We start from the raw sequence: 57,671 nt of genomic DNA, 5'->3' as shown, positions 1-57,671 counted from the left end.
TATGTGCTTCCGTGCCGACTGTTCGACGAACATTCGACGTCAGCAGGAGGTGGGTTAGCGCTAACATTTAGCACGGGCGACGGGTTGACTTGCCTCGTGGAAGAGGTGGTAGGTCGGTTGTTCGGCTGCGGTGTGTACGCGGAGGCGCACACCCTCCAGGGCGGTGCGCCACGGGACGGCCGTGTGCTCGCCGAAAATGCCGTCCGTCGAGTCGAGCGCCGCGGCGCACCATCCACTACCGCAAAATTGCGCAACTCAATACGGAACCGGTTGTCGTTGACGGTCGTTGCCGCGAAAGAACATCATGAGTCTGCTCGTGGTGGTGCGTGCCGGGTGACTCGCGAATCGGCCGCGCGGCGGTTCGCGAGCGATGCCGACCTTCAAGCGGGACTGGAGATTCGGATGTCCGCAGTGCGCAACCTCGGTGTCGTGCTGGCAGCCGCGTCGATGCTGGCGGCCGGTGCGACCGCCGCGGTCGCCGCGCCACCGGATGTAACGCCGTGCCTCGGAACGGCGGCTTGCGCGTCCGGGCTCCTCCCCGACGGCACCCCGTACCAGTTCGTCAAGCCGGACCGGTGGAACGGCGTGGTGCTGATGGACATGGACTTCGCCGACGGCGGGCTCACCACGCCGCTGACCGGGAACCTCGTCCAGCGCGGCTTCGCCGTGGGCGGCACGACCAGGACCGTCACCGGGTGGCGCATCGCCCAGGCGATCGACAACCAGGCCGCCGCGCTCGGCCGGTTCGAGGCGGCGTTCGGGCCCGCGCGGTGGGCGGTCGCCGAAGGCCGCTCGATGGGCGGATTCGTGGCCGCGGGCGCCGCGCAGGTCCACCCCGACCTGTTCGACGCCGCCGTCCCGTTCTGCGGCGGGCTCGGTGGTTCGGTGGGGCAGTGGAACCAGAAGCTGGACACCGTGTTCGCGCTGAGGACGTTGCTGTTCGGCGACAGCGCTCTGCCCGTGACCGGGATTCCCGCCGACGTCGCCGGTGCGCGGCAGCAGTGGATCTCGGCCCTCGCCGGAGCACAGTCCACGGCGGAGGGGCGGGCGCGCATCGCGCTCGCGTCCGCGATCGGCCAACTCCCGGGCTGGGGGCTCGCGGCGGACGGCACCACGTCGCCGGTGCCGGCGTGGTGGGACGCGGCGGGTATCGAGAACGGCATGTACCAGGCGTTGGCCGGAGGTCCGCTGCCCTACATCGGGCAGGCGATGAGCAGCAGGCGTGCCATCGAGCAGATGTCCGGCGGGAACCCGTCTTGGAACACGGGGGTCGACTACGGCCGGCAACTCGCGTCGGCCGAACCCGGTCAGCAACTCGCCGTCGTGCGACTGTACGCCCAAGCCGGGTTGGACCTGCGCGCCGACCTCGGGCGGTTGGCCGCGGCTCCCCGCGTCGCCGCCGACCCTCCTGCCGTGTCGCAACTGTCCAGGGGAATCTTGTTCACGGGCGACGTGCGCGTGCCGGTCCTCACGGTCAGCGGGCTCGGCGACCAGATCTCCACCGTGGCACAGCAGCAGTCCTACGAGGCGCTGGCCCACCGCGAGGGCAACGGTCGGCTCGTGCGTCAGACGTACGTGCGGACAGCGGGGCACTGCACGTTCACCGTCGATGAGCAGGTCGCCGCGATCGACCGGATGTGGCAGCGGTTGCGGACGGGCGTCTGGCCCGACCTGTCGCCTCGCGCCATGAACGGGCTTGCGGGTGACGGCCGTTACGTCGCCTACGTCCCACCCGTGTTCAACCGACCGTTCGCGGGCTGACGAACACCTGGACGACATTCGGCATCGAGGGAACCGGCTCCCACGGCGCCGGCCCGCACCTCCGCCATGATCACCTCGAAGCCGTGCTCGTCACCGTCGACCCCGATCGCTCATGGACAGCAGGCGGATCCCGGATTGACCAGCTAAAGCCCTGGAAAGACGGCTGCCATGAACCACTGCACGACTACGAGCAGGCAAGCGGTGGCTGCCAGGACCAGAGGTAGGGCATTGCGTTGGCGGAGGAGGTGGGGGCGGCGGACGAGGACGGCTTCCGCGAACACGCCGAACGAGCCGAACAGCGCGGGCAGCAGCCACAGCGGCAGCAACCGGGTCAATTCCGTCTCGGAAAGCCTGTCGAACGCCACCACGTACACGTACAACGCCGTCACCGCGGCACCGGTCAGCGCACCCAGGTACCCGACGCGGACGAGGGCGGACGAGCGCAGGTCCGTGCTCATCGAGTCGGCCTGATGGGGGTGCGTGCGGGCCAGGTGCTGCTGGAGTCGTTGGTGGCGGAAGTGGTAGGCGGTACCGATCTGGCGGAACACGCCGCGGCGGTGCGCGTCCTCCAGGAAAGTCATGACGCGGGGAGTCAGGCGGACGGGCCACCGGAGCAGCAGGGCCAGTCGAGCGACGGTGAGCGCGCCCCACGCGGACAACAGCCACAACGTCACACCCAGTGCAGGGCCGACGAACACGCCCACCCACGGTGCGACCTGGAACCAGACCAGCACGCCGACGGACGCGGCGGCCGCCAGTGACACCAGCAACGTTCGGGTTCGGTCCGCTCGCAGCGTCGAACGCGGCGTGATGGCGCCGGCGATGTCGGCGGGCGCGGTGAGCAGCATCGCCAAGCACATCGGTACGACCGACACGAGCGCGATCGACGCCCCGACCTCAAGCCCTTCCGCGAACGCGGGAACGCCGCCGGACACCAGGGAGACGTACGAGTAGACCAAGCCGAAGCCGAATCCGGCGGCGAGGCTCCCCGCGACACCGATCGCCATCGACCGCACCATGCCCGACGACCAGTCGTCGGGCATGGTGCGCAGTCTGACGCGGGTGCGCGAAGGAGGGCTGGACTGGCGACCGGTGGCGATCAGGGCCAGTCCGACCGCGAGCCCGATGACCACGGTGTAGCGGCGCATGATCGGAAAGGGCACGAATACCTCGTTCACCAGGCCGATCAGCACGAACAGACCGGTTACGACGCTGAGGAACGCCACCCGGTGTGTGACCAGCGGTATGTGCCACCACAGCAGTTGCTGAGTACCGCGACGTTCGAGCAACCACGCGAGGGTGCGCAGGCTGCGCAACGCCCGCTCGTCGTCGCCGTACAGCGCGGGTACGTACCCGGCGAGCAGGTGTTCCTCGGCGTCGGCGCGGGTGGTGAACTCGCTCAGCCGGGCGGGATCTGTGGACGTGCGACTGTACGAGGCGCGGGCGAGTCCTGCCATCAACGGCGTGGACAGGGCTTCGGCCGCGGGGCCGGTGGTGGCGAAACCATCCCACTTCGCTCGGGACGGGGGAGGAGTCGCACCACGGAGGTAGGCCAGGACGTCGTCGATGCCCAGAGGCGCCAACTCGACGACCGTGGCGTCCGCGAGGGGCAGTACGTCGCCGGCGAGGAGGCGATGGTAGTCGTCGGTGCGGCAGGTGACGACGAGCGGTTCGCTCCGGAGCAGCCAGCGGTTGAGGGAGTCGAGGGCGACGGCGCGGGCGGGTTCGGCCATCTCGTCGAGGCCGTCGAACACCGGTAACAACATCTCGTGCCAGATCCAGTGCGAGGCGAGGGTGCCGTTGGCGTGGGTGGTGCCCAAGGCCGGGTACAACTCGATGAGCCGCCGTTCCATCCACGTCTGTGGCGTTTCGTCGATCGGGTTCCACGATGCGACGGGCAGGATCACGGGAACGCGGTCACCTCTGTCGCGTTCGCTGAGCAGTCCCAGTGCCAACTCGAGGGCCACCACGGTCTTGCCCGCCCCCGGTTCGCCGAGGATCACCAATCGGGAGCGGTCGAGCAGTCGGAACGCATCCGCGGCCGCGTCGACCCTTCCGCCGTGCCACCGCACGGGCAGCAGGTCGTTGACGTCGCGCACCCCGCGTTCCCGTCGGTATTCCGCGACGAGCGCGTCGGCGAACTCCTCCAGCGGCCGGCTCTCGCCCGGACGCTGAGCCACCCGCAACGCGACAACCGACACCACCAGCCCGGGGACACCGACAGCGAGGCTCAACACGAGCCCGCCCACGCTGGCCCAGTTGTCAGCCTCGGACAAGGACCGCCGGGCGAGGAACCACACGACGCCACCGATGACGGCCGCCAACGAGGCCACGCCGATCGGGATCCACAAACGATGCCTCCGCACCGCCACAGGATGCAGGAACCCTGCCGACCGCGACCGTCCTACCCCGCTGGAGTCGATGGGGGCCTTGCCCCAAGGCCTGTGGGTGCCAATAGTCGGTCTGCGCTTACGGAAAACGTCGTCCGTGCAGCTCAGAAGGCATGGGTCGGGCGTTGGTGATGGCCTGGTGGGGACGGTGGGTGTTGTAGAACTCCGACGAAGTGCAGCGACCGGGAGTCGGTGCAGCAGCCCACACAGTTCCGGAGTGGTCGAGGGCAACGTCAACCGCATCAAGGTGATCAAGAGGCAGATGTACGGCCGCGCCGGATTCGACCTGCACCGCAAGCGAATCCTCCTCGCTGCCTGACCACCCTGGCATCGGCATCGATCTCGACGAGGGCCATCTTGTCGATCGAGACGCGATTCCCGATGATGGCAGCATGGGTGTCTACGTGGAGCTCGTGCGGTCTACAGGGGTGGTGACAGGTGTGCCGGATCCGGCTGGAGGCCGCTTTGACGCCGCGGGCGACTTTGATCGAATCTTGCCCACCGGCGACGAACGGTTCACCATTCTGGGCCGCATCGACCCATATCGCGACACGCTTCTGCGATCTGAAGACATGAACAACCTCATCGACGAGGTGGACAAGCTGATCGAGGTATCGCGCAACGGCCCTGAACGCAGGGGATTGCTGAGGCTGCGCACGCTTGCGGCAGAGTGTCGGGATACTCCCGGAAGCCGGCTTCGGTTCGCCGGCGACTGACAGGCTCCCGCGCGGCAACATCAGGCCAGGTCGATCACGAAAAGTGGGCCAGAACCAGAACCCCTCGACTGGACCCTGAGTGACGGCCTGAGGTGGACCCGCTCGAGCGTCTTTCAGGCTGGTGGTTGTTGGTCGAGGAGGCCGGCGGGGTCGGTGCTGTAGGCGACCATCCAGCTGGGGTCGATGCGATACCAGATGTTCTCGTCCCAGAACGGGTCGTCGCCGTCGCCGTCGTAGTGGTTGACGAGGTAGTCGCGGATTGCCGGCCACGTCGGGTCGCTGCTCGTCTCCTCGGGGTTGAGCGGAACGGCGTGTCCGTGCGTGAAGATGCCGAGCTGCTCGCCGCGCATGAAGGTCGCGCTGATGCCGGGCCGCGCCGCGAGATGACGGGCTTTGGCGGCCTGACGGTGGGTGCCGAAGATCCAACGGCCGTGCAGGAAGTGTCCGTCGGCGCCGCTGATGCGTGGCTCACCGCGCCGGGTGACCGTGGCGATGGCCAGGGTGCACATGCCTTGGCAGAGTCGGACGACCTGCTCGGCGTCCAAGGTGCTCTCACCTGGCCGGATGATCGACTTGAGATGGCTGCTGGAGCCGGCCAAAGACGCGTCGAGCAGGACTTGGAGGCTGTGGAGCTCGTCGGGAGTCTCGAACATTCGGCCAGTCAATCAGCTCCCACCGACTGTGACCCGGAACCCTTGCTGGGCGGCGGCGGTGCCCAGGCTGATGAGCGGGCGCGACTTGCCGGTCCCGGAGTCGCCGATCAGGCAGAGCGGCTCACCCGCGGTGATCCAGGCGCCGGTGGCGAGGGTGTTGATCGTGGCCGGGTTGATGTTCGGATTCGCGCCGAAGTCGAAGTCCTCGAGCCACTTCTCGCGTGGGAACCCGGCGGCCTCGACCCGGCGGGCGGAGCGGCGACGGTCGCGGTCGTCGCAGAACAGCCGCCGGATCCGCAGCCGAATCACGACCCGCCGGCCGGCCACCGCCGCGTCGACGACGCGGCGTTCGTAGCGGGCATGCACCCGTACCGAAGGGCCGCCACGCCCGGGGCACGCGGCCTCGGACGCCCGTGAGCGCGCCTCGATCCGCACTGCGGGGCCGATCTGTTCGATCCAGTCGATCACGAAATGTGGGCCGGAACTAATCGCAGAGCTCCAGGTAGGGCAGGCCGGGGGCGTAGCCCGCCCATTCGTCCGGGGTCAGTGTGCGACCCACCGCATGGCACAGGGTCCGTTGCACGTCGGCCGCGTAGCCGATGTCCCACAGCCGCACGGCGCTGTCCTCGCCCCCGCTGGCGAGGGTGCGGCCATCGGGGCTGAAGACGACGGAGCGGACGGCCTGCTGGTGACGCAGGTGAGGGCCGCTGACCTGCTTGCGGGTGGCTACGTCCCACAGCCGCACCGACCCGTCGCCGCTGCCGGTGGCGAGCAGGGTGCCGTCCGGGCTGAACGCGGCGGAGTAGACGGGTCCGGTGTGGCCGACGAACGGTTCGCCCGAGCGGTCGCGGGTGGCGGTGTCCCACAGGTGGATGGCGCCGTCGTCGCCGGCCGTGACGAGGTTCCGCCCGTCGCGGCTGAACGCGACGGCGCCGACGGGACCGGTGTGACCTCCCAGGACGGCGACCCGCTGGTTGGTGGCGAGGTCCCACAGGGCTGTGGTGCCGTCGCGGCGACCAGCGGCGACCGTGGTGCCGTCGGGACTCACCACGATCGTGAAGGCACTGGTGCCGGTGTCGAGGACCGCGGTCTCCCGACGGGTGGCGGTGTCCCACACCCGGACCGCCGAGTTTGCCTGACCGAGGTCGTCGGTGGTGCCGACGAGCCGCGTTCCGTCGGGGGTGAACGCCAGGGATCGGAACACCTCGGCGTCGGTGATCGGGTCGCCGACCTGGGTGTGTTGTTCGACATCCCACAGCGCCAGCCGGCCGTCCTGGTCGCCCAGGTGAAGACCGGCGGCTGCGATGGTGCGGCCATCGGGTGCGAACGCCACGGACAGGATCGGGGTGGTGTCGGGGGGTGTCAGGGTCGCCCGGGGTGTCCGCTCGGCCACGTCCCACATCACCAGCGTAGGGCCGAACGGGCCGGCGATCAGCGGCTCACTGCCGATCGCTGCGAGATGCTGGCCCAGCAGCCCGCCCGCCATCTTGACGGTCCTGTCGCCGATGCCGCACACACCCCAGCCGTCGTGACCGCACAGGATCCCGCCACCCTGGTGCCCCGTGCCGCCACCGTTGTCGCCTCCTCCGGCGAGCACGGTGCCGTCGGGGCTGAACGCGAGAGAATGGACGGTGCCGGCGAAGCCGGTCAGTGGGTTGCCGTCCTGCTGGTGGCTGGTGGTGTCCCAGAACCGGATGGTGCCGTCGTGCGCGGCGCTCGCCAGCGTTCGTCCGTCCGGCGCGAAAGCCACCGCGCTGATTGGCCGGGTGTGACCGGCCAGCGGTTCGCCGATCTGTTGCTGCCGGGCCGTGTTCCACAGCCGGATCGTGCCGTCGTAGCTGCCGGTGGCCAGCGTGCGACCTTCGGCACCGAACGCCAACGAGGGCCGCAGTCCGACCCGCTCGGCCCGCGTGTAGCCGGTGAGCCGGGTACCGCGCGGTTGGCGCGTGACGACGTCCCAGAGCATGGTGGTGCCCTCGATGCCCGCAGTGGCGACGGTCCGGCCGCTTTCGGTGAAAGCCACGGTGGGACCGACTGCCGCCGCTCGGTCGACGGGGTGCCCGGTGAGGGAGTCGCCGATCTGTCGGCGAGCGGCAACGTCCCAGAAGCGGACGGTGCCGTCGGTACTCGCGGTGACGAGCAGCGCGCCGTCCGGGCTGAACGCCATCCCAGGGGTACCCCCGCTGTGGCCTGTGAGCGGGGCACCGACACGGGTGCGGGTGGCAACGTCCCACAACTCCACCGCGCCGGACGCCGTTGCGATGGCCAGCATCCGGCCGTCGGGGCTGAACGCCGGCGGGAGCCGATACGCCGGGCTGTCGGACGAGCCGGTGCGACCAAGTCGACCGATCGACTGCCGGGTGTCGACGTCCCACAAGCGGACAGCCCCGGATTGTTCGGCAGCGGCAACGGTGCGGCCATCCGGCGTGAAGGCAGGAGGTCCCAGGGGTTCGTCCGAAGGAAGCGGGTCTCCGATGGCGCGGTGGGTGGCGGTATCCCAAAGCCTGAGTCGGCCGAGTTCGTCGGTGGAGGCCAGCAGCGAGCCGTCGGGTCGGTAAGCGAGGGAGTTGACGGTCAAGCTGCCGGTGTTGATGGTGCCGTTTCCAGGGAGAGCCGCAGTGACGAGCATGGCGGCGCGCGCCTCCGGCGTGTCGTAGACGGCACCGGCCGCGAGGCTGAGCAGGCGAGCAAGCTCGGGGTCGCTGTCGCCCACGATCTCGGCACGGGCCGCGAGTTCCCGGGACAGAGCCTGGTCGCGCTGACCGATGGCCTGGCCCTGGAGCCGCAGCGCGACCCCACCCAGGATCAGGGCGACGACGAGCAGCAACGCCAGCGTGCCCACTCCGATGCGGCGCAGGGTGGTGGCCACCCGGTGCTGATGGACGTCCTCGCTGTCCAGTTCGTCGCGGTCGCGGCCGTGCACGGGGGCGGCGAGGGTGGCCAGTTCGGTGCGGAACCTGCTGTGCCGAACCGACAGCTGCTCCTGCTCGCGAGCCCAGGTCAGGTCGATCCACAGGGGTTCGGCGTGGAACCAACCGCGCAGGCGCGGCGGTAGCGCGTCGGTCCGCTCCCAGTCGAAGTCCCCGGCGGTCCGGTCCCATGCGATGGTGCCGCCGACGTGCACGATCAGGAACGTCTCGCGTTCCCGGTGCCGCACCCAGTACTCGACCTCCTTGTCGACCCACGGCGACGCGGCAGCTTCTGGTGAGGCCATCAGAACGAAGAACCTCGATCGGCGCAGGGCGGTGGTGATGGTGCCCCACAGGTCAGGGTTGGCGGCGAGGTTGGTCCGGTCGCGGAACACCCGCAATGCCCGCAACTGGTACCACTTGCGGGTGAGTCGGTGCAGTCCACGCTGCACGGCCGGTGCCAGACGCGTGTCGGCGGCATGGCTGTATGACAAGAACGCGTCGTAGTCGCTGTCGTCGGCGTCGCCGGGGCTCCGGCCGCGACCGGCGGTTTCGGTCATGCGGCCCCCTTCCCCGGTGTCACACATTGTAGTGAAGTTTCGCACGCCGAGTAGTGGAAGCCGCGTCGTATCCGTGTGGTAGACCGTCGGGCGTCGCGTCGTTCGGTATGCCGGGTGTCGGCCACTAGGGGGAGGAGTGCTGTAGAAGAGGACGTCACTCGAGCAACTCATGGCGGTCGGTAGCTTGGCGAGGCAGTACCGGAACATCGCCCCGGTGTAGGGGCTTCGCGCGAGGCTTGGTCGGGTGAGCTTTGCTGCTCCGCAGGGATCAAGAACAGCGTTCTGCTCCCGTCCACGCCCACCGCCTCCCGGATGTCCAAGGTCACCAGCTGGTCCACCTTCCACACCGTCGCGGAGCGCTCCTCGTGCTGATCGAGGCGGTCGCTGCTGGTCGAGCGGTTGTCAGGAGTGGCGGGCGACGGCGTGGGTGATGGAGGTGACCAGTCGGGCGATGGTCGCGGCGGTCGACGGGTCGGCATCCGTTGTGCGCGCGTGTTGGTCGGTCACGGTGTGGGTGAGGTCGTGCCAGGTGGTCCAGGCGCACACGTCGGGGATGCGGCCGATCAGCTCGTCGAGTGGGCCGGGGTGGTGTGCGAGGGCGTGGACGGTGGGCAGGTGGTGTGCGATCGCGTCGTGTACGGGCATGCGGCCGTGGCCAGTGACGAGGACAGGTGGTGGGGTGCCGAGGATGAGCAGCAGCAGCGGTGTCCGGTCGCCGGCCTGTCGGGTGACGGCAAGGTATTCGCGGGCGAGCTGTTGTGGTTGGAAGGAGCTGCGTCCGATCTTCTTGGCCTCGACCAGGGCGTGGGCGGCGGGGGTGGTGATGACGGCGTCGGGTTGGACGATGAGCCGGTCGCCGCGGGAGCGCCCGTCGGGGTTGAGGACGACTTCGTCGGGCAGGAATACGATCTCGGCATCCTCGCTCTCCCGGGACAGGGCGTGGCGGGCGCGGTCGGCTCCGTGGGCGTTGTCCAGCACGGCGCCGAGGAAGGCGCGGCGGGGGAGGAAGTCCAGGGCGGTGAGGACCTCGGCGGTCAGGACGTTCTCGCGTCCGCGTCCGCCGTCGCGGTAGCCGCGCACGTTGGCGCCTTCCCAGGAGATTTCGTCGAGCAGGCGGCCCAGCACCGAGGTGTTGTCGTGGGCCTGCGGCTCCATCAGTCCTCCTGGGCGATGCGGGATCGTGGACACGCACTCGGGCGCTCTTGCATCGCGGTGTGCGCGAGTCGTTCCTTGCTGCGGGTGCAGCTCAGTCCGATACCAGCCGGTAGCGGCCGCGATCGACGCGTTCCAGGTCGTCGTAGGTGGTGGCGGCGTGGTCGGGGGCGTTGCGGCACAGGTGCGAGGTGACCATGGTGCGGATGGTGCTCTCGGGGTAGTCGGTGCCCCGGCGGGCCATCTCGGCAACGACTTCGGCCAGTGTGAAGGTCGACGCGCCGGATCGGGTCAACACGGCCTGGACCGCGTCGAGGATCTCCCTGCGCGCACCGTCCCGGACGGCGGGGGCACTCGGCAGTGTCGGTGGCGCGTCGGTGTCGGTGACCGTCCCAGCCGCTTGTCGTGCCGCCTCCACCGAAGGCAGCGATCGCTTCGCCTCGGGATCGCCTACGAGCAGGTCTGCGGTCTGCGCGGGGACGAGCGGGTCGACGTGGTAGATGGCCAGGCGCAGGGTGTCGTCGACGGGGATGACCGCGAGGCGGGTCGCCGTGACGTGGTGTCGGACCAGGTCGGGGCCGATGATTCCCAAGGCCGTGGCGGGCAGTCCGGCGACGGCGGCAGGGGTGAGTGCGACCGTGTCGGTGTCCAGGTCGACTCCGAAGCGCCGCGCGGCACCGGCCATGTACCTGCGCAGGCGGTCACCCTCGACGTAGACGAAGATCCGGTCGACCTCGCCGGGATAGGCGGCCAGCCGATAGAAGTCCTTGAGGACCTCACCCAAGGCCATCGTCCACGCCGCGTTCACCTCGTTCGGCTCCCGGGGGAACTTCAACTCGATCAACGCCACCGGCGATGGCCGCCCGACCACCAGATCGACCCGCGAACCCTTCAACGCCGGGTGCGGCGCCTCGACCCGCAACGTCGTCGCGTCCACACCGGCTGCTATCAGGGTTCGCGCGGCGGCGAACCGCACCACGTCCTCGGTGAGCAGCCCACCGAGCCCACGCTCCAGGTGTCCCCGTAGTTCGGCGGCCACCGACGCCCACACCGCGTCGGACCGCCACGAGCATGCCTGCACCACGTGGTCTACGTCGTTCCTGATCGATGGATTATTAGCCGTCGGTTGATGCCTGAAGCCTCCGCTACGCAGGACGTGCAGGTAGGAAGGCGGCCGGCGACGAAGTCGTACTTGTCGACGATCCCAGTATTGCCCACAGTGTTTGTGCAGGTCACCGGCCCGTATGCGGATCACCGTCCGCAGGCCGGTGATTGTTCTGGGGAGCAGTTCGGGAGCAGACCCCCTGTCGGGGTCATCGAATTTGTGGCCGCATTTCATGATAAAATTTCTGGTCGCGCATCCGTGGTCCTGATCAACACGTCTTCCCGGGGTCGGATCGGCTGCCGCCGCGTGCTGGTCCGCTTCCTCATGACTTGGGCTGATGCCGTCGCGGGAGGGGTGCCCGGGGATCGCACAGCAGCCGGGAATTGATCCACCAGTGCGGCGATCACCGTGTGATCGGTCCGGTTCGCGGGCTCGGGTTGGTCGGGTGCCCTACGGCGACCTTGTGCCGCAGCACGGGCAACTGAACACCCTTGGTCGCCGACGATCGAGCGAGCAGAGCCGGCCGGCGATGCGGAGTTCTGGCACTCACACGCTGAACGCCGCTGCGTTTGAGCCGGCCGCTCCCGTGGTATCGATCAGGACCATTGCTGTCCCGCTCCGGAGGCTCCGAATGCAGATCCAGGTCAATACCGACCACAACATCCACGGTGGCGAACGACTGGCCACCTACGTGACCACCGATCTGGAGAGCAGCCTGTCCCGGTTCAGCGGGTGGTTGACCCGGGTGGAGGTGCACCTCAGTGAGGACGGGGGCGGCAAGCCGGAAGACAAGAAGTGCGTCATCGAGGCGCGGCCGGGGGGCAAGCAGCCGGTCGCGGTCACCCACCACGCGACCACCGTGGATGACGCGTACGCCGGGGCGGCGCACAAGTTGGGCAGGGTGTTGGATTCCCGGTACACCCGCGCCCATGACCACAAGGGCAGCGACAGCATCCGTCACATGCCCGCTCCGGAAGACCCGGAGCGAGTCGGCGTGATCGAGGACGAGCCTCGGGGCTGATCAAGGCGACACGACGCTGTCGGCCTCATAGGGCGAACCTCCGGTCGGGTTTTGCCCGACCAGAGCCGACGCGCGGAACCGAGGTCCGCGCGAGCGGCACGGTCGGACGGCATCACCGGGACGAAGGTCGAAGACACCGGCGCCGTCCTCCGATGGCTCGGCCCGCGACCGGCTCGGCGCGCACCGCGCAGGGAGCGTTCGCAGCACTCCTTCCGCCCGGTGGAGTTCTGCTCGGCGGGTGGCTCCTGGACGCCCCGGAACGGTTGCAGTGTCGGCGACGCCGGTCGGTCCGGGCTCGGGCGGCTGAGGGGAGGCGCGGTCGGGCGATTTGGGGGGTCGTGGTCGCTGACCTGGTCGTGGGAGGAGTTCGTGTCGGAGGGTGGTGCCGATGACCCGTTCGCAGTGGGCGTTCATCCGGGGTGCCCGTGGCGTGCTCCAGCAGGACACGATCATCAGGGTATGGCTGCAAGACGGTGACATCCTCGCTCTACCGGCGACGATGACTTTCGGGCTGCACAACAATTCCACGCAAGTGGTGGACGGGCGTTGTTCACGGGCAGGTGTCGCGGTACTCGAAGGCCGTGCCCACGTAGCGGAGCCATTCCTCCCGGTTGAAGCCGCGGCCGGCGCGCTCGCACGCCAGCTCGGTGGGGCGGCCGCGCACGTCGAGGTACGCCGACAGGTCCCACAGCGCGACGTGCCCGGCGGCGTCGCCGCTGACCAGCCTGCGGCCGTCATGACTCAGCGCAACGTGCTGGACGCTCGTGTCATGCCGTTCCAGGGCATCGCCGATGCGGTGGGGCCGGCCGCGGTCGGTGATGTCCCAGACCGACAGGCTCCCGTCGCCCTTGCCGATCGCAAGGATGGTGCCGTCCTCGCTGGTGGCGAGGGAATCGACGTCCGAACCGACGCCCAGCGGTGACCCGAGCTGCCGCGGTTGCCATGCCGTCGACACGTCCCACAGCACGACGTCGTCCCCTCCGGTGGCCAGCACCTCCCCCTCCGCGACGAAGGTCAGGGCTCGGACTTCGTCATGGCGGATCGGCTGCTCCAGCAGCACGACGTCCCTGGGGTCGGTGATGTCGCGGATGACCACCAGGTCCCGATCCTTGCTGTCCTGGGACGCGATCGCGGCCCCGTCGGCGCGGAACGCGATCGCCCGCTGGTTGTCGGAGCGGCCCTGCATCGAGTCGGCTATCACCACCGGGGCGGCCGGATCATCGACGTCCCAGGTCCGCAGCGTGACGTCGACGCTGGTGGCCCAGAGCTGCCTGCCGCTCCGGGAGAAGCGCAGGTTGGCGATGTCGTCGCGCAGCCCGGGAAGCGGTGGTCCGGCACGTCTCGGGGTGTAGACCTCCTCCACGGACCAGAGGGTCACCTGCTCGTCGACCTCCTTACCGCTGTCCTCGGTGCCGGTGGCGAGGAACCGCCCGTCGGGACGGAACGCGAGGGACGTGATCCGTCCCTGCTCGGCCACGACGGAACCGGGTCCGCGCGGAGTCGTCGGATCGGTGAGGTCCCACACCCACGTCCGGCCCGAGTGCGCCGCCACGGCCAGCCGGTGGCCGTCGTCGCTCAGTGCGACGTCCAGGACTTCCTTGTCCACGTCGAGCGAGCGGCCGTCGAGGCGGACCGGTTGCACGTGCGAGGACGGCCACCACAGGATCGCCCTGTTGTCCGCACTCCCGGTCACCAGGGCGCCATCGGCGCCGAAAGCGACCACGTGGACTTCGTTGGTGTGGTCGGTGAGCGGGTTCGCGATCGAGCGCGGGGCCAACGGGTTCCCGATGTCCCAGAGCGCGACGGTGGTGTCCAGGCCGGCCGAGGCGAGCGTGCGTCCGTCCGGGCTGATCGTGATGTCCCGGATGCCGACGTCGTGCCCGCGCAGCGGGTCTCCCACCTGGACGATCGCCTCGGGGGTCGACGTGTCCCACAGTCGGACTTCCGGGTCTGCGCTGCTGAGGTAATCACCCGTGGACGTGGCCAGCATCCGGTTCCGCCCGGGGACGTAGAAGACCGCGGTGAACGAGTCCTCCGCGGTGGCGGCGCGTATGCGCCGAGGCACGGCGACATCGGTGACATCCCACAGCCACAGTTCGCTGGGCAGGTTCCATCCGCCGTCCGGCTGCAGCACGACGGCGAGCTGCAGCCCATCGGGGCTGAACGCCACGTCGCTGTAGGTGTTGAGCAGCTCCTGGGCGACTGGACCCAGTTGTACGATCTTGTTCGGATCGGAGACGTCCCAGAGCGACAGCAGCCCACCATAGGTGGCCGCCAGCTTCGTGCCGTCCGGGCTGAACGCGAGGCCGAGCTTGTCGGCTCGACCTTCACCCTCGAAGGCACCGACCTTGACGATCAGGTGGGGTCGTTCCAGGTCCTCGACGTTCCACAGCAGCAATTCCTTCTGGCTCGCCGTGGCCAGGATGTACCCGTTCGGCGAGAAGGCCGCAGCCAGGACCCACTCGGTGTGCTCGGTCAGCGGCTCCCCGAGCGAGCGCGGGTGCGAGAGGTCCGACACGTCCCACAGCCGCAGTGCGTGGTCGGCCCCGTCACCGGTCGCGAGGACCCGCTGGTCGGGGCTGAACGCGGCGGAGAACACCGAGGAGGTGTGGCCGCGCAGGGTGGCCGCGTAGCGGTCCTGGGTCAGGTTCCGGGTCAGTGCCGTCTCGGTTGCCCGGTCCGGCGCGATGTGGTGCGCGGCCAGGGCGAGCCGCAACGCCTGCTGTGGATCCGCGGCGCGGACGCCGGCGGCCCGGTCGACGAGTCCGCCCTTGGTCGCCGCGTCGCGCTCGTCCTGGGCCCGTCCGGTTTGCACGGCCGCGACCACGCCCGCGACGACGGCCACCGCCAGCAGCGCGCTCAGGATGCTCAACGTCCTGGTGCGCCGGAACCTCTCGCGCCGCCTCCGCCCTTCGACGCGGGCGTCGGTGGCGCGCAGGAACTCCCGGCCGGAAGCGTCAGGACCAGCGGACGGGCTCAGCAGGCGGACGGTCGCCGAGTAGCGCTCCTCGTCCCACAGGTACCCCTCGGACCGGCGCGCCGCGCTCCACTCCGCTGCCGCCTGCTCCACGTCGCGGGCGGCGCGCAGCGCCGTGCCCTGCCGCTTGATCGCCGCGGCCAAGGGCGGCCACTCCGTGAACAGCGCCTCGTGTGCGAACTGGACGACAGCACCGTCGGCGACGAGTAATCGGTGTGACACGAACACCGCCATGGCTTCGCGCAGCGACGGGTCGAGCGTGGCGACGTCCACCGGTCGGCGGGTCCACCGGTCGGACCGGTCGACGCTCACCAGCCGCACCAGACCGGCCAGCACCGCGGGCTCGCCCAGATCACGCGCGGCGACGGTCAGCGCGCCGGAGGCCTGGGACGCCAGTACGGCGTGCAGACCGCCGAGGCCGGCGAACCCGTGCCGGTCCGCCAGCGCGTCGTAGGCGGCGACGGTCAGCGTGTCGCCGCGCCGCTTGCCCTCGGCCAGCAGGTTCAGGGCGAACGCAAGGAGCGGCAGCGCGTCCGTCGAGCCGGTGTCGGCAATCAGCCGGCCGGCCAGTTCCGGTTCCAGTGGCAGGCCCGCGATCCGGGCGGGTTCGCGGATCGCGGCGCGCAGCATGTCCTTGGCCAGCGGGCCGAGCAGGTACGTGCCGATCCGGCCGACCCCGAGCCCGGCCAGGTCGTCCAGGAACTCGGAGCGGACGGTGCCGAGCACGCGCGCCCGTCCGCTCAGCCCGGCGAGGAGTTCACCGAACGCCGCGAGCTCGTCGGCCGGCACAGTGGGGCTGAACAGCGCCTCCAGTTGGTCGACCACCAGCAGCACGTGGCGCGCGCGGGAGGCGATCCGCAGTTCGTCCACCAGCTCCCGCACATCGGCTCCGGCGAGTCTGCGACGCACGTTCTCCGGCGACCACGCCAACCCCGACCTGCGAGCGGTGGCGGCCAGTGCGACCACGAGCGCGTACACCGGATCGGTGCCGGGCTCGACGGTGTCCAGGACCAGCCAGTCGGGGTCGGCCGCCAGCTGCGGTACCACCCCGGCGAGCACCAGCGACGACTTGCCGCACCCCGACGGACCGGTCACGGCGGTCAGGTCGTGCCCGACCTCGGCGCGCAGCAGGGCGACCACTTCCCGCACCTCGCGAGAACGACCGAAGAAGAGCCTGGAGCGGTCCGCGGTGAACGATTTCAGGCCGGGGTACGGGTTGTCACCGTCCCGCCACTCGCCCCGCGTGCCCAGGTCGAGCCATCGCAACCGCGTCCCGACCTGCTCCAGGGCCACGGTCCGGTCGGCGCTGGTGTGCTGTCGGTCTTGGATCAAGGGGTGCGTGATGTCCGCGATACGCATGGGAATCACGAGGCAGCCACGCGCGTCGGCGATCGACACCTCGGCCGTGCACCAGGTAGACGCCACGTAGGCCCGGCTGATCAAGCCGACCACCGCGTCCACCTGGCTCAGCTCGTCGTACAGCCGGGTCTTCCACGCCTCGCCGACGGTGACGCCGTAGACGAGGTCGCGGTCGAAGAAGACCTCGTGCCCCTGGCCGACCAGCCACTCGTGCACGCGGTCGGCGACGTCGCGGTCCTCGGTCGAGTAACTGAGGAAAACCTTCGCCACGTCCACCCGTCCCTCGTCTGCGGTACCACCCTTATCGGGATCGCCCCGAAGCCGTTACGACACAACGTGTTCCGGAGCACGGGCCCGCACATCTGCGGATTGGTCCACCGGTGGCGAACCCATGCACCGATCCGAAGGGATAGCGGGATGGGGAAGTCGCAGGTGACCGCCCGGCGCACCTGCATTTGAGATCTCACCAGCGGGTTGGCTGCCAGCGCGGTGTTGATCGGCCTGGCGGGGGCCGTGACGGCGGCACACGGCGAGGAGCCCGGCCTCCCACAAGTGGGGTGGCACGAGGATTTCTGTTGTTCTGCAACCCGTCGGTGGCGTGCCGACCAGCGCCGCGTCGGCCGTGGAGCGGCTGCAGCGCCGGCTCCGGCACGCCCATAGCAGGTCGTGCAGCCACGGCCGGCAGATGAACCTCCTGGACAACGTCTGGCAACGCGAGTTCACCGTGACGGAGTCCGACACCGTTTACGGCGCCACGATCCGCTGGACCATCGCCGGGACGGCCACCGTCACAGCCGGACCGCGCGACGAAGCGATCCACGATCTCGACGGAGGTGTGAAAACGGTGCAGCCGGGCGACGTCGTCACGATCGCGAGAACCCGTGCTGATCTTCTCGGGCTCGCTGAAGCGCCGCTGACACCCCACCCACCGACGGTCAACCCACTTGGACCAGCAGCACGTACCGGATCTGGCTGGCGTCGCCGACCCCGCAGTCGGCGATCTCACCGGTGCGGACCTTGGTCCATACCCCCCCGGCCTTCCAGTGGTCCCGCCGCCGGGACCCGGACGGCCCCAGCGGCGTCCAGCCTCGGCCGTTCAAGGCCGGCGGGCCGAGGCGATGGGACGTATCCGGGACGTTGGGACGGGAAGGTAGCTCTGACCAGGCATTCCTGCCTGCGCTGGGACGGGCCGTGGCCAAGCGGGTCTGTGCGGTTGTCGGCTCTGTCGCTGATTGCGGTGCGTCGGAGGCGGTTACCGCGGCGTGTTGGATGCCGTAGCCGGTCGGCCGAGGTGGTGGAGTGCTGCGGCGGCCAGCAGGAAGGCGATCGTGGAGGCGATGGTGCGCACGAGGTTCCAGGTGATCCAGGGGTTCTCGTAGGCGCGGCGCACGGCTGCGGGGTCCGCGATGGTGCGGGGATCGCCTGCGGCGGCGAGTTGTTCGTTGAGCGGGACGTTGACCAGCATGGTCAGCAGGAACCCTCCCAGGCCGTAGAGCAGCAGGGCGGCGACCAGCAGGGCGGTGGCGCGACTCGGTCGGCGGCTGATGCCCGTCAGAGCCGCTGCGGCGGTGATCACCAGGGCGCCGAAGAAGCTCGACGCGAACCACGCGTTGCGCACCGACGCGTTGATCGCCTGCATGGCGCCGATGAACGTGACGTCGTCGGTGTGCGCGAGGCCGACCATCACCGAGCACGCGTAGGCGTAGAAGAAACCGGCGATCAGGGCGAGCAGCAGGGTGGCGAGGAACGTCAGGACGAGCTGGGGTCTGAGGGGGCGCATACCCGAACCGTACGGTACGGTTCGGGTATGTCAAGCCACTTGCGCGGCGAAGCCAGGCGTGAAGCGGTGCTGGACGCCGCGCTCGAAATCCTGGAGACCGAGGGGTTGGCCGGCCTCACCACCCGCAAGGTCGCGGAGCGCGCCCGCGCGTCCAAGGAGACGATCTACGCCCACTTCGGCGACCGGCGGGGATTGCTGGAGGCGTTGGTGCTGCGGCAGTCGGCCAAGACCAACGCCCTGCTCGACGACGACCGCCCCGTCCGGGAAATCCTGGTCGACGCGGTGCGCGCCCTGCTGACGCTGCTCACGGACCGCCGTTCACTGGCGCTCAACCGGGCCGCGATCGCCGAGGTGCCCGGCAACCCCGAACTGGCCGGGCAGCTCCTCGCGCACGGCCGCGACACGACCGGACCGCTGTTCGAGGCCGTGCTGAACCGGGCGCACCACGCCGGTGAGCTGAACTGCCCGGACCCGGCCGACGCCTTCACCGTGCTGTTCGGGTTGGCTGTGCGCGACGCGCAGATCAAGGCCCTGCTCACGGCCGTCGAGTGGGATCCCGCCGACATCGACGCGCGGACGCGGCAAGCCGTCGAGCACTTCTACCGGCTTTACGGCACCTGATTCCGCGAGCGCAACCGCTGTGGACGTGCCCGCGCTGGGCCCTACACGATGCCCGTCATCGCGGTAATCCAACTGCGGTACTGCGGGACGTCGACGTACACCGTCGGGGTGAGGCCGCAGCCCGGCCCGCTGGGTGTGGTCGCCGTGCCGACCAGCTCAGGAGAGGAGGTACTGACACCCCCCACCTGGGGGCCGCCGTCGTCTCCGGCGCAGTTGCCGTTGTAGTTCGGGTTGTTCGTGCAGATGATGTGGCCGAGGCCGCTGGTGCACGAGGTGTCCGGCAGGACCGAGGTCCGCAGGGTCTGGAGCGTCGACGGACTGGCGCACGGTCCGGTGCTCCGGCACGTCCCGCCCCACCCCATGATGGTGGTGAAGGCACCGGAGGGCGCCGACGCGGCCGCGATCGCCACCGGCCGTCCGCTCGCCGCCCGGTCCAGCTCGACCAGCGCCAGGTCGACCGCGGGGTGCGCGATGAACCGGACGGGCAGGACCAGGCTCCCGCCGGAGGTGCGGTTCATGCTGCCGGTGCGCAGCTGCACCGCCCCGAGCTGCCTGCCCTGGACGCAGTGCCTGGCGGTCAGCACCCAGCGGGTGCCGATGAGCGCGCCGGTGCAGAAGTGGTCCCCGGTTCCGTCCTGGTTGACCCCGACGCGTTCCTGCACCGAGGCGGCGTAGTAGATCTCCGTTGCCGGTGCCCCGCCGACGATGCCGCGTGCCTCCGGGGTGCTCGGGTGCAGGAACACCGCGGCGAGCGCGGCGGCGAAGGCGATCGACGCTCGGCGGGCGGACGGAGTTCTCATGATGCCTCCCCGTGCTCGTGCGGACCGGTCGAGGTGCGGAGTTGTTCCGCCTCCGGCACGCCCATGTCGGTGTAGAGCGCCAGCGCCCGATCCCGGTGGTCGCGGCTCTCCGGGGTGTCGCCGAGGGCGTCCCCGAGGCCGTCGTGGGCGCGGGCCTGCTGGTACCGGTCGCCGGTCTCGGCGGCGAGCGCGAGCGCCCGCCGGTGGTGGGCGACCGCCCGGCTCGGTCGGCCGGCGGCGCGGTCGGTGTCGCCGAGCCCGTTGAGGGCCTCGGCCTGGAGCCCGCGGTTGCCTGTCTCCTCGCCCACGGCGAGGGCGTGCCGGTGGTGCTCGGCGGCCTCGTCGTAGCGGCCCAGTCCCAGGTGGGCGGACCCCAGGCCCTGCGCGGTGTAGCCTTCCAGGCCCCGGTTGCCGGTCTCTTCGGCCAGGGCCATCGCCTCGCCGAGGTGCGCGAGTGCGTCGGCGAGGCGGCCCAGGCCCTGGTGGGCGATGCCCAGGCCGTGCAGCGCGTAGGCGCGTCCGGCCGGGTCGTCGGCCGCCAGGTCGAGGGCGTGCCGGTGGTGGGCGACGGCCGCCTCGTACTGACCCAGCCGCTCGTGGACGATGCCGGCGTTGTTCGCCGTGCGGCCCTGCCCGGCCCGGTCGCCGGTCTGCCTGGCCAGGTCGAGGGCCTGCCGGTAGTGCGCCAGCGCCTGCCGGTGGTCCGCCACGGCGAGGTGGGCGTTGCCGAGGTTGTTGTGGGTGCGGCCCGCCAGCGCCGGGTCGTCGAGTGCCTCGGCCAGGGCGAGCGCCCACCGGTGGTGGTCGGCCGCGTCGGCGTAGCGGCCCAGTCGCTCGTACACCGTGCCGAGGTTGCCCAGCGACTGGCACTCCAGCCGGCGGTCGCCGGCGGCGCGGGCGGTGAGCACGGCATGACCGTGCACGGCGAGCGCGTCCTCGTGGTGGCCGCGCAGGTCCAGGTAGCGCAGCAGGGTGCCGGACAGGAGGCCGGCCCGGCCGTTCGCCCCTCCCGGACCGGTGTGCGTGGCCACGGCCACCAGGTTGGACCGTTCGCGCTCCAGCCACGCCATGGCCTGGCCGTAGTCGTCCATCGGCGGGACGGCCGTCGTCGCGCGGCCGACCTCGGGCCGCCGGCTCTTCTCGCGGGGCGCGATGAGGTCCATCGCCCGCGCGGCGGCGTGCAGGTACAGGTCGAACAGGCGGGTCAGCGCCGCGTGCCGGTCGTCGTCGGCGTGAGCGGCGTCCCCGTCGGCGGTGTCGGTGGAGAGCTGCGCGGTGAACGCCCGCACCAGGTCGTGGAACCGGTACCGGCCGGGCGCGGATTGGTGCAGCAGGTGCAGGTCGAGCAGGTCCTCCAGCAGGCGGTCGGCCGCCGGCACGCCGATGTCGCCGAGCGCGGCGGCCGCGTGCGCATCGACCTCCGCCCCCGGGTGCAGGCCGAGCAGCCGGAACAACCGCCGCCGGTCGGGCGGGAGGGCCTGGTACGACAACGTCAACGCGGCCGCCACGCTCCGGTCCCCGGTGGCCAGCTCGGCCAGCACCGGTCCCGCGCGCAGCCGCTCCACCAGGTGCGCCACCGTCCATGCCGGGCGGGTCCGCAGCCGCGCGGCCGCGATCCTGATCGCCAGGGGCAGGCCGCCGCACTGCCGGACCACCTCCGCCACGGCGCCGGGCTCGACCTCGGCCCGGTCCTCGCCCAGGACGCGGGTGAACAGCGCGGTGGCGTCGGCGTGCGGCAGCACGTCCAGCGACACGGTCCGCGCCGCCTCCAGGTCGGCCAGCCGCCGCCGGCTGGTGACCAGCACCCGGCACCCGGGGCCGCCCGGCAGCAGTGGCCGGACCTGGGCCGAGTCGACCGCGTCGTCCAGCACGAGCACGGCCTTGCGGCCGGCCAGCTCGGCCCGCCACAGCGCGGCCCGCTCCTCCAGTCCCGGCGGGAGGCGCTCAGCCGGCGTGCCGAGGGAGCGCAGCAGCACGCCCAGCGCCGCAGCCGGGCCGGTGGGCTCGCGGTCGGCCGTGTGGGCGTGCAGGTCGACGAACAGCTGCGCATCGGGATACCGGTCCGCAAGGCGGTGCGCGACGTGCACGGCGAGCGCGGTCTTGCCGATCCCGGCCATGCCGTCGATCGCGGTCAGCTCCGCCGAGGCGTCGACGAGGCGGTCGCGTTCGAGGTCGCGCCCGGTGAAGTCCTCGACGTCGCGGGGCAGGGTGTGCACCGGGGCGGGCGGGTCGTCGGTCGCGGTGAGAACCTGCTGGTGCATCCGCCGCAGCGCGGGACCGGGGTCGACGCCCAGCTCCTCGGCCAGGAGCCCGCGCACCCGCTCGTACCGGTCGAGGGCCTGGGCCGAGCGCCCGGCGCGGTGCAGGGCGAGCACCAGCTGACCGGCGAGCCGCTCGTCGAGCGGGTGCTCGGCGGCGCGCGCGGTCAGGGCGGGCAGCAGTTCGGCGTGCCCGCCGCGCCGCAGGACGATGTCGTTGCGGTCCAGTTCGGCCTCCAGCCGCTCCCGGTCGAGCGCGTCGCGCAGGCCGATGAGCCACGGGGTGTCCAGCAGCCCGAACGCCCGGTCCCGCCACAGGCCGAGGGACTGGTCCAGCAGAGGCAGTGCCTGCTCGTCGCCGACCTCACGGGCCCGCGCCACCAGCCGGCGGAACCGGTGCAGGTCCACCGCCGCGGGATCGACGGTGATCACGTAGCCGGGACGCCGGGCGACGACCAGGTCGGGCGTCGCCAGGACGCCGCGCAGCCGGGACAGGTAGCTCTGCAGGACGGTGCGGGCGCGCAGCGGCGGGTCCTCGCCCCAGACCCGGTCGACCAGGCGGTCGACCGGGACGACCCGGTCGGCGTCGACCAGCAGGGCCACCAGGACGCAGCGCTGCCGGGAGGGGCCTGGGTCCACCGGCTCGCCGTCGACCCGGACCTCCAGGTCGCCGAGGAGCCGGAAATCGAGCCGGGACACCGTCACCATGTTCTTGTCCACCCCCCGGCACTGGCGTAGCGCATCCCGCCGGGGTAATCAAGGGTCACCCGCGTTCACGCACGTCCGGTCGACCGCGAGGTCGGCGACGTCGCGGCCGAGCAGTGCGGCGAGTGGTTCACCGGGGTGAGGCACCGCCCGCCGCCGCCCCGGGATTCGCTTGATCGACGACGGTCACCCGGGCGACCGGTCCGGGCCCGTCGGTTCCGCGTGGGCGCGCAGGATTCTCCAGCACAGGTAGACGCAGGCGCCCGCCGCGGGCGCACCGCCCAACAGCGTGGCGACGATGCCGAGTGGGATCACCTGCCCGGCCGAGTAGAGCGGTACCAGCACCGCCGTGGCGATGGCGAACTTCGCCACGAAAACCGCGGTGCACACCTGATAGCGCCGTCGCCGTACCGGGTCTCCCCGCCAACCGAAGCGTTCACCGCGTGCCGCCCCCACCACCAACCCGATCACCGGCCACCGCACCAGCATGGACATCAGGAACACCGCACCCCCACCCGCCTGCACGAGCACGGCCGGAAGGTAGAAGTCGACCGCGCTCCCGGTACTCCCGGCCAGCAACGCCGACACCCCGACGGTGGTCAGCCCGACCGCTGCCTGCCAGTACTTCCGGTCGGTGAACACCCGCACCACCGCGAACACCGCCACACCACCGACCGCTGTCAACGCGGCGGTCGGCACCTGGCCGGTCAGCAGGAAGGCGATCAGGAACAGCACGCGTGACGCGACGCCTTCCGCGACCGTGCGCCAACCGCCCACCGCGGCGAACAACGACAGAGACCTCCGGGTCAGCATGTTGAGGCTCATGTGCCCGCCTTCGCCGTGGCGGGCGTGACGAAGCTGTCCCCGCGCATCGTGTCCTCGTAGGCGCCGATCGCGTCGAGCAGGTCGAGCCTGCCGCGATCCGCCTCGACCAGTGCGTCCCGGAGGCGGTGCGCGTCCCGCATCGCCAGGTTGCCGCCGAAACCCGGGGCCAGGTGGATGGCGTCGCCGACGACCGTCACCGGGCGGGCGGGCCAGGCAGGTGGCGGTGGGATCGTCCCGATGCGCAGCGCGACCGTGAGGGCCGGCCATGCCTCGGCCACGACCAACCGCAGCGCCGAGGGCAGGTCCGCGGTCGACTCCACCGCCTGGCGCCACACCGCGGCCGGCGACCCGGCCGAACCGAGCCGCTCCGGCGTGGTCGGCAGGGCCCACATCACGTAGTCCTCGACCTCGGCGACCGCGCCGGGGCGCAGGGCAGGCAGCCACCGGTTCCGCGCGGCCTCGGGAGGCTCGGTGAACCGCAGCACGCCCAGCGCCATCATCGTGCCGCGTACCCGCGCACTGGCGGGGCTGTCGCCGACCAGTTCCGGCAGCCCGGTACCGGCCACCGCCCGCAGCGGGGTCGCACCCATGAGCATGCGTCGTCCCGTGTCGACCACCCGCACGTGCGGCAGGTACCGGCGGCGGACCACCGAACCGATCCCGTCGGCGCCGACCAGCACGTCCGCGGTGTCCGTGCCGCCGTCGGCACACCACACCCGGACCGTGCCGTCGGTTCGCTGCTCGAACCGCGTGACCTCCGCGCCGAACCGAACCACGTCCGCCAGCCCCGTCAGCAACACCGCACGCAGCAACGGACGATGAACCTGCCGGCCAGGCCGCGCTCGACCGGCCACGCCGTCGGACGACCGAGCGCCCACGACGGTGAGCGATCCGTCCACTTCGGACAGCGTCAGGGTCTGCTCGCGCGGTCCACCCATGGTGGCCGCCACCATCGCCGCGTGTGCGGGAGGCAGGCACGCCCGCAACGCCGAGGCGCCTCGGTCGTCGACATGCAGGCTGACACCCTGCGGACGCCCCGACGCGTCGTCTCGCTCGTACACGACGACCTCGATCCCCGCTCGGCGTAACCCCTGTGCCAGCGTCAATCCGCCCAGTCCCGCGCCGACCACGATCACCCTCATCCCGTCGCCACCTTTCTTCATCAGTCGATGAAGAAGACTCTACGTCGGGTGGTGGTGAAACTCCACCTACCGGTGAAGAATGGGTGCTAGGCTTCGGCGGTCATGGCAGAACAAGGCACCCACCCCAGGCCGGGACGCTGGCGGTCCGGCGCGGAGAGCAAGCAGCGGATCCTCCAGACCGCCCGCGACCTGTTCGGCCGACACGGCTACCGCGGCACGACCGTGCGTGCGATCGCGACCGCGGCAGGGGTCGACCCGGCGATGGTGTTCTACTTCTTCGGCACCAAACAGGGCCTGTTCGCCGCCGCGGTCGAGATGTCCGACGCCGTCCCGTCCGCCATCGAGTCGATCTTCACCGCTGATCTCGACGCCGTCGGCGCCCGCATCGTCCGCACGCTCCTGGAGAACCTCGACAAGTCCGACCGCACCCCACTCGTGATGCTGACCAGGTCGGCACCCGCCGACGAGGCGTCCGAAGCGCTGCTGCGCGAGTTCATCGACCGTGAGATCACCGACCGGCTCGCGGCGATGCTCGACACGCCGGACGCCGCAGTGCGGGCCGGCATGGTCAACGTGCAGATCCTGGGTCTCGCGGTAGCGCGGTACATCGTGCGGATCGAACCGATCGCTTCATCGTCCATCGACGAGCTGGTCGCCTGGTTCGGCCCGCTCGTGCAGCACTGCCTGACCGGACGGACAGCACCGCCGTGAGTGACGCGGTCTTCACCCCCGATGTTGGTCGGGTCGGGTAGCCCCATGCGCCGCTCCGGCGTGTGGCGCGTCGCCGCCTTGGTCTGCGGCCTCATCGCCGCCGTGCTGGGACACCGGTACGCCGCCCGGCGGGAGCGGTGGAGGGGAGAGTTCGTGCGCGGGGAAGACGTTGCCTTGCCTCCTTTGCGGGAGGGCCGGCGCGTTCTCGTGCCGCGTCGACCGGACCCGGGAGCACGCGGACGTAGGCTTGGGGGATGCGGATCGGTGAGCTGTCCAAGCGCACGGGCGTGAGTCAGCGCTCGCTGCGGTACTACGAGGAGCAGGGTCTGCTGACCAGTTCGCGCTCCGACGCCGGGCAGCGTCACTATTCCGATGCCGCGGTCCAGCGCGTGTCGCTCATCCGACAGCTGTTCGACGCGGGTATGTCCAGCCGGGTGATCGCGACCGTGCTGCCGTGCGTGGACATTCCCGGTGACCTGGGCGTGGCCGAGGAGACGTTCACGGCGATGACGCGCGAGCGCGACCGGATCGACGCCGACATCGCTCATCTGGTCGAGACCCGGGACGCGCTCGACGTGCTGATCAAGGCCAACAGCCGGCACCGGGCGGAGCTGTCCACGACCCCGCAACCGGTGGCCCGGTCGGCCTGATCCTGTGACCCGCGCCTCGGCCGCTTGCCCCTGACATCGATGTGAGGGGTGAGGATGGCCGCAGAGCCCGGAACCACCGGGCCGATCGGCTGAGAGGCGGCAGAGGATGGGTCAGGCGTGGGGTTTCGGCAGGTATGGCGGGCCCGAGGTGCAGGAGTCCTTCGATCGTCCCGACCCCGTCCCCGGTCGCGGCGAGGTGCTCATCCGGGTCGAGGTCGCCGGCGTGAACCCCCTGGACCACCTCCTGCGCTCCGGTCCGGTCCCCGGGCTCGACGGCGGGCGTCCCTTCCCCCGCGTGCTGGGCATGGAGGCGGCGGGAACCGTTCTCGCCGCGGGCGAGGACGTCGACGGGCTGGCGGTGGGTGACGCGGTCTTCGGCCTCGCGCTCACCGGTGGCGGCACCTACGCCGAGACGACGGTGCTGTCCGCGCCGAACACCGCGCGCATCCCGGCGGGCCTGTCCGCGACCGCGGCGGCGACGCTGCCGGTGGCCGGGACGACCGCGGTGGACGCGCTCGACCAGCTCGGCCTCCCGGCCGGTGCCACGGTCCTGGTCAACGGGGTCGGCGGCGGGGTCGGCCTCGCCGTCGCCCGGCTGGCCACCAGCCGCGGACTGCGGGTCGTCGGCACCGGCAGCACCGCCAAGCGCGAGCACGCCGAAGCCCTCGGGGTGCGGTTCGTCGACTACACCGCCCAGGACGTCCTCGCCGCGGCACGCGAGCAGGCCCCGAACGGCGTCGACGGGATCGTCGACCTGGTCGGAGGCACCTCGCTGCGCACGGTCGCTGCGCTGGCCCGGGATCCCCGCACCGTCATCGCCGTGGGTGACATGTCCGTGCCCGACCTCGGCGGGCGGGTCGTCCAGCGCCGCCTCGACCGCGAGAACCTGGAGCGGTCCGCCCGACTGGCCCTCGACGGAGTCCTCGCACCCGTGATCACCGCGGTCCACCCGCTCTCCGACGCCCCGGCCGCCCTCGCCACCGTCGAGAACGGCCACGCCTCGGGCAAGGTCGTCATCAAGGTGACATGAGAAGTGCCCGGCCCGACCGCGCAAGCGTCCGCTCCTCGACTTCGACCTCGATCCCGCCGGACGCGATACCGCCCCCGTCCTGGGACCAAGACGGGGGCGGTGCGGATGTGCGGGTCAGGACTGGCGCGTGATGTCCATGTACCAGTTGGTCTCCCAGGTCTGCCCGCCGTCGGTGGACATGGCCTGTTCCCAGCGTGCCGAGTCACCGGTGATGCGGTGCCACAGGAACCGGATGTGGACGGGGGTGTTGTCTTGGGTCTCGTTGCCGTGGAACGTGCCGACGCCGTTGGTGAAGGAGCCGAACAGTGGTGGGAAGAACACTCCCGAGTCGCTGCTCGCCCAGTTCAGCGACCAGCGGCCGGTGGTGGTGTCGAACAGTCGTACGGTCAGGCCCGAGGTGCCGTCGGGGAAGGTGATCTCGTCCACGTTCCCCAGGCCGCCGAAGATCGGGCGCACGTCCGACGTGGAGGTGAACTCCTCCCAGTCGTCGCTGCCCACCAACCGCCGTCGCAGCCTGCGGTTGTGGATCGACCAGCGGCCCGTGAGGAAGTCGAAGTCACCCACCGTCCTTCACCTCCGCGCGGTCCCGGGTGGACACGTAGCCGGCGACGGCCGCGGCCAGCGCGAAGATCGCCAGCACCGGCCACGCGCCGTGACCCAGCTGGAGGAACAGGAAACCGCCGAGGACCGGGCCGACGGCCGCGCCCAGCCCGTACACGAACTGGAAGCTGCCGATGTAGCGCCCCTTGAGGTGCGCGGGACCGGCCATGCCGGGGTAGGCGAACACCACGGGACCGCCGATGATCTCGCCCAGCGTCCAGACCAGCGTGCCCGCGACGATCACCGCCGGGCCCAGCGGCAGCGCGTACACCGCGACACCGATGCCGACCAGCGCGTAGGAGACGCCGACGACCAGCTTGGGCCGCATGTGCTGCGTCTTCTTGGTGACCACCAGCTCGAACAGGATGACCGCGCCGCCGTTCAGCGCGACCGCCAGCGTGTACCAGAAGATCGGCACGCCGGAGGCCTGGACGTCCAGCGGCAGCGTCGACAGGTACTGCACGTAGACCACGGCGTTGAAGAACGTACCCGCCAGGTACACCAGGTAACGGCGGTCGCGCAGCACGTCGGTGTAGCTGCCGGCGGGCGCCTCGGCGGACTCGCCCTTCTCGCTGGTCCTCGCGGGCAGCACGCGGAACGCCACCAGGGCGTACGCCGCCGCGACCACCGCCTCGCCCCAGAACAGCAGCGTGTAGTCGTCACCGCCGAGCTGGTAGAGGCCGAAGCCGATCAGCGGCGCGGCGGTGGTGCCCAGGTTCAGGCCGAACCGGTACATGGCGAACACCATGACCTGCCGGTCGTCGGGCGTGAGCTCGGAGAGGAGGGTGGCCGACGCCGGCCGGTAGATCTGGGAGACCGCGCCGAGCAGGGCAACCGCGGCGATGAGCAGGGCGTAGTCGGGCAGGTAGAGCAACGCGGCGGTGAGCAGCGCCGCGCCGCCCATGCTGAGCACGGTGGAGTTTCGCGCGCCCAGCCGGTCGGCCATCGCGCCGCCGACGAGCACGCCGACGACGTTGCCGACGCCGTAGACGCCCAGGGCCGTGGCCGCCTGGCCGGCCGAGTAGCCCTGGGAGGTCAGGAACAGCACCAGGAAGATGTTGAGGAACCCACCGACCTTGTTGACGAACACGCCCGCCAGCACGGCCTTCACGGCCGGCGGCGACCCGACGAACGTCTTCCAGATGCTGTGGTCGGTGCTTTTCGCGGTGGTCATCAGGCGCTCTTCACGTCCAGCGCAGCCTCGGCCGCGTCGAGTCGGGTGGCGACCTCGTCGCGCGAGTCACCGGTGGCGATGGCGAAGGCGATGCGGCCCCAGACCGTGCCCTTGGGCGGCGGTGAGACGACGGCACCCGGCTGCGCGACCGTGACGACGCGGTCGATGCCCTCGGGCAGCCTGGCGGAGTCGAACGCCAGCGAGCCGAGCGTGGTGTCCTCCTCCTCGACGTAGAAGAAGCGGATGCCGGCCACGCGGTCGTGCGCGTGCGCGACGTCCACCTCGCCGCCGGTGGCCGCCCCCGCCGCGACCAGACCCGGGTCCACGCCCGTGGCGAGCAGACCCAGGTAGGGGATCATGTCGCCGCCCAGGCGGCCGTTGACCTCGATGACCTTGGGGCCGTCGTCGGTCAGCATGTACTCGGCGTGCGTGATGCCGTCGGTGAAGCCCAACGCCTTGTGCGTCCGCTGCGCCACGTCGAGCAGCACGTCGTCGGTCAGCAGCGGGTCGGAGGCGTCCACGAAGTGGCCGACCTCCTCGGCGTACGGGTGGTAGCCGACGACCTTGCGGCCGATGAACAGCGGCGTCACGACGCCGTCGCGCACCACCGAGTCGACGCTGATCTCCTCGCCCGAGACGAACTCCTCGACCAGGATCGGCTGGTCGGTGTCGAACACCACCGGCTCCGGGCCTTGCGCGGCCTCGGTGAACGCGAAGTTGGCGCGCACCTCCCGCTCGTCGTGCACCTTGATCACGCCGAGGCTCGCGCCGAGGCCGCGCGGCTTGAGGATCGCCGGGTACCCGACCTCCGCCGCCGCGGCGACCGCGTCGTCCACCGTCTTGACCGGGATCGACCGGGGCTGCGGCACGCCCGACGCCTTGAGTGCCGCCCGCGTGCCGCCCTTGTCGCGCAGGCGCCAGATCACGTCCGGGTCGCCGTTGCGCAGGCCCAGGGCCCGCGCCACGAACGCCGTGGCGTGGATGCGCACCTCGTCCCAGCACAGCACGCCGGAGAACGGCGTCCCGGCGTGGATCTCGGCCGCCGCCGTCGCCATCGCCGGCCCGTCGGTGGTCGAGGGGAGCACGGTCCAGCCGGACACGTACTCCTTCTCCCACTCGGGCTCGGCGGTCAGGAACAGGTGCACCCGGTACTCCGCGCTGATCGAGCGCAGCAGGTACTCGCGGTACAACCGCATTCCGGTCGCGACCACGAGCAGCAGGGGCCGCTGGTCGGTCTTGCTCATCGGGGCTCCACTCTCGATAGGGCTTGCACGCCGCCGAACGCAATCTCGCGCTCGCGCTCCTCATCGGTCACGGCGATCCGCCGTGCCGCGTACCGCAACGTCGGCGGCGCCATCAGCGACGTCACGACCGACACCAGCACCACGACCGTGTAAGCCTCGGTCGACAGCACCTCCAGCCGCAGGCCCACCAGCGCCACGATCACGCCGATGACACCGCGGGCGTTGAGCCCCGCGCCGAGCGCGAGACCCTCCCAGTGGGTGAGCCGGGCCAGCCGCGCGCCCGTGTAGGCGCCCGCGAACTTGCCGACCACGGCCAGCAGCAGCACGGCCAGCGCCGTGCCGAGCACCGCCGGGTGCCGCAGGGCCGTGAGGTCCATCCGCAGCCCCGCCGTCGCGAAGAACAGCGGCGCCAGGACGCCCATCACGAACGTCCGCAGCACGGACAGCGGCTCACGGGCGACACCGCCGACCGACGAGATGACCAAGCCGCACACGAACGCCCCCAGCACCGGCTCGAGGTCCAAGGCGTGCGTGCCGGCGGCGGACGCTATCACCAGCAGCACGACCACCGCCACGGTCACCCCGGCATCGCCGGAGCGCTCCGCGAGCCGCAACGCCCCGCGAGCCGCGGGCCGCAACGCGACCAGCGCGAGGACGAGCACTAGCGCCAGCGCGCCCAGCGACCACGCCACGTGCCCGGCGGTCAGCCCGGAGGCGGCCATCCCGGACACCACGGCCAGCAGCGACCAGCCGACCACGTCGTCCACGGCGGCGGCCGTGATGGTGAGCTGCCCGATGTCGCGGTGCAGCAGGTTCATCTCCAGCAGCACCTTGGCGATCACCGGGATGGCGCTCACGCACACCGCCACACCCAGGAACAGCGCGAAGACCGGGCGCTCCGCCGCCGGGCCGAGCATGGCGGCGGGTAAGAGGAACCCGGCGCCGACGCCGAGCGCCAGCGGTATGAGCAGCCCTCCCGCGCCGACCCAGGTGGCGGCCCGGCGCTGCCGGCGCGCCAGGCCGAGGTCGAGGTGCATGCCGGTGAACCCCACCAGCAGCAGCACGCCGAACTGGCCGACGGCGTCGAGCAGGTGCAACTGCACCGGGTTGTCGAACACCGGGGCGAACGTGCCGAGCAGGGACGGCCCGAGCACGACGCCGGACGCCAGCTCGCCGACGACGGCGGGCATCCCGAGCCGGACGGCGAGCCGCCCGAGCACGAGCGCCACGCCCAGCAGCACGGCGACCTGGAGCAGGAACATGAGCAGCGGATGCGCCCCGAGAGTGCTCGGCGGCGCGGCGGACAGGACCACGGGGGGACCCCCTGTTGAGCGGTGGAGAAGCGGGTGCGGGGCCCGGTGCGGACCCCGCGCCGCGGGGGATCAGTCGCGGTAGTACCAGTTCTCGGGGTTGATCATCCCGTAGGGGTTGATCGGCCCGAAGCCGCCGAGGGTGTTGGCGACCTCGAACAGCCGGATCGGGAAGTTCGGCGTGAAGATGACCGGCACCTCGTTGGCGATGTAGTCCTGGTACTCGTAGAGCACGTCCAGGTCGTCGCTGGTGACGGTGCGCTCGATCAGCTCGTCGGCCTTCGGGTCGGTGTAGAAGCCGAAGTTGCCGCCCGCCTTGGTGGAGAACAGGATCTCACCGGTCGGGTGGTGGTAGGCCCAGCCGCCGTTCCAGCAGCACATCTCCCACGTGCACGGCGTCGTGGCGGTCGGTTCGCACGGCGCGTCCTCGGCCACGAGGATCGAGCCGTACACCTCTTCGAGCCGCAGCTCGATGCCCGCCTCCGCGGCGGCGTCGCGGAAGTTCTCCATCACCCGGGTCAGCGCCGGGCGGCCCTCGACGTAGCGCAGCAGGATCGAGAGCTTCGTGCCCGCCGGGATGCCCGCGCCCGCCTCGCCCGGACCCGTGCCCGGCCGCACGCACACCGCGGGCGTGACGCTGGTGTCCCAGCCGTTCGCCTCCAGCAGCGCCTTGGCGTTCTCGGGGGAGAACGGCAGCGGCCACGCGCCCTCGCGCTGGCGCGGCGAGACGTACTCGGTCTTGGGGTACATCGGCACCGGGCCGTTCTGCCGGTACGCGTAGCCCTGGTAGATGTCGCGCACCGCGGTGTCCTGGTCCAACGAGGACTGGAGCGCCTGGCGGATGTAGGTCTGCGCGAACATCTTGCCGACCACGGTCGGGTTGTTGAAGTTCAGCGAGATGTACCGGATGCAGAACGCCGACTGCGGGAACATCGTGTACTCGGTCAACGGGTTCGGCCCGCCGACCACCGGGTCCACCGCCGGCTCCGTGGCGAAGCTCAGCGGCAGGTAGCCGACCTGGATGCCGTTCTCGGCGTCCGGGCCCGCCTTCAGCATCTCGTACTGCTCCTCGTCGGAGAACGTCGGCACCTGGCGGAACTCGTCCAGGTACGGCTTGTTCGGCCCCGAGTAGTGCTCGTTGGGCACGAACGTGACCACGCCCTCCAGCGTGTAGCTCTTGAGCCGCCACGGGCCGCTCACGATGCTCCAGATGGGGCTGTCGGCCCACTTGGTGCGGTGGGCGTTGCCCTCCTCGACGATGTTGCCCTGCTGCGCCATCAGGTACTCGTAGACCGCCTCGACGTCGGCGAGGTCGCCGGAGGCGTTCGCCGGGCCCGCGTCGGTCCGGTCCCACGCCTTGGGCAGCGGCGTGATCGTGCTGAGCTGGTTGTAGAGCACCCAGTGCTTCGAGTACACCTTGTCGAAGGTGAAGAACACCTCGTCGTCGGCGACCTTGCCGTAGTCGGTCAGGTTGTCCGGGAAGTAGCCCGGGACGTACTCGCCGTACCGGGCGCCCTTGACCTTCATCAGGTTCACCCAGAACAGCACGTTCTCGGCGGACAGCGTCTCGCCGTTGGACCACTTCCAGGGCTTGACCTTGACCCGCACGGTCAGGCCGTCCTCGCTCCACACCGGCTCCTCGCCGATGCTCTGCGAGTAGTCGACGTTCGGGGTGCCGTCGCTGCCGAAGTAGTACAGCGTCCGGTACATCAGCGCCTGGAACTCCAGGATGTTGCGGGTGCCCATGCGCTCGGCCGGCGTGAAGGGGAAGATCACGGCGGGCGGGAAGCCCGGCGCGCACGCCCACGTGACGACGCCGCCCTTGCGCGGCGTGCCGTCCGTGGCGGCGGTGATGGTGCTCGCGGAAGTCATGGCTGCTCGTCGGCCTCTCGGGTCAGTTCGCGGTCTGGGTGGGGATTTCCTCGATGATCGAGACGCCGGACGCGGCGTGCTCGCCGAAGCGCTCCCACACCTCGTCGAGGCGGATGCGGCCGTCGTCGAGCACCTTCGGCGTGCTGCGGCAGTGCCCGGAGATGACCTGGCCGTCGTCGAGCACCATGCAGTAGGCGAAGTCGAGCGCGCCGTCGGGCTTCGCGGTGCCGGTCAGCGCGCCGCGGCGCGCCTTGCCGCCGAGGAACTCGCCCCAGAGCAGGTCACCGTCCTGGTGGTACACGGCGACCCGGCTCTCCTCGGGACCGCCACCGGTGACCGGGTGGAACCTCTTGCCGTCGTAGTTGATCATCGAGCTGGCTCCCCACGCAGTTCGAGCGTGCAGCACTTCGCGCTGCCGCCGGATTTGAGAAGTTCGGACAGGTCGACACCAATGGGCGTGAAGCCCCGGTCGGCGAGCTGGTCCGCCAGGTTCGCGGCCTCCTGCGCCAGCAGGACGTGCTTGCCGTCGCTGACGGCGTTGAGGCCGAACACCTCGGCGTCGTGGTCGCCGGCGATCACGGCATCGGGGTACAGGGAGCGCAGCACGCCCCTGCTCCACGTCGAGAACGCCTCGGGGTAGTACATGATCAGGTCGTCGTCCAGGACCGCCAGGGCCGTGTCCAGGTGGTAGAACCGCGGGTCCACCAGGTCCAGCGTGACGACCTCGCGCCGGAAGAACCGGGCCGCCTCGACGTGCGAGCGCTCGTCGGTGCGGAAGCCGGTGCCCGCCAGGATCCGGTCGCCCACCAGCAGGTAGTCGCCCTCGCCCTCGTTCACCCAGAACGCCTCGTGCGTGCGGAAGCCGTTCTCGCGGAACCACTCCAGGTACGCGGGTCCCTCCGCCTCGCGCTGCCGGAACCGGAACCGCGCCGACAGGACCCGCCCGTCCACGACGGTCGCCCCGTTCGCGGCGAACACCATGTCCGGCAGCCCGGGCTCGGGGTCGATCAGCTCGACGTCGTGGCCGAGGTCCAGGTACAGCGCCCGCAGCCGGCTCCACTGGAGCAGGGCGATGGACGCGTCGGTCGGCTTCTCGGGGTTCATCCACGGGTTGATGGAGTAGGAGACGTCGAAGTGCTCCGGCGGGCACATCAGGTACCTGCGGGGGCGCGCGGTGCGTTGGGCGGAGTCGGACACGGCAGGGAAGTCCTCTCAGGCCGGGGCGCCACCGGTCCGCCACATGTGACGCGGAGGGGCCGGCGACGCCTGCGGTGTGCGCTACTGGAAATCGACCTCGATCTTCGACGCGTAGTCGTTCATCAGGGCGAAGGCGTCGGCCTCCGACGTGCCGGTGGCGCCGAGGAAGCCGATGATCGTGTTGCCGTCCGGCGGGCGCTTGACCACGTCGCCGGGTCGTGCGGTGATCTTCAGCAGGAACACGCGGTCCGAGCTGGAGACCTCCTCGGGCACGCGCACCTCCCGCACCACACCGGCGCCGGAGATCAGGCACATCGCGGCGATGTGCGTGCCGGTGGGCTGGAAGTGGCGCACGTTGGGCCGCCGTCCCGCGCCGATGTCGACCACGGCCGCGATCGGGTCGTGCTCGGCGGTGATGCGGGCGATCATGTCCAGCCCGCCACCGCCGACCCGGGCCGCGATCTCCAGCAGGTACGGCTTGCCGCCGTGGAAGCGGACCTCGGCGTGCATCACGCTGTTGGTGAGGCCCTGCGCCAGCGCGCCCGCCGTGACGACCTCGTGCACGGCCTTCAGGTCGTCCGGGCTCATCGACGTCGGCGCGTGGTGCACGTCGTCGTCGAACGTCCCGCCCTCGGCGGTGATGCGGTCCACCACCGACCCGAGGTACACCTCGCCGTCCCAGGCGACGGCTTCCATCAGGTACTCCTTGCCGTCCAGGAAGGACTCGACCAGCAGACCGCTGGGGCCCAGGTCGATCCCGTCCGCCTCGGAGTTGGCCCAGAAGAGGTCCTGGATGCCCTGCGCGGCCTGCTCGTAGTGCTCGGCCAGCTCGGCCTCGTCGTCGCAGCGGAACACGAAGTGGCTGCCCGCGCCCAACGTCGGCTTGACGATCACGGGGTAGCCGAACTCGTCCGCCGCCGCCTTCGCCTCCGCCGCCGACGTGACGAACCGGAAACCGGGGATCGGCGCGCCGGCCTTCTGGTGCGCCTGCCGCATCAGGTACTTGTTGCGGCTGTTCAGCGCCGCCTCCACGCCGATGCCGGGCAGCCCGAGCGCCTCGGCGATCGCCGCGACCGCCACGACGGCCGCCTCGGAGAACGTGATCACGCCGTCGAACGACTCGGTGGCGTGCCACTGCTTGGCGGTGGCGATCATGTCGTCGATGTTCTTCGACCCCACCAGGCGGTAGTGGTCGGCGGGCCAGAAGTCCGCGGTGCCCTCGCCGTTGAGCACGTACAGGTCGACGCCCAGGTCCTGCACCTGCCGGTAGCGCGAGTGGTAGTACTCCAGGTACTGGCGGGTCTCGATGGTCAGCAGCTTCACGGTGCGCACTCCTCCCTAGCTCACGCCGTCGAGGGCCACGTGCTGGCCGGCGGGCGCGTGCGTGCCGGGCAGCGACGGGAACCGGAACGGCCGGATCTCGGCCGGCATGTCGTCGCCGATGGACAGGTCGACGCCCTGCGCGGACACGTCCGCCGCCACGTCGACCAGGATCGGCGCGGCGCACGCGAGCAGCGTGCGCGCCTCCAGCAGCAGGTCGCCCGGCTGCGTCGGCGCCGCGCCGTTGCGGCGGTGGTCCACCGCGTCGGCCAGCGACCGCAGCCGCCCGAGCTGCGTCACGATCGTCTCCGCGGCCCGGCCCATGCTGAACCCGGGCAGGTCGTAGCACAGCCGGAACCGCTTGAGCACGGTCGCCGCCCGCCAGCGCCCGGCCTCCGTGGTCGCCAGCGCACGGGTGCCGTCCACCCCGACCATGGCCAGCGCGATGGCCTCCGCCAGGTCGTTCCACGGCGTGATCAGCCGGCGCGTGGTCGTCGAGTGCAGCGACTCGCGGGTGAAGTTCGCCCGCTGGAACTCCGGACCGGTCAGCGCCAGGTAGAACCGCACCAGGTCGCGCGGCACCTCCGCCAGCAGGTCCGCGCTCCAGATCAGGTGGTTGCGGCTGGTGGAGAACTTCTCGCCGTCCAGGTCGTAGAACTCGTTGCAGACGTTGGACTCCGGCGTCGTGTACTTGTCGCCGTGCGCGAGCAGCATCACCAGGTCGACCAGGCCCCAGTGGTAGACGTTGTCGAAGCCGTGGAAGTACACGAGCTCCGCGTCGTGGTCGGCCCGCCAGAGCTCGTCCACCTCCGCCGTGGGGCGGCCGAGCTGCGTCGCCGCCCACCACGTGGCGTACATCGAGGCGGGCATCGCCTCGACCCACGGGTAGACGATCTGGCCCGGGGTCTCCGGGAACGGCGCGGCGATGCCCCACGTGCCCGGGATCGTCACCGGGATGTCCGGCAGCGGCTTGGACAGCAGCTCGCCGATCAGCTGCCGGGCGTGCGGTCGCCAGCGCGGTGTGCGCGCCGCGTAGTAGGACGTGAGCCGCTCGCGGTAGTCCTCCATCGGCAGCACGAGGATCTCGCACTCCCGGTACACCACCGTGTCGCCCGGGTCGATGGTGTACTTCGGGTCGAGCAACTCGTCGAAGTTGTTCGGGTGGCCGCAGTTCTCGCACGCGCCGCCGCAGCTGGAGGCCAGGCAGGACGGGCAGGTGCCGGTGACGAGGCCGTCGTAGAGGAACGCGCCGGCGTTGCGCGCGTACGGCAGCTGCACCTTGCGCAGGTGGAAGCGGCCGGCGGCGTGCAGCTCCTTGAGGAAGTCCAGCACCGTCGCGCGGTACCGGTCGTCGATGGGCGGCAGGCCCGGCATCAGCGTGCCCATCGCGTCGAGCGACCGCTCGATCTTCGCCATCGACGTCCGGACCAGCTCGTCGGGCGCCAGGCCGCGCCGGTGCGCGGTGGACACCACGTAGCTCTGGCTGTCGTCGGTGCACGTCGTGTAGAGCACCTGGCGACCGGTGGCTCGTAAGTAGCGCGCGTACACGTCGCCGCCCAGGTAAGGACCCGACATGTGACCGACGTGCAGGTCACCGTTGGACGTGGGTGTCGCGGCGACGACGATCGCCGGTCGGGAACGGGTCGTCACGAGGCGGCTCCCTCGTGGCGGGCGGCGAACTTCCCGGCCAGCTCGGCGTCCCACCAGATCGCGTAGAACTGGAAGTCCTCGGCGCCCCTGTTGACGACCTGGTGCTTCTCGTGCGGCGTGAAGTGCACGACGTCACCGGCCTTGAACGGGGTGGTGCCCGCCTGCGTGATGATCTCGGCCTCGCCGGTCATGGCGACCCAGATCTCGTACTCGTGGTGGCCGTGGGCACCCGACTCGGCGCCGGGGCGCACCACGCACCACGAGCCCTCGAACGGCGCGTTGACCAGGTCCCACGGCATCAGGCGCTGGGCGTCCAGGCCGTTGTCGAGTTTGAGGTTGTCCCGGTCCAGGGGGCGGATTTCCATCATGGTGACGACTCCTCTCGGGTCAAGCGGGTTGGGGGGCCTCGGCGAACAGCTCGGTGACGCGTTGCGACACCACCGGCACGGTGTCCCCGGGGCTCTGGTCGAGGTCGGCGACGATCTCCGCGGCGCGGATCGCCAGCACGCTGATCAGCGAGTCGGCGATGCCGTGCGTGGCCTCGTTCACGCCCTGGAGGTACACCCGGGCGGACACCGCCTCGGGCAGTTGGAGCCGGTAGTTGCGGGCGACGGCGAAGTCCTCCTGGCCGACCTCGGCGGCCATCGAGCGGACCAGCGTCGGCATCCGCTTGTCGAAGCCGGTGCCGAGCATCACCCGGTCGCAGCGCAGCTCGCTGCGCTCGCCCGTGCGGCGGTCCAGCAGGGTCAGCACGACCTCGCCGTCCACCAGCGCGGAGTCGACGATCTCCGCCATGGTGATCATCGACAGCCGCTGCGTGCCGGTGAGCTTCTCCAGGTACATCGTGTTGTAGAGGGTGTCCAGCATCGAGGGCGACAGGCCCGCGTAGTTGGTGCGGTGCATCTCGCGCAGCAGCTGCGACCGCGCCTCCGGCTGCGCCTCGTTGAACTTGTCCACGAAGGACGGGTAGAAGAGCTCGTTGGTGAACTTGCTGCTCTCGTAGCCGTTCAGGCCGATCGAGCGCATCACCATCGTCACCTCGGCGCGCGGGAAGGTCGAGTGCGCCGACCACAGCATCTCCGCCGCGCTCTGCGCGCCGCCGACCACGACGATGCGGTGCTCGCCCTGCGGGTCCAGCTCGCCGATCCGGTGCACGAACTCGGTGCTGTGCACCACCCGGTCCCGCGGCAGCGCCGCGAACTCGGTCGGCAGGTGGGGGTCGCGGCCGACGCCGATGACCAGCGTCGCGCACGACACCGTGCCGCCGTCGGCGAACCGCACCAGCCACCGGTCCACGGAGCCTGCTTCATCGCGCTGCGGCTCCACGGCCACCGCGCGCCTGCCGTGCTGCAACCGGACCTTGGTCAGCGACTGCGCCACCCACGCCAGGTAGCCCGAGATCTCCAGGCGGTAGGGCGTGAACGTGCCGAGGTTGATGAACTCGTCCAGCCGGCCCGTCGAGTGCAGGTAGTTGACGAACGAGTACGGGCTGGTCGGGTTCCGCAGCGTCACCAGGTCCTTGAGGAAGGACACCTGGCTGCGCGACCAGGGCAGCAGCATCCCGCGCTGCCACACGATGTCGTCGTGCTGCTCGGTGACGAGGGTCCGTTGGGCGAGATCGGGGGACAGCTCCTCCAGCGCGACGGCGAGGGCCAGGTTCGCGGGGCCTGCTCCGATCGCGAGCAGTTCTACATCCTGGTGGTCCAACTCGGTCTCCAAGCCTTGTCGGGCGGCGCCGCGGCGGCGGTGCCGGCGTGCGGGACGTGCGGACCGGGCGCGGGTGCGCGGCCCGGTCCGCGTCGCCGGGTACGTCGTGCGGCCCCGGCGTCGGGAAGGTGGGTCAGGAGGTGGGTGTCAGGAGGTGGGGCGCACCAGCGCCACGACGTCGTCGACGGTCCGGGCGGCGTGGAACGCGCGCAGGTCCAGCGTGACGCCCAACCGGTTCTCGAGCTGGGCCAGGGCGTCGAGCGAGCTGATGCTGTCCCACTCGTGCCGCGCCAGCACCGGCTCGCCGCGCAGCACGTCGACGCTCACGTCGAGCGCACCGGCGAGGATCTCCAGCACGGACTGCTCCACCGTGATCTCGGTCATCGGGCTACCTCGTTCCCATCCAGCAGGTTGATCCACGCGGGCGTGCCGGGCAGCCCGGCGTCGGAGTCCAGGGCCAGCGCGTACGCGCCGTCGCCCTCGTCGGTGAACCCGGCGTCGGTCCAGAAGCCCTTGGCCAGGCCGTTCTTTTTCGACGGCACGTACCGCCCGCGCAGCGCGGTGGCGCCGGCGGCGTGCGCCCGGCGGGTGAGCCACGCGGCGATCGCCAGTTCCACGCCGCGCCCCAGCACCCGGCAGCTGAGGACGAGGTTGTCCACGTTCCACTCGGCGCCGGAGCGGTCGACCCACGCCGCGCCGATGACGCCCTCGTCGCCGAACCGGTCGGCCACCGCGAAGGTGACGACCAGGTGGTCCGGGTCCGCGATGCGCCGGCCGGTCTCGGCCTCGTCGAACCGCAGTCCGGTCAGGTTGAACTGGTTGGTGCGGGCGGCCAGCTGCGCGACCCGCGCCACGGCGAAGCCGTCCGCCTCCTCGACGACCAGCCGCACGTCCAGCGCGTGCAGGTAGTCCTCCGACGAGCCGAAGCCGCCCGCGAAGTCGTTGCGCAGCGTCCGGCTGCGGTAGAGCTCCGGCCGCGCCAGGTCGGTCTCGGTCAGCTCCGCGACGTCGAACCAGCCCTGCGCCAGCAGCGTCCGCACGATGTGCGCGGGGTCGCCGTCGGCGGCCAGCACCACGACCTCGGGCAGCTCCTCCTCGACGTGGCCGCGCTCGAACGGCGAGTCGTCCAGGAACACGAACGACCCGATGCCCAGCCCCAGGGCGGACGCCGCCTCGCGCAGGTTGCCCGCCTTCGGCGACCAGTTGACCGCCTTGGCGGAGAACGCCTCCGGCCGCAGCAGCACCTCCGGGTGCGCGGTCAGCGCCTCGTCCACCAGGTCGGCGTCGTTCTTGCTGGCCAGCACCAGCACCACGCCCTGGTCGCGCAACCGGCTCGCGGTGCGCTGCACCTCGTGGTAGGCGTTGCCCGGGTACAGGCCGCCGAGCTGCACGCCCTCCGCGCCGACCTCGCCGAGCACACCGCCCCACAGCGTGTTGTCCAGGTCCAGCGCGAGCACCTTGCGCGACAGGCCGGCGCGGGCCTGGGCGAACCGCCGCACCTCGCGCGCCAGCAGGTACAGCGCGCCGTCGGTGTAGGGCAGGTCGCCGTAGCGGTGCAGCCGGTCGTCACGCGCCGCGTGCGGCGAGTCCGCCAGCACCGACACGAGGTCGGTCACGGCGACCTGGCGGTGCTGCCCGGCGAGGTCCAGCAAGCCCTCGTTGAGCTTCGCCCACGCCTTGGACAGCGCGGCGCGCGCCCGCCAGCTGATCACCGAGTCGCGCACCTGGGCGGGCAGCGGCACGGTGTGCAGCAGCACCGTCGCGGTGGTGCGCTCCACCGCCGAGAGCACCAGGCCACGCAGGTCCGCCAGTCGGGCTTCGAGGTGCCCGGCCAGGCCGTCGACGTCCGTCGCGGCCCAGTCGTTGGGCAGGAAGCCCGTCTCGTCCAGCAGCAGGGTGATCACGTCGACGCCGTCGAACGGGTCGGTGGCCAGCGTCAGCTCGAACATCCCGTACGGGCCGGGCACCAGCTCCGGCAGCACGCCGGCCGACACCAGGCTCGCCCGCAGGATCTGCTCGTAGGACCCGATCGTGCAAGTCGCGAGCACGGCCACGCGCAGCGGCCGCAGCCCTTCGGCGTCCTCCAGGCGTGCCAACAGCTTGCCCGCCTTGCGCAGCACGAGCGGGTCGGACACGAGCGCCAACCGCGTCAGGTCCGCGGGCGACGGCGCACGACCCTCGGCCACGGCCGTGCGCAACGACTCCAGCAAGTCCGGCCGATCGCTCATCAGATCCGCACCAACGTGCAGTACCAGCGCATGCCGATGGAGATCCCGCACAGCGCCACGACGTCGCCGGACTTCACGTCGCCGCGCTCGATGTGCTCGCCCAGGCAGAACAGCTGGTCGGCCGCGCCCATGTGGCCGTGGCTCAGCGACAGCTCGGCGTTGGTGTGCTCGACCGTGACGCCGAACGGCTCCGCGACCTCCTCGATCGTGTCGGTGGAGTCGTTGATGTAGATGACGTGCTTGAGGTCGTCGCGGGTCAGGTCCGCGCGGCGCAGCGCGTTGTCCACGGTGTCGGTGATGCGCTGGTTCAGCGTGGCGACGAACTCGCGCAGCTTCGCCGGGTCCTTGTCGAAGTGCGCCTGGATGCGGGCGTGCCCGGGAGGGGCGTCCTTGGCCGTCCAGCCGTCGAACGGGAGCGGGTTGGCCGCGCCGCCGACCTCCGTGCGGAAGAAGTCGGACAGGTCCGGGTCCACGAACTGGTCCGTGGCCAGCCACTTCACGCCCTCGTGGCCGCGCTTGAGGACGGCGGCCACCGCGCCGTCGCTGTGCACGGCGTTGTTGACGTTCATCCGGTTGCGGTGGAACTCGCTGACCCGGTTCACCGCGATGAACAGCACCGTCCGCAGCTCCGGTTGCAGCGCGAGCTGCCCGGCGACGTAGCCGAGGCCCGTGACGCCGCACGCGCAGCCCTCGGTGAGCAACATCGTCTGCGTCGTGCCCTCGACCTTGAGCCTGCGCGCGACGGCGGCCGACGTGTCCCAGTGGTGGTAGTCCGGCACCTCGGAGGCGGCGACCACGACGAGGTCGACGTCGTTGGGGGCGAGCCCGAGGCGGTCCAGCGCGTCCTGCCCGGCGAGCGTGGCCAGGTCGGTCGCGGTCACGCCGTCCGGTGCGCGGTGGAACGTGTGGTAGCCCCAGCGGACGACGCGTTCGGGATCGCCCACGTAGTCACCGGCCGTCTGCGCGACGTCCTGGTCCTCGCCGGTGGCGTACCCGAAGCCCGCGACACCGAAATCCACGAGCTGGCTGGCCATGAGCACTCCTGTCCTGTGACTTCTTTTCGGCACGATGAAGGCCCGCCCGAATATTTGTGCCGGGCTTGGGCAAAGTTGTGGGAGAAGTGGTGGAATGTGCTTCGCAGACGTCACCCCTGACGTCTGCGACGCCCTGACGTGCGTGGATGGTGCGGTGAAAGCAATCCTGGAGGCGACGAGCCCAGTCGGTCGGATTGCTCGGTGAGTGGCTCACCGTCTCCGTTAATTATTTACCGCCCGCGCGGCGGAAGCAATATTCATAGACCGCTTTTCGGCGGTGTGCCGATTGGGATTCCCGATGGCTGCGATAGGCCCCGGCGCGCGGTGGCGTAGTGCACCAGTTCCACGAGCACGCCGGCGGGCTTGGGCGCGTACAGGTACTGCACCGCCATCCCCTCCCGCGCCCCCCGGCACGGCTCCGCGTCCACGAGCGCGAAACCGTTGGCGCGCAAGCGGGACGCTTCGGCGCCCAGGTCGTCCACTTCGAACGCGAGGTGGTACAGCCCGGGTCCGCGCGCGAGCCGCCCCGCGACCGCCGAGTCCTCACGCGCCGGCGCGACCACCTCCACGGCCGGGGCCGCGAGGTCCGCGCCCACCTGCCAGAAGTCGCACGAGACGCCGTAGTCGTCCGCGACGCCGCCATCCACCTTGGACAGCCCGAGCACGGCGAGCAGCGCGCCCACCCCCTCGGGGTCCGCCGTGAGCAGCCCGACGTGGTCGATGCCGAGGATCACGACGCCACCAGCTCCGCCGCCGCCCGCCGGCTCGCCGCCAGCACGGTCTTCGCCGCACCGCCGCTGCCGCCGGTGAACGTGGACACCCCGTCGCCCGCGTCCACCAGGCGCAGCCCGCCCGGTGAGCGGTAGCAGTCGAACGACGCCACCACGCGGTCCGCCACGACCTCGCCGCCCGCGACGCCGAACCGGCGCCGGGCCGTGTCGAGCACCCGCGCGGCCAGGTCGTGGTCGGGCGTCACGCCGTCGGGGTCGACGTCCCAGCGGTCGGACCCCATGCCCAGCAGGAAGGTGCCGTCCCGGTCCGGCCGCCCGTACAGGCCGGTCCGGTCGTCCACGAACGACGCCGCGCACGGGATCGGCAGCCGGTAGAGGCCGTACTGGATGTGCTTGGCCCGCAACGGCTCGCCGCCGACCAGCCGCGGCGTCCACGCGCCGGCCGCGACGACCACCGCGTCGAACGCCGTCACGCCGGCGGAAGTCCGAACCGCCGGGCCGGGCAGCACTTCGGCAACCCGCTCGGTCCGGACGTCGCCGCCGTGCCCGGCCAGCCACCGCAGCGCGTGCGCGCGGAACCGGTCGGGGGAGAAGTGCCCGGCGTGCCGCTCCACGACGCCGGCCGCCGCCTCGGGCAGGTCCCGGAACCCGAAGCGCCGCGCCAGCTCGACACCGTCCACGACGGACGCCGAACCCGGCAGCACCGCCTCGACGGCGGCCACGGACGGCGTCACGTCCTCGGCCGTCACGTACACCGACCCGGTCTCCCGGTACCCCGCCCAGTCCCGGACCCGCTCGTCGGCACGCAGCTCGGCCAGCGACTCGGCCGCGTCCCGCGCGGCGCCCTCGTCCACCTCGAACCCGCGCACCAGCCCGCCGGAGGCCCCCGAGGCGTCGGCGGCGCCCGGCGCGTAGACCGTCACGTCCGCGCCGGCGGTCCGCAGCCGCCAGGCCAGTGCGGCGCCCGCGACGCCACCGCCGACCACCGCGGCTCTCACCCGTGCCTCGCGTGCACGGCGCGGCGCAGGTCGTCGGTCAGGTCCGCGGCCCGTCGGCGCAGCGGCAGCGGCAGGTCGTCGCGCGCGAACAGCTCCTCGGCCGCCTCGATCGTGGCCGGCTCGGCGGCGTAGCGCGGGTAGAGCCACAGCACGAGCGTGTCCAGCACCTTGTCCTCGCGCAACCGCGCGACGTCCGCGATCTCGGTGAAGAACCGGGCCACGTACGGCGCGGTCAGCTCCCGCTGCTCGGGCTGCCAGAACCCCTCGGCGGTGGACCACAGGCGGTAGCTCGACAGCTCGGCGTCGGTGGTGATCGCGGCCCACGCGGCCTGCTTGGCCTCGACCGTCGGGATCGCCGCCCGCGCCTTCACCGCGAACTGCTCGGTGTGCGTGCTCGGGTCCGCCGCGTACGCCTCGGCGATCTCCGCCTCGGTGAACGCGCCCAGCACCGCGAGCCGGTAGCGCACCCGCCACGCCAGGTCGGCGTCCAGCTCCAGCCCGGCCGGCAGCGGCACGCCGTCCAGCCAGCCGCGCAGCTCCGAGGTGTCGGAGGTGAACTCCACCAGACCGCGCGCCAGTGCCAGCCCGAGCTCGTCCTCCGGCGTGACGCGGGAGAGCCGGTCGCGGGCCGCGTCCGCCACGGCCTTGAGCAGGCCGGGTCGCAGCTCGGGGTCCAGCAGCCGGTCGGCCACGTCGATGCGGGCCTGTTCGAGCACCTCGATCACGATCGACAGCTCGGTCTCGTAGCCGAGCATCCGCGTCACCAGGTCCAGGTGGTCGGTCGCCGGCACGGCACCGTCCACCACGCCCTGCAACAGCTGCGCCCACACCATCGCGCGGTCGATCGGCGCGAGCGCCGGCAGCACCTCGGGCAGCGCCCGGCGCGACGCGTCGTCGTAGCGGATCTTCGCGTAGGTCAGGTCGTTCTCGTTGAGCAGCAGGAACTTCGGGGCCGCGCGGCCCACCAGCTCGGGCAGCTCGGTGCGCGCGCCGTCCACGGTCACGCGGATCGTCTCGTGGGTGTCGCCGTACAGGCCGATGTCGATGGTGTGCGGCCGCAGCACCGGGTGCGTGTCCGGCGCGGTCTGCGTCACGGCGAACGACGTGATCACACCGTCCTCGACGGTGAGCTCCGGCGCCAGCGTGGTGACGTTCGCGGTGCCGAGCCAGCGGTCCGCCCAGTCGGTCATGTCCCGGCCGACGGCCTCGCCGATCGCCGCGTTGAAGTCCGCGAACGTCGCCGCGCCGTACGCGTGCCGGGCGAAGAAGATCCGCAGCGCCTCGCGCATCGCGTCGTCGCCGATGTGGTGCGCGAGCTGCCGCAACGCCGAGGAGCCCTTGAAGTACGAGATCCGGTCCAGGTCCAGCAGCGCCGACATGGCGTCCGCGCCGTCGATCCACACCGGGTGGGTCGAGGGCCGCTGGTCGGCCGTGTAAGCCTGGCCCTTGCGGCGGGCGGAGAACGTCGTCAGCGGGCCGGTGAACTCGGTGACCTCGCTGGGCACCCGGTGCGCCAGGTAGTCGGCGAACGCCTGGCCCAGCCACAGGTCGTCCCACCACTTGTTGGTCACCAGGCCCGCCCACCACATCAGCGACAGGCCGTGCGCGATGACCACCGCGCGGGTCTCGTGCTCGCTGCGCGGCGCGGGCGTGCGGAACAGGTACAGCTCCTTGAGCAGCACGCAACCGGGGTGGTCCAGCGACAGGTAGCTGAACTCCGGCGCGAAGACCTGGTCGAACCGGCCGAACGGGTAGCGCACGCCGAACAGGCGGTGGAACTCGTCCAGGCACTGGGCCGTGACGTCGAACACCTCCCGGATGTCGGCCTCCAGCGCCTCGGCCACCGACGCCCGGCAGTGCACGCCGAGCGGCACGCCGTCGTGCACGGTCTCGAACGAGGCGTACGGCCCGGCGACGACCGTGGTCAGGTAGGTCGCCTGCGCCACCTCCTGCACGACCCGCCAGCGCCCGGCCGAGACCTTCGTGGCCGCACCCGTGCCCAGCACCGTCCACTCGTCGGGAACGGTGAGGTCGAACGTGAACGGCGCCTTGAGGTCCGGCTGGTCGAAGCAGGCGAAGATGCGCGGAGCGTGGTCGAGGAACACCGCTCCGTACACGTACACCTGGTCGTCGGCCGGGTCGACGTAGCGGTGCAGGCCCTTCGACTCCCGTGAGTACGCCATCTCGGCGACGACGACCAGCTCGTTGGCGGCGGCCAGCCCGGTCAACGGCAACCGGCCGTCGACCAGGGCGGACACGTCCAGCTCACGGCCGTTGAGCCGGGCTTCCAGGAGGGCCTCCGGCTTGACGTCCACGAAGGTGGACCCGCCCGCCCCGGCGGCGAACGCGATTTTCGTCGTCGACCGGAATACTTTCCCGTCGCCGGTCAGGTCCAGGTCCACGTGATACGAGCCGATCTCCAACAAAGCGCCCCGGGCGGCTGCTTCGTAACGAGTCAAACTGGCCATGCGGCGACCCCTCCTGCTTGGTAGGGAGGATCGTAAACACGACTTCTGCGGCGTCAACGGCCCAATTCGGTTCCCTTATAGGGCCTACCCAAGAAATCCTGATGACCCCGCTCGGGCAGCTTCCCGGAGGCGTCCGTTCGCCCGTCCGGCGGTGTCCGTCCGCCTATCGTCCCAGGTACTCACGCGCGACGCGCTTCGGGACGCACATTCGCCAGGCGTCTACCACCAACTCGGTCAACTCCGCTTCGTCCAATCGAGACAGGGTCGCCCGAACCCAGTTGTACCGCTCGTCCGACGGCACCGGAGGATGGAATTTGTCGGGGTCCGAGGCAATCAGCGCCGCCCGCTCCTCCCTGGGGAACGCAAATCCCATGGTCAGCTCGTCGGGTGCCAGGGCGAGGTACACGATGCGCCCGATGCGGAATTTGACCCGGTCCCGGACCAACGCCTCCTCCGTGCGGGGGAGTGCCCGGGCGATCCGGCGCACGTCGTCGGCCGTGACGCCCCGGCGCGGCGCCGTCCAGCCGCGGGTGAAGGCCAGGTAGCAGTACTCGTCGATCACCTTCGCCAGCGAGCGGCCCGGTCGCCCGAGGTCGTCGAGCAGCTCGGGTTCGGGCACCCCCGCCTCGGCCAGCAGGTCGGCCGCCCAGCCGCGGGTGAGCAGCAGGTGCGCCCGGTACGCCGCGCCGTCCCGACCGCCGTGCAGCCGGTCGGCGATCATGTTGTCCCACGGCGGCAGGCTGTTGGGCCGCAACGCGAACAGCAGTTTGGACGCCGCCGTCGGCCCCAGCGTCCGGGTGCCGCGCGGCGTGGCCGCCGCCGTGCTCGCCGACAGCGCGGCGAAGCCGTCGGCCAGCCGTGCCACCTGTTCGTCGGTGAGGTCGGCGAGCCACGTCCCGGTGGTCGGCAGGACGTCACACCACGTCTCCCACCAGGCAGCCAGGCTCTCGTCGAGCACGCGGGGCTCACCGGGGCGGGGCGTGCGGATGCGGCAGCCCCACGCGTTGAGCCACACGTGCGCGGCCTCCCGGTGCGCCGCGACGCCCAGGTCGAACGCCGGTGCGGTGGCGGCCGTCAGGACCGTCCAGGACTTCTCCGGGGTGGTGAAGCCGCCGAACTCGGACACGGCGGCGCGCAGGGTGGTCAGATCCGGTTTCACGACGCGGCACCCTAGTCGGCCCCTTGCGCGCCGGCGTGGTCGTCGGTAGAAACGTCCGCGAGCCCGGCGTTCGGCCCGCCCCAGCTGCGCGCACCCCAAACCCACTACGGCGTACCGCCGCGTCCTTGGAGTGCCCGACATGACCGAGCCCTGGCTGCTGGAGACCCGCGTGTTCAAGCTCAAGCCCGGCACCCGAGCCGAGTTCGACCGCATCAGCCGGGACGGCACCATCCCGCTCATGCGCCGCATCGGCATCACCGTGCTCGCGTTCGGACCGTCCCCTTTGGACGAGGACGAGTGGCACCTGGTGCGCGCGTTCCCCGGCCTGGACGAGCGCGTCCGCCTGGCGGGCTCGCTGTACGAGCAGCCCGAGTGGGCCGAGTTCGACGGCCCGGTCGGCGAGATGATGGCCGACTACAGCACGGCGCTGGTGCCCGTGCCGGAGAGCACGGTCAAGCTGCTGTCCGAGCCCGGCGCGTTCGCCTAGTGCCGTGCGGCGCCCCGTCGAACCCCCGAAGACCCGGCGTGGCCCGCCGGTCACGGCACTAGGATTCCGCCGGTGACCAGGAACCTGTCGCACCTAGCGGCCATCGCCAACGTCGACGACGACTACCGCCACTACGCCAAGGACGTCATCGCGCTCCCCGAGCACGACCTCGCCCTGCCCGACGCGCACCTGAAGTGGTACGAGGTGCGCGAGCCGCAGGACGTGGTGGACCCCGGGCTGCGCGAGGAGGGCAAGGCGTTCCTGCGCGAGGAGGTGGCCTCCGGCGAACTGGACATCTCCGGCGACCTCGGCTTCGTCATCCACCACCTGTGCCGCGGCGACTTCTACTTCCTCATCGTCTGCACCTGGCGGCGTGAGAACGAGATGTGGGAGACCGTCTACATCCGGGACGTGAAGCAGCACGACAGCTACCGCCGTCTGGAGCAGGGCAAGCACCGCGAGGTGCTCTGCGTGTGGGAGATGGGCGCGCTGCTGCACGAGCAGCAGGCGTGGATCCGCTACCTCTACTCCGACCGGGACGAGCAGGCCAAGATCGCCTACCTGGACGACCGGTTCACCGGCACCGTGTGACGTGGTCCGGGGTCGCCGCCCGTCGCGGCGACCCCGGACGTCGGCGTCACTTGACGACTTCCTCCACCGGGTCCTGGCGCCGCTTCCGGTTCCACCGCAGGAACAGCAGCGCCGTCACGGTCACCACCAGCGGCCACAGCATGTACACCGCCGTGGCGACCGTCAGCCCCACCACGCCGAGGAACGCCACCAGCGCGGCGTACCACGCCGGCGACCGCGTCGGCAGGATCTTCAACGCCGCCGCCGTGCCGATCAGGTACACCGCCACGAACTGCCCGGTCGTCAGCAGGACCAGCAGCTTCGCGCCGGTGCCCGTGCCGATGGCCACCGCCAGGGACAGGTAGCACAGCGCCACCACGACCACCAGGCTGCGCCGGGGCACCTCGCCCGCGACCGCGCCGCCGGACAGCCGGTGCGGGAACGCGCCGTCCCGCGCCAGCGCCGCGCTCAGCTTCGACGCGGAGGCCATGTAGGCGTTGATGGACCCGATGGTCAGCAGCACCGCCGCGACGGCCGCCACCACCTTCACGTCGCCGCCGACCGTGCGCGCGATCAGCTGGCCCAGCGGGGCCTCGCCATCGGCGGCGGCCGGGCCGAGCACCGCGATGATCGCGAACGCCACCGACAGGTACAGCAGGCCCACGATCGCCACGGCGATGCCCGTGGCGCGCGGCAGGTCACGCGCCGGGTGGCGGAACTCCTGCGCCAGGTGGGTGATCGCCTCCCACCCGGCGAAGCTCCACACCAGCAGGCCCGCGGCAGGCGCGATGGCGAGCCAGCCGTGCGGCGCGAACGGGGTCAGGTTGCCCATGTCGACGTGCGGCACGGCCAGCAGCACCGAGCCGAGCACCAGGAACACCAGGAGCGCGGCCAGCACGAACTGCACCGCGCCCGAGGCGCGCAGGCCGATCCAGTTCGTCACGGCCATGCTGGTCAGCAGCGTCAGTGCGGTCACCACGACCGTCCACTGCCCGCCGCCGACGGCCTGCTCGACGTACGCGCCGGCGAACAGGGCCGCCGCCGTGGTGCCCGGCGGCACGGCGAAGTAGAAGCACCAGCCGACCACGGCGGACAGGCGCTCGCCGAACGCCAGCCGCGCGTAGGTCGACACGCCGCCCGCGTCCGGGTGCCGTGAGCCCAGCGCCGCGAACGTCGCCGCCAGCGGGGCCGAGAGCAGCACGAGCGCCAGCCACGCCAGCAGCGACGCCGGACCCGCCATGTCGGCCGCCAGCGCGGGCAGCGCGATGACACCCGTGCCCAGCACCGCCCCGACGTACATGGCGGTGCCCTGACCGACGGTCAGCCGACCGCCCTTCGCGCCCGTCATGCGGCCGCGGCGCGGGCGAGCGCGATCGACGGCCCCAGCGCGTCGAGGTACGGCCGCTGCACGCTGAACGACGTGAAGCCGAACCGGGCGTGGGAGGCCGCGACCTGCGCCGCGATCTCGTCCGCGGTGCCGATCAGCATGTACGGCGAGTCGAGCACGACCTCCGCCGTCAGCTCCCAGTCCGCCGCGATCCGCGCGGCCGCCGCCTCCCGGTCGTCGGTCAGCTCGACGACCTGGACGAACGCGTTGAGCGTGACGTCGCGCCCCGCGGCCGCGTCCCGCACGAACGCCACGCGCTCCTCGGTCTCGTCCCAGCCGATGACGCGGAAGTTCCCCGTCGGCTTGCCCTTGATGTGCTTGATGCCGCCCACGCTGACCACGTCGGCGCGTTCGGCGGCCAAGCGCAGCATGCGGTCACCGGTGCCGCCGATCAGCACCGGCGGGTGCTCGACGTCGGTTTCCGCGTCGAGCTGCTTGCGCAGGTCGTCCAGCAGCGAGCCGACGTGCTCGACCCGCGCGTCCATCGGCGTCCACGGGATGCCGGCCAGGTCGAACTCCTGCTTGATGATCCCGGCGCCGATCCCGAGCTGCAGCCGCCCGCCGCTCATCCGCTGCACGGTCTGCACCTCCCTGGACAGCACCGACGAGTTCCAGAAGGCGCCGTTGAGCACGTAGGTGCCGACCTGGAGGGTGGGCGAGACCTGGGCGGCGAGGTTCAACACCGAGAACGGCGACGTCCGATTCGGCCCGAGGTGGTCGACGGCCAGCACGGAGTCGAACCCGTACCCCTCGGCCGCGCGGCACGACTCGACGAGCGCGTCGTGCGTGGCCGGAGTAGCCAACGTGATCCCGAACGATAAGTGGTGCACAGCGTTCCCCCGCGGTTCGTGGTCGGCAAAATACGCAAACAGTTCCGCGCGGGGACGACGCAGGTCAACTCCCTCCCAAAACCGGTGCGGTATGGGCCGATAGCGATCCCCGATCACGTCACGCGAATGGCCGCGCCTGAACGGTCCACCCACCGCCCGGCGCGTGCGCGAGGTGGTGGGGGAACAGCCCGACCACCGCCTCGCCAACCCCGTCCGGCACCACGACTCCGCCACCCACTGCGACTGAATGGTCCACGCACACCGACCGTGAGACGAGGAATACTGTCGGTGGGCGAGTGACCACGGAGGGGACGTTCAGTTGCGCAAGAGATGGAACACGTTCCGCGTCACCGCCCTGTCCCTGGCATCGGTCCTGGTGGCCGCCGGGGCGTTGACGGGGGCCGCGGGTCCGGCGTCGGCGCAGACGACCGCGGTGCGGATGAGCTACACCTGCACGACCTCTCCCGGACCGACCGTCGGGATGACCGTGTGGGTCGTCGGCGGCCTGCCGGACGAGGGCGCGGGCCCGAACAGCGCCCCCAGCGGCAACTACGCCCACATCGACGTGGACCTCGACCTGCGCGAGCTGCGCCCGGCCCTGCCGGTGGGCAGCGGGGTGCGCCTGGACGGCGACAGCACCGCGACGCTCGACGCGACGATCACCGGCCCGGACGGGACGCGGACCACCCAAGCCGCGTTCACCCTCGCGCCCATCTGGATCACCGACGTCCGCAGCACCGCCGTGCGGGCCGCAGGTGCCTTCCCGGCGCAGTACCTGGGTACGCCGGGCGCCTACGACCTGCACGTGGACGACCTGACGCTGAACTTGCGCCCCGAACGCGCCGACGGCACACCCCTCGGCACGATCACCGCGTCCTGCTCCCACGACCCGGCGCAGAACGACGTGCTGGGCACCATCCAGGCGCAGGCCGCCCACTTCGACCGGCCGCTGCGCCCGACCGAGCTGCGGGTGGTCTCGGCGACGCCGACGTCCGTGACACTGGCCTGGGACGCCCGCTCCTGGTGGAACCCGACCGCGGGCTACGACGTGTACCTGGACGGCGGGCACGTCGTCTTCGTCACGGAGAAGCAGGCGACCATCACCGGGCTGACGCCGGACAAGCAGCACCGGGCGAAGGTCGTCACCGTGGACGTGCGAGGCAGCTGGTCGAACCTGAGCCAGGGCCTGATCTTCACCCTGCCCCGAGCCTGATCCCGCGCGACCCGCCGACCACCGGGGTCCGTCGAGCGGCGGACCCCGGTCGCCCGGTCGCGCGCACGCTCATCCCTTCACCGCCCCCGCGGTGAGGCCCTCGGTCAGGAAGCGCTGCCCCAGCCCGTACATGACCGCGACCGGGATGCTGATCAGTAGTGAGGCGGCGGCCAGTTGGCCCTGCGGCACGACGTCACCGAAGATCATCGACTGCATGCCGACGGGCAGCGTCTTGTAGTCGTCCTTGGTGATGAACACGAAGGCGAACAGGAACTCGTTCCACGCGTTGGTGAGCGTGAACAGCGCGACCGCGAGCAGACCCGGTTTGGCCAGCGGCAGCACGATCCGGATGAACGCCCCGAACCGCGTGCAGCCGTCGACCAGCGCGGCCTCCTCCAGGTCGGCCGGGATCGACTTGAAGTAGCCGACGAGCAGCCACGTCGCGAACGGCAGGGTGAACGTGGGGTAGGCGAGCACGAGCGACCACAACGAGTCGTTGAGCCCGATCCCGCTCATCATCTGGTACAGCGGGATGAACAGCAGCGCGCCCGGCATCACGTAGGTGAGCAGGATCGTGACCGTGAAGCTCTCCGAACCCCGGAACCTCAGCCGCGCCAGCGCGTAGCCGGCCAGCGCCGCGCAGACCAGGGCGATCACGGTGGACGCCACCGACACCAGGATCGTGTTGACGTACCAGGTGCCGAACGCCCTGCCGGTGAACAGGTTGGTGAACTGCTCGGTGCTCCACGGGGTCGGCCAGAGGTCGTCGGTGCGCGCGACGATCTGGTCGTCGGACTTGAAGGCCGTGATCGTCATCCAGTAGATCGGGATGAGCACGAAGCCCAGCAGGCCGACGAGCGCGATCCCCGTGCCGGTGCCGCTGACCAGGCGCGCGGCCGTCCGGTTGCCGCGCGCGGCGAGCGCGGAGACGACCCGTCCGACGGCGGCCGCGAGCACCACGAACACGCCGAGCACGAGCGCGGCCTTCCACACGATCTGCGGTGACGCCCAGACCAGCACGAGCACCGAGCCCGCGACGACCACCCACGGCAGCGCCCGGCGCTGCGCGGGAGTCAGCCGCCTGCGCCCCAGGTCGCCCGCGCCCGGCAGGTCGCTGCGTCGCATCATCCGCACGAGGATCACCACGAGGATGCCGATGATCGGCAGCATCACCAGCGTGACCGCGGCGCCCGCGCCCAGCTGCAGCTGCTGGATGGCCTTGGAGTAGGCCACCATCACGTACGGGGCGGTCGCGTCCCCCGGCCCGCCCTGGGTCATCAGCCAGATCAGGTCGAAGTTGTTGAACGTCCAGATCGACGACAGCAACACCGTCACGATCATGATGTTGCGCAGTCCCGGCAGCGTGATGTGCACGAAGCGCTGCCACGGCGAGGCGCCGTCCACCACCGCCGCCTCGTAGAGACCGCCGTCGATGGCCTTGAGCCCGGCCAGGAACGTCACCGTGAAGAACGGGATCCCCTTCCAGACGTTGACCAGGATGACGGCCGGCATCGCGAGCGCCGGGTCGGACAGCCACTCCGCGGGCCACTTGTCGACGAGCCCGATCGCGGCGAGGGCGGGCCCGATCCCGGAGTCGGTCAGCAGGACGTTGATGCTGCCGAAGATCGGGTCGAACAAGGACCGCCACGTGAAGGCCGTGACGACCGTCGGCACCACCCACGGCAGCAGGATCACCCCGGCGAGGATCGTCCGGCCGCGCCGCATGTGGTGCAGCATCAACGCCGCGATGAGACCGAGGGTCACCTTGAAGATCTCGGCGTACGCGGTGAAGACGAACGAGTTGAGCACGCCCTTGTGGAACACGGTGTCGTCGACGAGGTCGATGTAGTTGTCCAGCCCGACGAAGACCGTCTCCGCGCCGTGGCGCTCCGTGGTGCTGGTGAAGATCGAACTGACGATCGGGAACAGGATCAGGCTTGCGACCAGCAACAGCGTCGGCCCGATGAACACGGCGGCGAGGCGCCAGTCGCGTCCGAGCAGGCGCTGCGACGAGGTGAGCGAGGACGACGCGCTCGACGCCGGACTGGCCGGCGCCGGCCGCGGCCGCAGGAGGGTCACTGCTTGAAGCCCTGCTGCTCGAAGACCTGGACGATCCGGGCGTGGGTCGCGGCGACGGCGTCGGCCGGCCGGGTGCCCTGGATGACCGACTGCATCATGTCGGTCAGCAGGTAGGCGGCGGTGGCGGCTTGCTCGCCGGGGCTCGGGGCCTGGGGGAAGGCGTAGCCGGTCTTGGTGACCAGTGGGAGCGGCGTGCGGGTCTGCTCCCGCAGCGCGGGGAAGGCCGGGTCACCGCTGGTGTAGTACGGGTCGGAGTCCCACACCTTGTCCCACGCGGGGTTGACCAGGCACGGTGCGCCCTTCGCGACGCCGAGCAGCGCGCTCCCGCCGACCATGAACTTCGCCACCAGCTTGGCGAGGTCGGGGTTCTTCGCCCCCTTGAACACGACGAACGAGTTGGACTCGCCGTACGCGAGCGGCCGGTCGATCGCCGGTCCGGTGGCGCCGTTGAACGGGTGCGTGTTGGCGTAGACCGGGTTGTTCTTGGTCTTCGAGTCGGCGTAGACGCTGAACTGGTTGAGCGTGAGCCCCAGGATCTGGGCCAGCCAGTTCTCGTTGTTGCTGGAGTCGGTCCAGCTGCCGACCCCGGGCGGCAGCATCGGCGCGTACTTCGGGTTGGTGTAGATGTCGCCGATGAACGTGACCGCGGCGACCGTCTCCGGCGAGTTGAACACCACCTTCGTGCCGGTGTTGTCCGCGATCGCACCGCCGTAGCAGTTGATGACGTTCGCGATGAAGCCGTTGGCGTCGCCGGAGCGGTTCACCGTGAGACCCCAGCCGTAGCGCCGCTTCGCCGGGTCGGAGACCTCCAACGCGTTGTCGCGTAACTCCTCCCACGTGTAGTGGGGCTTGAGCGGGAGGCCCTTCTCCTCGTACCAGTCCTTGCGCAGGTACATCGCGGCCGCGATGAAGTGGTACGGGATCGCGTACCAGCGCCCGCCGAACACGCAGAAGTTGGTCGCCTCCGTCGAGGGCTCCCCGTAGAGCGCGCGCATCTCCTCGACCACGTCGGTGACGTCGGTGAGGGCGCCGAGGTTGTGGAGCTGGCCGACGAACCGCCGGTCGCTCATGAAGGCCAGGTCGCGGGTGGTGCCCGCTTTCACCTCGGTGTCCATCTTCGCGACCATGTCGCCCGCGTCGCCGGAGACCAGGTCGTTGCGGACCGTGGTACCGGTGGCCTGCGCGAACGCCTGCAGCGACCGGTCCAGCGCCTGGTTGGCGGCCTCCGAGTAGAGCTTCTGCGAGAGCATGCCCACCGACCCGCCGCGCAGCGACGCCGCCTGGTCGAGCAGCGCCTGGGGCACCTGGACGTCGACCTGCGGCGCGGCGGGACCGCCCCCGCACCCGGCGAGACCGAGCACGCCCAGCGCGCTCATCCCGAGGAACGCGCGCCTCGACAGATCCGTCTTCTCTTCCATGACAACTCCTCTCGCGCCCGAGCGAGCGGACGCTTGCCGACGGGCGACGTTGCAACCGGCGGGACAGCGAGGCGAGCGCCGCGCTGCCGGTCGTGCACGCGGCGGACGACGCCGAACTGCTGAGGCGTTGTCCTGGCAGCCCGTCGAACGGCCCGGACGAGCTACGGGGCCGCCACAGCGGTAACCGACCACGCCGGGCACGGGCTCCAGCCCCGGTACGGCCGCCCGTTGCGCGGAGTCGAGAGCACCGCTGGACAATTCCCGCTGGACGATTATCGCGGTGGCCACGCTCCGCGCGACGCCGCCAACCAGCCGCACTCCGGTCGATCGCGAACGCGACCCAGGTCGTCCACCGCGAGACCGGAGACTCCCGCAGTGGACGAACACTCGCTTTCGACGTGCACGTCTACCGGCAATGCCACCCCTGCCAGGCCACCAGCCACATCGCCGCCATCAACGGGTGGCTGCACCACGGCCGAACACGGCCTGGCGACCGGGGTTCACCCCCGCCCTTGCATGCAATCGACCCAGGACGCGGTGGTGACGACGATGTCGGCCGGATGGGTTTCGGTCACGGTCCCGTCCGAGACCCATATCTGCGCGCGGTACTTCGCCAACGGCACCGTCGCGGATCCCGCAACGAGGATGAACCCGTTGATCGTGACCGCACCGTCGTCGGGGTCGGGGTAGTTCGAGCCCGGCGGGATGTGGTACTCCGTGGCGGTCCAGCCGGGCGGCAGGTCGCGCATCCCGAAGTCGAGGTCGGTGGACCAGTTCCCGGTGACCGCGAAGATGAAGTAGGACTGGTGGATCCTCCCGTCGGGGCCGTACTGGACGCACATCCGTTGTGGGGCGCCGAAGTTCTCCAGGTGCCACGTGTGGGTTTGCGAGGCCGGCCGCGCCGACGCGACGGCCGATGAGCCGACCAGGGACAGCAGGAGCACCGAGACCAGGGTGAGCGCCGATCTGGCGATCCGAGGCATCACTCTCACCGAATCCCTCCTGAACTGGTGTGGAAACGCTTTCCCCGACGCTAGCGACCGGATCTCAGAATTCACTGAGACCCTCGATCGGTTCCGGCGCGAGGAAGGCCGGGGGTGTAGGAGGACCCGGTGGGTGTTGCGAAATTTTTCGTATTCGGTCGCGGGGCGTCGTCAGCGCCTGGTGGCCCACTCCTCCGCCGGGGTGAGCGGAACCGGCGCCGGGCGTTCGACCGTGGTCGTCAGGGCGATCCTCCGCCCTTCGTCCGCGGCGCGGAGCACGGTGGTCATCGTTTCGAGCACGTGCAACGCGAGTTCGCCGCCTGCGCGCGGGGGGTGTTGTCCGCGGGCCGTGATCAGGTCGAGCAGGCCGATGCCGCGGCCGGCGCCGGCGTAGCCCGCGCTCGGGAGCAGTTCCCGCCACTCGGTCCCGCCCAGCGGGAAGAGCCGGGTCGTGCCGTCGAAGTGGTTGGGGTCCGGGACCGCGAGGGTGCCGGTCTCGCCGTGCACCTCGATCGGCGCGGTGGTGGTGGTCACGCCGTCGAAGCTGGTCGTGATGGTGGAGAGCGCGCCGTTGGCGTGTTCGAGCACGCCGGAGACGTGGCTCGCCACCTCGACCGGTATCCGCTGACCCGCCCTGGGGCCGGACCCGATGACGCGCTCGTCGCGCAGCCGGCTCGCCATGCCGATCACCGCGCGCACCGGGCCGAGGAGGTGGACCAGCGCGGCGATGTAGTACGGCCCCATGTCCATCAGGGGACCGCCGCCCTCGGCGTAGTAGAAGTCGGGGTTGGGGTGCCAGCGCTCGTGCCCCGGCGTGACCATCACGGCCGACGCGGACAGCGGACGCCCGATGAGCCCGCCGTCGATCGCGGCGCGCGCGGTCTGCG

46 protein-coding genes (1 of these 46 only partly in view) are annotated in these 57,671 nt (G+C 71.0%); 10 read left to right on the top strand and 36 right to left on the bottom strand.

Features of this window, described 5'->3' with window-relative positions; all coding sequences use genetic code 11:
* Positions 1-402 precede the first annotated feature (402 nt).
* The gene (locus ACYVLT_RS06820; protein WP_461119233.1) at positions 403-1,761 is read left to right on the top strand and encodes an alpha/beta hydrolase family protein; all 1,359 of its coding nucleotides are present in this window, start codon (positions 403-405) and stop codon (positions 1,759-1,761) included.
* Between the two features lie 143 nt (positions 1,762-1,904).
* Here the strand turns inward: ACYVLT_RS06820 and ACYVLT_RS06815 are convergent, their stop codons facing one another.
* Positions 1,905-4,127: an NACHT domain-containing protein gene (locus ACYVLT_RS06815; RefSeq protein WP_461119232.1), complete on the bottom strand. Its 2,223-nt coding sequence runs from the start codon at positions 4,125-4,127 to the stop codon at positions 1,905-1,907.
* 416 nt (positions 4,128-4,543) lie between these two features.
* Here ACYVLT_RS06815 and ACYVLT_RS06810 point away from each other — a divergent pair, with 416 nt between their 5' ends.
* The gene (locus ACYVLT_RS06810) at positions 4,544-4,867 is read left to right on the top strand and encodes a hypothetical protein (RefSeq protein ID WP_461119231.1); all 324 of its coding nucleotides are present in this window, start codon (positions 4,544-4,546) and stop codon (positions 4,865-4,867) included.
* A 113-nt stretch (positions 4,868-4,980) separates the two neighbouring features.
* On the opposite strand, the gene ACYVLT_RS06805 is transcribed toward ACYVLT_RS06810, so the two are convergent.
* From ACYVLT_RS06805 to ACYVLT_RS06785, 5 genes are all read right to left on the bottom strand, one after another.
* Entirely contained in the window at positions 4,981-5,520 is a 540-nt protein-coding gene (locus ACYVLT_RS06805) for a pyridoxamine 5'-phosphate oxidase family protein (RefSeq protein ID WP_461119230.1), read from the bottom strand.
* A gap of 12 nt (positions 5,521-5,532) precedes the next feature.
* Complete coding sequence (locus tag ACYVLT_RS06800; protein WP_461119229.1) at positions 5,533-5,988, bottom strand: ATP-binding protein; 456 nt, start codon at positions 5,986-5,988, stop codon at positions 5,533-5,535.
* A 16-nt stretch (positions 5,989-6,004) separates the two neighbouring features.
* On the bottom strand, positions 6,005-9,196 hold the full coding sequence (locus ACYVLT_RS06795) for a TIR domain-containing protein (protein WP_461119228.1): 3,192 nt from the start codon (positions 9,194-9,196) through the stop codon (positions 6,005-6,007).
* A 195-nt stretch (positions 9,197-9,391) separates the two neighbouring features.
* Entirely contained in the window at positions 9,392-10,144 is a 753-nt protein-coding gene (locus ACYVLT_RS06790) for a hypothetical protein (RefSeq protein ID WP_461119227.1), read from the bottom strand.
* 91 nt (positions 10,145-10,235) lie between these two features.
* Positions 10,236-11,396, bottom strand: a complete 1,161-nt coding sequence (locus tag ACYVLT_RS06785) for a DUF7669 domain-containing protein (protein WP_461119226.1) — start codon at positions 11,394-11,396, stop codon at positions 10,236-10,238.
* Between the two features lie 481 nt (positions 11,397-11,877).
* On the opposite strand from ACYVLT_RS06785, the gene ACYVLT_RS06780 reads away from it, so the two are divergent.
* Positions 11,878-12,267, top strand: coding sequence for an HPF/RaiA family ribosome-associated protein (locus ACYVLT_RS06780; RefSeq protein WP_461119225.1), 390 nt, complete (start codon positions 11,878-11,880; stop codon positions 12,265-12,267).
* Between the two features lie 550 nt (positions 12,268-12,817).
* Here the strand turns inward: ACYVLT_RS06780 and ACYVLT_RS06775 are convergent.
* Both ACYVLT_RS06775 and ACYVLT_RS06770 read right to left on the bottom strand, forming a co-directional pair.
* Positions 12,818-16,873 carry an nSTAND1 domain-containing NTPase gene (locus tag ACYVLT_RS06775; protein ID WP_461119224.1) on the bottom strand — a complete coding sequence of 1,352 codons (4,056 nt, stop codon included), beginning with the start codon at positions 16,871-16,873 and terminating at the stop codon, positions 12,818-12,820.
* Between the two features lie 982 nt (positions 16,874-17,855).
* Positions 17,856-18,383, bottom strand: coding sequence for an anthrone oxygenase family protein (locus tag ACYVLT_RS06770; protein WP_461119223.1), 528 nt, complete (start codon positions 18,381-18,383; stop codon positions 17,856-17,858).
* 27 nt (positions 18,384-18,410) lie between these two features.
* On the opposite strand from ACYVLT_RS06770, the gene ACYVLT_RS06765 reads away from it, so the two are divergent.
* Entirely contained in the window at positions 18,411-19,004 is a 594-nt protein-coding gene (locus ACYVLT_RS06765; RefSeq protein ID WP_461119222.1) for a TetR/AcrR family transcriptional regulator, read from the top strand.
* A 41-nt stretch (positions 19,005-19,045) separates the two neighbouring features.
* On the opposite strand, the gene ACYVLT_RS06760 is transcribed toward ACYVLT_RS06765, so the two are convergent.
* From ACYVLT_RS06760 to ACYVLT_RS06745, 4 genes are all read right to left on the bottom strand, one after another.
* A complete protein-coding gene (locus tag ACYVLT_RS06760; protein ID WP_461119221.1) occupies positions 19,046-19,804 on the bottom strand; it encodes a S1 family peptidase in 759 nt (252 codons plus the stop codon).
* Positions 19,801-22,761, bottom strand: coding sequence for an AfsR/SARP family transcriptional regulator (locus tag ACYVLT_RS06755; RefSeq protein ID WP_461119220.1), 2,961 nt, complete (start codon positions 22,759-22,761; stop codon positions 19,801-19,803). The genes ACYVLT_RS06760 and ACYVLT_RS06755 overlap by 4 nt, the downstream gene beginning before the upstream one ends.
* A gap of 192 nt (positions 22,762-22,953) precedes the next feature.
* Positions 22,954-23,592, bottom strand: a complete 639-nt coding sequence (locus tag ACYVLT_RS06750) for a DUF3159 domain-containing protein (protein WP_461119219.1) — start codon at positions 23,590-23,592, stop codon at positions 22,954-22,956.
* Positions 23,589-24,734 (bottom strand): FAD-dependent oxidoreductase, encoded by a 1,146-nt coding sequence (locus ACYVLT_RS06745; RefSeq protein ID WP_461119218.1) that lies wholly within the window; start codon positions 24,732-24,734, stop codon positions 23,589-23,591. Before ACYVLT_RS06745 ends, ACYVLT_RS06750 begins: the two co-directional genes overlap by 4 nt.
* A gap of 102 nt (positions 24,735-24,836) precedes the next feature.
* Between ACYVLT_RS06745 and ACYVLT_RS06740 the strand changes: the two genes are divergently transcribed.
* The 3 genes from ACYVLT_RS06740 (at position 24,837) to ACYVLT_RS06730 (ending at position 27,125) form a co-directional block, all read left to right on the top strand.
* A complete protein-coding gene (locus ACYVLT_RS06740; RefSeq protein WP_461119217.1) occupies positions 24,837-25,445 on the top strand; it encodes a TetR/AcrR family transcriptional regulator in 609 nt (202 codons plus the stop codon).
* Between the two features lie 254 nt (positions 25,446-25,699).
* A complete protein-coding gene (locus ACYVLT_RS06735; RefSeq protein ID WP_461119216.1) occupies positions 25,700-26,095 on the top strand; it encodes a MerR family transcriptional regulator in 396 nt (131 codons plus the stop codon).
* A gap of 106 nt (positions 26,096-26,201) precedes the next feature.
* Positions 26,202-27,125, top strand: a complete 924-nt coding sequence (locus tag ACYVLT_RS06730; protein ID WP_461119215.1) for an NADP-dependent oxidoreductase — start codon at positions 26,202-26,204, stop codon at positions 27,123-27,125.
* Between the two features lie 114 nt (positions 27,126-27,239).
* Here the strand turns inward: ACYVLT_RS06730 and ACYVLT_RS06725 are convergent, their stop codons facing one another.
* From ACYVLT_RS06725 to ACYVLT_RS06640, 18 genes are all read right to left on the bottom strand, one after another.
* Positions 27,240-27,689 carry a hypothetical protein gene (locus tag ACYVLT_RS06725; protein ID WP_461119214.1) on the bottom strand — a complete coding sequence of 150 codons (450 nt, stop codon included), beginning with the start codon at positions 27,687-27,689 and terminating at the stop codon, positions 27,240-27,242.
* Positions 27,682-28,899: an MFS transporter gene (locus ACYVLT_RS06720; RefSeq protein WP_461119213.1), complete on the bottom strand. Its 1,218-nt coding sequence runs from the start codon at positions 28,897-28,899 to the stop codon at positions 27,682-27,684. The genes ACYVLT_RS06725 and ACYVLT_RS06720 overlap by 8 nt, the downstream gene beginning before the upstream one ends.
* Positions 28,899-30,143 carry an ATP-grasp domain-containing protein gene (locus ACYVLT_RS06715; RefSeq protein ID WP_461119212.1) on the bottom strand — a complete coding sequence of 415 codons (1,245 nt, stop codon included), beginning with the start codon at positions 30,141-30,143 and terminating at the stop codon, positions 28,899-28,901. Before ACYVLT_RS06715 ends, ACYVLT_RS06720 begins: the two co-directional genes overlap by 1 nt.
* Positions 30,140-31,456, bottom strand: a complete 1,317-nt coding sequence (locus ACYVLT_RS06710; RefSeq protein ID WP_461119211.1) for a cation:proton antiporter — start codon at positions 31,454-31,456, stop codon at positions 30,140-30,142. Before ACYVLT_RS06710 ends, ACYVLT_RS06715 begins: the two co-directional genes overlap by 4 nt.
* A gap of 69 nt (positions 31,457-31,525) precedes the next feature.
* Complete coding sequence (locus ACYVLT_RS06705) at positions 31,526-33,325, bottom strand: ABC transporter substrate-binding protein (protein WP_461119210.1); 1,800 nt, start codon at positions 33,323-33,325, stop codon at positions 31,526-31,528.
* A 22-nt stretch (positions 33,326-33,347) separates the two neighbouring features.
* Positions 33,348-33,695 (bottom strand): hypothetical protein, encoded by a 348-nt coding sequence (locus ACYVLT_RS06700; RefSeq protein WP_461119209.1) that lies wholly within the window; start codon positions 33,693-33,695, stop codon positions 33,348-33,350.
* Positions 33,692-34,477, bottom strand: coding sequence for a dimethylargininase (gene ddaH, locus ACYVLT_RS06695; protein WP_461119258.1), 786 nt, complete (start codon positions 34,475-34,477; stop codon positions 33,692-33,694). The genes ACYVLT_RS06700 and ddaH overlap by 4 nt, the downstream gene beginning before the upstream one ends.
* 126 nt (positions 34,478-34,603) lie before the next feature.
* The gene (locus ACYVLT_RS06690; protein WP_461119208.1) at positions 34,604-35,845 is read right to left on the bottom strand and encodes an ATP-grasp domain-containing protein; all 1,242 of its coding nucleotides are present in this window, start codon (positions 35,843-35,845) and stop codon (positions 34,604-34,606) included.
* A gap of 15 nt (positions 35,846-35,860) precedes the next feature.
* Positions 35,861-37,492, bottom strand: coding sequence for a class I tRNA ligase family protein (locus ACYVLT_RS06685; RefSeq protein ID WP_461119207.1), 1,632 nt, complete (start codon positions 37,490-37,492; stop codon positions 35,861-35,863).
* The gene (locus ACYVLT_RS06680; protein ID WP_461119206.1) at positions 37,489-37,860 is read right to left on the bottom strand and encodes a cupin domain-containing protein; all 372 of its coding nucleotides are present in this window, start codon (positions 37,858-37,860) and stop codon (positions 37,489-37,491) included. The genes ACYVLT_RS06685 and ACYVLT_RS06680 overlap by 4 nt, the downstream gene beginning before the upstream one ends.
* Positions 37,861-37,879: 19 nt before the next feature.
* Entirely contained in the window at positions 37,880-39,199 is a 1,320-nt protein-coding gene (locus ACYVLT_RS06675) for a lysine N(6)-hydroxylase/L-ornithine N(5)-oxygenase family protein (RefSeq protein WP_461119205.1), read from the bottom strand.
* 147 nt (positions 39,200-39,346) lie between these two features.
* The gene (locus ACYVLT_RS06670; protein ID WP_461119204.1) at positions 39,347-39,583 is read right to left on the bottom strand and encodes an acyl carrier protein; all 237 of its coding nucleotides are present in this window, start codon (positions 39,581-39,583) and stop codon (positions 39,347-39,349) included.
* Positions 39,580-41,427 carry an HAD-IIIC family phosphatase gene (locus ACYVLT_RS06665; protein ID WP_461119203.1) on the bottom strand — a complete coding sequence of 616 codons (1,848 nt, stop codon included), beginning with the start codon at positions 41,425-41,427 and terminating at the stop codon, positions 39,580-39,582. Before ACYVLT_RS06665 ends, ACYVLT_RS06670 begins: the two co-directional genes overlap by 4 nt.
* The gene (locus ACYVLT_RS06660; RefSeq protein ID WP_461119202.1) at positions 41,427-42,461 is read right to left on the bottom strand and encodes a 3-oxoacyl-[acyl-carrier-protein] synthase III C-terminal domain-containing protein; all 1,035 of its coding nucleotides are present in this window, start codon (positions 42,459-42,461) and stop codon (positions 41,427-41,429) included. Before ACYVLT_RS06660 ends, ACYVLT_RS06665 begins: the two co-directional genes overlap by 1 nt.
* Positions 42,462-42,718: 257 nt before the next feature.
* The gene (locus ACYVLT_RS06655; RefSeq protein WP_461119201.1) at positions 42,719-43,195 is read right to left on the bottom strand and encodes a VOC family protein; all 477 of its coding nucleotides are present in this window, start codon (positions 43,193-43,195) and stop codon (positions 42,719-42,721) included.
* Positions 43,192-44,190, bottom strand: coding sequence for an NAD(P)/FAD-dependent oxidoreductase (locus ACYVLT_RS06650; RefSeq protein ID WP_461119200.1), 999 nt, complete (start codon positions 44,188-44,190; stop codon positions 43,192-43,194). Before ACYVLT_RS06650 ends, ACYVLT_RS06655 begins: the two co-directional genes overlap by 4 nt.
* Complete coding sequence (pepN, locus tag ACYVLT_RS06645) at positions 44,187-46,658, bottom strand: aminopeptidase N (protein ID WP_461119199.1); 2,472 nt, start codon at positions 46,656-46,658, stop codon at positions 44,187-44,189. The genes ACYVLT_RS06650 and pepN overlap by 4 nt, the downstream gene beginning before the upstream one ends.
* Positions 46,659-46,821: 163 nt before the next feature.
* On the bottom strand, positions 46,822-47,199 hold the full coding sequence (locus tag ACYVLT_RS06640; RefSeq protein WP_461119257.1) for an MmcQ/YjbR family DNA-binding protein: 378 nt from the start codon (positions 47,197-47,199) through the stop codon (positions 46,822-46,824).
* Positions 47,200-47,956: 757 nt separating this feature from the next.
* On the opposite strand from ACYVLT_RS06640, the gene ACYVLT_RS06635 reads away from it, so the two are divergent.
* The gene (locus ACYVLT_RS06635) at positions 47,957-48,304 is read left to right on the top strand and encodes a hypothetical protein (RefSeq protein ID WP_461119198.1); all 348 of its coding nucleotides are present in this window, start codon (positions 47,957-47,959) and stop codon (positions 48,302-48,304) included.
* 72 nt (positions 48,305-48,376) lie between these two features.
* Positions 48,377-48,895, top strand: coding sequence for a hypothetical protein (locus tag ACYVLT_RS06630; RefSeq protein ID WP_461119197.1), 519 nt, complete (start codon positions 48,377-48,379; stop codon positions 48,893-48,895).
* Between the two features lie 46 nt (positions 48,896-48,941).
* Here the strand turns inward: ACYVLT_RS06630 and ACYVLT_RS06625 are convergent, their stop codons facing one another.
* Both ACYVLT_RS06625 and ACYVLT_RS06620 read right to left on the bottom strand, forming a co-directional pair.
* Positions 48,942-50,222: an APC family permease gene (locus tag ACYVLT_RS06625; RefSeq protein WP_461119196.1), complete on the bottom strand. Its 1,281-nt coding sequence runs from the start codon at positions 50,220-50,222 to the stop codon at positions 48,942-48,944.
* Positions 50,219-51,091 carry a TIGR03621 family F420-dependent LLM class oxidoreductase gene (locus tag ACYVLT_RS06620; RefSeq protein ID WP_461119195.1) on the bottom strand — a complete coding sequence of 291 codons (873 nt, stop codon included), beginning with the start codon at positions 51,089-51,091 and terminating at the stop codon, positions 50,219-50,221. Before ACYVLT_RS06620 ends, ACYVLT_RS06625 begins: the two co-directional genes overlap by 4 nt.
* Before the next feature lie 319 nt (positions 51,092-51,410).
* Here ACYVLT_RS06620 and ACYVLT_RS06615 point away from each other — a divergent pair, with 319 nt between their 5' ends.
* The gene (locus ACYVLT_RS06615; RefSeq protein ID WP_461119194.1) at positions 51,411-52,304 is read left to right on the top strand and encodes a DUF6801 domain-containing protein; all 894 of its coding nucleotides are present in this window, start codon (positions 51,411-51,413) and stop codon (positions 52,302-52,304) included.
* A gap of 69 nt (positions 52,305-52,373) precedes the next feature.
* Here ACYVLT_RS06615 and ACYVLT_RS06610 read toward each other — a convergent pair whose 3' ends face one another.
* From ACYVLT_RS06610 to ACYVLT_RS06595, 4 genes are all read right to left on the bottom strand, one after another.
* Complete coding sequence (locus ACYVLT_RS06610; protein ID WP_461119193.1) at positions 52,374-54,383, bottom strand: ABC transporter permease; 2,010 nt, start codon at positions 54,381-54,383, stop codon at positions 52,374-52,376.
* Complete coding sequence (locus ACYVLT_RS06605) at positions 54,380-55,801, bottom strand: extracellular solute-binding protein (RefSeq protein ID WP_461119192.1); 1,422 nt, start codon at positions 55,799-55,801, stop codon at positions 54,380-54,382. The genes ACYVLT_RS06610 and ACYVLT_RS06605 overlap by 4 nt, the downstream gene beginning before the upstream one ends.
* Positions 55,802-56,301: 500 nt before the next feature.
* Complete coding sequence (locus ACYVLT_RS06600) at positions 56,302-56,784, bottom strand: DUF5980 family protein (protein WP_461119256.1); 483 nt, start codon at positions 56,782-56,784, stop codon at positions 56,302-56,304.
* Between the two features lie 171 nt (positions 56,785-56,955).
* Positions 56,956-57,671, bottom strand: partial view of a Gfo/Idh/MocA family protein gene (locus tag ACYVLT_RS06595; RefSeq protein ID WP_461119191.1) — the 3' portion only. The gene runs 391 nt beyond the window's last position; only the last 716 of its 1,107 coding nucleotides appear in the window; its start codon lies off the right edge, out of view; its stop codon occupies positions 56,956-56,958.

This window comes from Saccharothrix stipae (assembly GCF_054781895.1).
Note: the sequence above shows the minus strand (reverse complement) of the source record. Positions and strands in the feature narration are given on the sequence as shown.

Coding starts and splice junctions, on each gene's coding strand:
- ACYVLT_RS06820 (WP_461119233.1), top strand. CDS start 403: ATGTCCGCAGTGCGCAACCTCGGTGTCGTGCTGGCAGCCGCGTCGATG.
- ACYVLT_RS06810 (WP_461119231.1), top strand. CDS start 4,544: ATGGGTGTCTACGTGGAGCTCGTGCGGTCTACAGGGGTGGTGACAGGT.
- ACYVLT_RS06805 (WP_461119230.1), bottom strand. CDS start 5,520: ATGTTCGAGACTCCCGACGAGCTCCACAGCCTCCAAGTCCTGCTCGAC.
- ACYVLT_RS06795 (WP_461119228.1), bottom strand. CDS start 9,196: ATGTTCCGGTACTGCCTCGCCAAGCTACCGACCGCCATGAGTTGCTCG.
- ACYVLT_RS06790 (WP_461119227.1), bottom strand. CDS start 10,144: ATGGAGCCGCAGGCCCACGACAACACCTCGGTGCTGGGCCGCCTGCTC.
- ACYVLT_RS06780 (WP_461119225.1), top strand. CDS start 11,878: ATGCAGATCCAGGTCAATACCGACCACAACATCCACGGTGGCGAACGA.
- ACYVLT_RS06770 (WP_461119223.1), bottom strand. CDS start 18,383: ATGCGCCCCCTCAGACCCCAGCTCGTCCTGACGTTCCTCGCCACCCTG.
- ACYVLT_RS06765 (WP_461119222.1), top strand. CDS start 18,411: ATGTCAAGCCACTTGCGCGGCGAAGCCAGGCGTGAAGCGGTGCTGGAC.
- ACYVLT_RS06760 (WP_461119221.1), bottom strand. CDS start 19,804: ATGAGAACTCCGTCCGCCCGCCGAGCGTCGATCGCCTTCGCCGCCGCG.
- ACYVLT_RS06750 (WP_461119219.1), bottom strand. CDS start 23,592: ATGAGCCTCAACATGCTGACCCGGAGGTCTCTGTCGTTGTTCGCCGCG.
- ACYVLT_RS06745 (WP_461119218.1), bottom strand. CDS start 24,734: ATGAGGGTGATCGTGGTCGGCGCGGGACTGGGCGGATTGACGCTGGCA.
- ACYVLT_RS06740 (WP_461119217.1), top strand. CDS start 24,837: ATGGCAGAACAAGGCACCCACCCCAGGCCGGGACGCTGGCGGTCCGGC.
- ACYVLT_RS06735 (WP_461119216.1), top strand. CDS start 25,700: ATGCGGATCGGTGAGCTGTCCAAGCGCACGGGCGTGAGTCAGCGCTCG.
- ACYVLT_RS06730 (WP_461119215.1), top strand. CDS start 26,202: ATGGGTCAGGCGTGGGGTTTCGGCAGGTATGGCGGGCCCGAGGTGCAG.
- ACYVLT_RS06720 (WP_461119213.1), bottom strand. CDS start 28,899: ATGACCACCGCGAAAAGCACCGACCACAGCATCTGGAAGACGTTCGTC.
- ACYVLT_RS06715 (WP_461119212.1), bottom strand. CDS start 30,143: ATGAGCAAGACCGACCAGCGGCCCCTGCTGCTCGTGGTCGCGACCGGA.
- ACYVLT_RS06705 (WP_461119210.1), bottom strand. CDS start 33,325: ATGACTTCCGCGAGCACCATCACCGCCGCCACGGACGGCACGCCGCGC.
- ACYVLT_RS06700 (WP_461119209.1), bottom strand. CDS start 33,695: ATGATCAACTACGACGGCAAGAGGTTCCACCCGGTCACCGGTGGCGGT.
- ddaH (WP_461119258.1), bottom strand. CDS start 34,477: ATGTGCCCGCCGGAGCACTTCGACGTCTCCTACTCCATCAACCCGTGG.
- ACYVLT_RS06680 (WP_461119206.1), bottom strand. CDS start 37,860: ATGATGGAAATCCGCCCCCTGGACCGGGACAACCTCAAACTCGACAAC.
- ACYVLT_RS06670 (WP_461119204.1), bottom strand. CDS start 39,583: ATGACCGAGATCACGGTGGAGCAGTCCGTGCTGGAGATCCTCGCCGGT.
- ACYVLT_RS06665 (WP_461119203.1), bottom strand. CDS start 41,427: ATGAGCGATCGGCCGGACTTGCTGGAGTCGTTGCGCACGGCCGTGGCC.
- ACYVLT_RS06660 (WP_461119202.1), bottom strand. CDS start 42,461: ATGGCCAGCCAGCTCGTGGATTTCGGTGTCGCGGGCTTCGGGTACGCC.
- pepN (WP_461119199.1), bottom strand. CDS start 46,658: ATGGCCAGTTTGACTCGTTACGAAGCAGCCGCCCGGGGCGCTTTGTTG.
- ACYVLT_RS06635 (WP_461119198.1), top strand. CDS start 47,957: ATGACCGAGCCCTGGCTGCTGGAGACCCGCGTGTTCAAGCTCAAGCCC.
- ACYVLT_RS06625 (WP_461119196.1), bottom strand. CDS start 50,222: ATGACGGGCGCGAAGGGCGGTCGGCTGACCGTCGGTCAGGGCACCGCC.
- ACYVLT_RS06605 (WP_461119192.1), bottom strand. CDS start 55,801: ATGGAAGAGAAGACGGATCTGTCGAGGCGCGCGTTCCTCGGGATGAGC.
- ACYVLT_RS06600 (WP_461119256.1), bottom strand. CDS start 56,784: ATGCCTCGGATCGCCAGATCGGCGCTCACCCTGGTCTCGGTGCTCCTG.